We start from the raw sequence: 57671 nt of genomic DNA on the forward strand, positions 1-57671 counted from the left end.
TACTGTGTACGTGTACGCATTTCCTTGTCCATCATACTTTGGTAGGTCTTTGAAGCTAAAATTCCAGTTGCCTTCTTTATCAGCTTTCACTTCTTGCTTGTTAAACTCTTTACCATTTTGAAGCAATTGAACCGTAATACTTTCTGGGCGTGTGTTGAACTTATTGTTGTAGTCTTCCCAGACTTTCTTACCACTAACTTCTGTTTTGTCCGTATTTTTGTAAGTGTTCGTAATCGTTGTTCCGTCTACTTTTGTTTCATATCCGTTTACTTTTACTTCACTTACTGTGTACGTGTACGCATTTCCTTGTCCATCGTACTTTGGTAGATCTTTAAAGCTGAAATTCCAGTTGCCTTCTTTATCAGCTTTCACTTCTTGCTTGTTAAACTCTTTACCATTTTGAAGCAATTGAACCGTGATGCTTTCTGGGCGTTTACCAAACTTATTGTTGTTGTCATTCCACATCTTCGTTCCTGAAACAGATGTAGCTTTCACTTTATTTGGAATATCCAGTTCGACTCCATTTTCATCATCTGATTTTATTTCAAACTCTACTTTTTTCTGAGGATCGAAATCAATATAGTCTGGAGCTGAAGCCTCTTCTACATAATATTTACCTGGTGATAATTGAGGAGTTTCAACTACCCCTTTTTCATTTGTTTTATATTCGCCCCCAACTTGTTCACCAGACTCTTTATACAACTTAAACGAAACATTCGGAATTACTTTTTCTTTATTTCCTTCAATATGCTTAACAATTTTCAGCTTTCCTTTTGGAACCTTGTTACCAGTAGCACCACCGCCAGCTGTCATATTTTCGACTGGGTGACTACCCGATTCATTAACTGGTTCTTCGTTTAGAACTTGGTAATCAATCGTATAATCATTCTTAAAAAACTCTTGCTTCTTTCCGGCTTCCGTTATAGTAGATGTATAACCAATCGAAAAGGCAGCAAGACCCGCTTTATCCTTATTAAGCACAACTTTAAATGATCTGTCACCAGTAAAGGTAATCGTTCCGTAACCTTGCTGTTCAAACTCTTGTAGCGTTAAATATCGATTACCTAGGTAATTATCTACACTTATATAGAAACTATCCTTATTAAGTGTTTGACCTTCCTGTAAATTATCAGTCACAACAATATCACGACTTAACTCTTCTTTATTTAAATTTATATTCAAGAACCAACGTACTTCATTGTCCTTACCTGAGTTCATATCACCAGTTTTATAAAAAAACGGTGGCTTTCCAGGATCTGTGCCACCGCCACTACTTGGACCGGTAATTGTTACAGACTGCTTATCTACAGTTGTACCGAAATTGGTTTCAATCTCTTTCTTTTGATCCGTTCCTACATTAGTGGCTTCCACGAAAAAGTTTAAATACCCTTGAATATTTTCATATGTGCTCACTTTATCATTAAATGTACATACCACAGTACCTGCAGTGACTTTACAAGTACCATAGTCATCTAATGGAAACTCCCTATCTAATCCTTTTAATTCTGGAGGCAGTGTTAATGTTAGTGTGTCTCCAGGCTTCAGACTAAGTCCATCTTTTTCACTGAAGTTTACAGTGACTTTAGTCCGTTCTGTGGTACTTAGATTTGTTTTACCAATCTGAAAACTATCCACAAGTCCTGCTGTGTTTAGTTCTTGTGCATTTGCTACTATAGGTAGCAAACTCTGACCTATAGTAAACATGAAAATCATTATAATCGAAAAAATCGAAGTAACTCTTTTTAAATACATATTTTATGTTATCCTCCTATAAAATTAAAAATAGATAGATCCTGGTACAAGCATACTATAACAAAGGTTCTACAATTCAATGTCATTAAGCCAATTTACTAAAATATGTTTGACAGCTATTATCATCTTTTTCTCTTTTTCAATCCTTCTATTACTTAGAAACTTGCAGTTTGGCTCTTATATAGATTCGTCTAATTCCCCTGACATTTCATTTCTCGTATATACTGTTTAACAAAAACAGATACAGGACAAATTTTGATAAAGAAATTCAAATTACAAGTACACATGAACGGACCATAGAATAACTTTAAAGTCAGAAGAAGACAGTTCGAAAAGTACTCACGATAAAACTCATAACAGTCTTTCGTCTTATTATGCCGTAGAGTTCTCGAAATTTCTTCATATTCAGCGCAAACGTTTGCCCTATAAATACAGAAAAATTCGTTACCGATAAGTATGGCCTAGCTACTTCACAGTAAATATGCATTTGGTCAACTTCCTTACTTATCCTCCTAAAGAATAACAAGAAGTACCATCTATAATCGAAATTAGCATATCAGCCAAGGAAAGTTCGAACTGTGAAACATACTTGGATACTCGTATTCTAAAAGATGTTATTGAAGATGCGTTTTCTGCCATTATAAGTTGCGGTGAAATTGGCCATATGTTAAAACCTTTTGTGTTTAGTTACACAGCCGACCTACACACCGAAACAAGTAGAACAAGAAGCGTTCCACCGCCAGCATTATATAATTAAAAACGCTCTGGATGAAGTATTGTTTGCCTATGCAAGATGATAGTCATATTCTCCAAATTTGAATACAGTGGACCGAATTTGGGGGTAACTAAAAAAGAGTATGATTGTCAACTGATTTCATGTAAATCGCATAGAAATACAAAATTCAGCCTTTTCATTTTTGGAGTATATAAATGAGTGTCGAGAAAAAACACTTTGCCTAATGGGTTCCATGGCTATGTCGAAGAATTAAAATGAGCTTATATATGATGATAATATCAAAACCGAGAGATTTATATCCTTTCATTATTTTTTATCAAATCATGAAAACTTCAATTGTACTATATGTACTATTTTAAACATATCCCCCTAGTTTCTTGACTAAGCTGGAAGTTTTCAAGATTAATTACTAATTGGTTAGATACTTGGTTAGATGAATTGTTATTTTAGTATTTGGCATAGCTGTAACAATGTTTTTTACAACAATCACACCATTTCCTAGTAACATTCCACCAACTAATAATACATATATGGATTTTTGATAATTTTACCCCCAACAGTCTATTATTCTAGAATCGTTCCTAAAAATCAATAGTTAATTGGTATTTTACTATTTTCACTTCATCACCATAACATATATTTGTCACATGTATTTATATTAGAAAACTGAAATAAAAAAAAGAGACAGCTCTGCCATCTCTTTTTTATTTCAGTTTACCCTCATCAAGACGTACGTGAGGTTCTTCCCCATACGTCTTTTCGTTGATCTTCTTTCTTTGACATCTAATCAGTGTATAGACTGATCAGATGTCTTTATATCAACTTGTATATCACTTCTAAACAAAAATAAGTATCTTTTCTTTTGTCTATTACATTTTTTCTGGTGCAGATACTCCTACGATTGCTAATGCATTTTGAAGTGTAGTGCGTACTGCTTTCATTAATTCGTAACGAGCTTTACTTAATTCTAAGTTATCTTGGTTTAATACTTTTTCTGCATTGTAGAAGCTGTGTAATGCTGCTGCTAATTCAAATGCATAGCTTGTAATGCGGTGTGGCAGACGTTTTTGCGCTGCATCCGCAACTACAGCTGGGAATTCACCAAGTTTTTTCAGTAACTCTACTTCTTTCTCAGAAGTAACAAGTTTGTAATTCACGTCTCCGCCTGTAGCTAATCCTAACTCTTCACCTTGACGAAGGATACTGCATACGCGAGCATGAGCATATTGTGCATAGTATACTGGGTTTTCATTAGATTTTGATACAGCTAAGTCCATATCAAAGTCTAAATGAGAATCACCGCTACGCATTGCGAAGAAGTAACGCATTGCGTCCACGCCTACTTCTTCCATAAGCTCACGAAGTGTAACTGCTTTACCTGTACGCTTACTCATCTTCATTTTTTCACCATTTTGGTACAGTTGTACCATTTGGATGATTTCTACTTCAAGTGTTTCTTTATCGTAACCTAGCGCTTGAATAGCAGCTTTCATACGAGGAATGTAACCGTGGTGGTCAGCACCCCAAATGTTGATTAGCTTATCAAAACCACGCTCTAATTTATCACGGTGGTAAGCGATATCTGGCGTTAAGTATGTGTAAGAACCGTCGTTTTTAATTAATACACGGTTTTTATCGTCACCATAAGTCATTGAACGGAACCAAGTTGCTCCGCCTTCTTCAAAGATTTCATCACGCTCTTTTAATACAGCAAGAGCTTGATCAATTTTTCCGTTTTTGTATAATGATGTTTCTGAGAACCACACATCGAAGTTAACACGGAAGCTTTCTAAGTCTTTTTGAAGTTTTGCTAACTCATATTTTAAACCGTATGAACGATAGAATTCATAACTTTCTTCTGCATCAGCTTTTGCATAACGATCGCCAAACTCTTCAGCTAAGCGTTTACCGATTCCAATGATGTCCGCACCATGGTAACCGTCTTCTGGCATTTCTTTCTCTAAACCTAAAGCTTGCATGTAACGAGCTTCAACAGAAAGAGCTAAGTTATGAATTTGGTTACCAGCATCATTAATGTAGTACTCACGAGATACATCATATCCTGCTTTTGCTAATACGTTACATAAAGTGTCACCTACTGCCGCACCACGTGCATGTCCTAAGTGAAGATCACCTGTTGGATTCGCAGATACGAACTCAATTTGTACTTTTTCACCTTTACCAGTATTCGTTTCACCGTATGCTTCACCAGCGTTGACGATTGTTGGGATTAAGTCTGTTAAGTAGCTATTATCCATGTAGAAGTTAATGAAACCAGGACCAGCGATTTCAATTTTTTCAATAGAAGCTTTTGCTTTATCGAAGTTTGCAACTAAGTCTTCTGCAATCATACGAGGTGCTTTTTTCGCAACGCGTGCAAGTTGCATTGCCATATTTGTAGAGAAGTCACCATTTGTTTTATCTTTTGGAGATTCTAATACAACGTTTGGAATTTGTTCTTCTGTCGCTAGTTCTGCCTTTAATACAGCAGCTTGAATTTCTTCTTTAATCAATCCTTTTACTTGTTCTAAAGAATTCATTATTTTGCCTCCTTCAAATTAAGTGTAATTGTATATCTGCCAGCTTCTTGTTCACTTAGAAGCAATGCGTACGTTAAGAAGAGTTGTCCTTTTTTCTTTTCATCCGACCATTTAAAAAGAACGTTATCAGTTTTCGTTTGCAATGCAAACGTACCAAGTTCACTCGTATACGTACCAGTTGTCCATTCACCTTTCACATGCGTCTGACGCATAGAAATAGCACCTGAACGCATAATGAGAACTTGTTCATCTTGAATTTTAATAATTGTTTTCACTTCGCCTTGTTCGTTCGGCTCTTGGAATGTTATATATGTACCTTGACCTTTTACATAGTATTGACCATTTGCTTCAAAAGCAACGGTTTCCTTCCTCGCCCCTTCACGGATTTCTGTTACGAAATGAACGTGTACCGGCAAGCCTGCAAGTTGTTTCTTCACGTCTTGCACACCCTTCAAATGTTATAGATATTAAATACTACTTATAATAAATCACTTTTCCTATCATATCAAAAAAAGACTCTGTCTGTCTGCTGAAAAATCAGGAAAACTCCTTTTCAAAAAATAATTCACCTTCACTTTATTTCATATGTTAAAATATTTTTTAAATCTAAATATTCTTTCATTTAAAGGGGTGAATTTGGTGCTACCAACAAAATTAAAAAAAGGTGATGAAATAAGGGTTATTTCACCATCTTGTAGTTCAAGTATTGTCTCAAATGAAAACAGAGACCTTGCTATAAAAAGATTAAGCGACATAGGCTTTCAAGTTACATTCTCAAAATATGCTGATGAGATAGATCGATTCGCTTCCTCTTCTATTTCTTCACGAGTTCAAGACCTCCACGAAGCATTTAGAGATCCTAATGTAAAAGCCATTTTGACGACACTTGGCGGATACAACTCTAATGGTTTATTGAAACATCTCGATTATGATTTAATTCGAGAAAATCCGAAAATTTTCTGCGGTTATTCTGATATTACCGCTTTAAGTAACGCGATTTATGCTAAAACAGGCTTAGTTACATATTCAGGTCCTCACTTCTCTTCATTTGGAATGGAGAAAGGGCTCGATTATACGACCGATTACTTTTTAAAGTGCTTAACTTCTCATGAACCTATTGAAATACTACCAGCTGAAACTTGGAGCGATGACTCTTGGTATATGGATCAAGAAAATCGAGAATTTATTAAAAATGAAGGATATGTTTCAATTCAAGAAGGGGAAGCGATGGGAGATATTATTGGTGGCAATATGAGCACATTTAATTTACTGCAAGGTACACCATATATGCCAAGCTTACAGGGCAAAATTTTATTTCTTGAAGAGGATAGTTTAACAGGAAAATCTACCCTAAAAACTTTTGATCGATATTTACATTCTCTTATGCATCAACCTGACTTTGAACATGTAAAAGGCATTGTTATAGGACGAATGCAAAAAGGAGCAGAATGTACGATAGAAGACATTCAAGAAATGATTGCTTCAAAGCCTGAACTTACACATATACCTATCATTGCAAATACAAGTTTCGGACATACAACTCCTATTTTTACTTTCCCAATTGGCGGAAGGGCAAAAATCATTTCTAATAAAGAAAGTTCAGCTATCACCATTTTAACGCACTAAAAAAGGAGCGAACGATTCGCTCCTTTTATGGTTTTTCTATTTTTTGCAACGCTTTTTGCGGGATTGATTCTTTCGAGATTTCAGCCCATCCTTTTCCCTGCATACCTTTTGCATAAATTTTTATAAAAGCACCCGTATGCAATTCACGGTTCACCATTCTTTTAATAACTTGTAGCTTTCCATCTTCTGTATACCCTTTAAATGTATACAAATATTCATCGTCTTTTTTCTCACTTTTATCTATAACAGCATAATAATCTTGTATTTCTTTATTTGAAAAGAAGTTGTCTACAAAAGCATGCACACCTTCTGTTTTCGTGTTTAAATAATATGCTGTTCCACCTAAAATAATGGCGAACACAGCTAAAACTTTAATTACCAATTTCATAAATGCGCCTCCTGTTTGCACTTCTTTCTCACTAGCCGTATGTCTATACCTGTATTATACGAAAAAAGGCATACTATACTCTATCGAAATGCCTTACACTTTCCTTACATTATTGTAAGAGTTTTTCACCTTACAGCAATTTCCCAATAAAAATTTTTTCCGTTTAACAAACTTTTATATTATTATTGAATGATACAAATTTTTATTACAAAAATCAAAGGAGACAATTTTCAAATGGCTATCTTGCAAGGTTTAGCACTATTACTTGTTGTACTTTGTCTATTTACACTTTTCAGTTACCGTGCGCCTTACGGAATGAAAGCAATGGGCGCTTTAGCTAATGCAGCAATCGCAAGTTTTCTTATTGAAGCATTTCACCGTTATATTGGTGGAGAAATGTTTCATAATGACTTTTTACAATCAGTAGGAGTAGCTTCTGGTAGCATGAGCGGTGTCGCAGCGGCAATTTTAGTCGCATTAGCAATCGGTGTCTCACCCGTATACGCTGTTTTAATCGGTATAGCTACTAGTGGATTCGGTATTTTACCAGGATTTTTCGCTGGATACGTTTGTGCTTTCGTCGTGAAATTTCTCGAAAAGAAATTACCAGCTGGTGTAGAATTTTTAGCAATTCTATGTATTGCCGCACCAATTTCACGTGGAATGGCCATGCTTATGGATCCACTCGTTAACGCAACACTCGGTAAAATCGGTTCTATGATTTCAGTTGCGACTACAGAAAGTCCTATCATTATGGGTATTATGCTTGGTGGATTAATAACAGTTATTTCTACATCTCCATTAAGTTCTATGGCACTAACTGCAATGCTTGGATTAACTGGTTTACCAATGGCAATTGGTAGTCTTGCCGTAGCAGCTTCTGCCCCAATGAACTTCATTTTCTTTAAACGACTAAAAATCTGTTCAAAGAAAGATACAATCGCCGTGGCAATCGAGCCGTTAACACAGGCCGATGTTGTCTCAGCAAATCCAATTCCTATCTATATGACAAACTTTGTTGGCGGTGCGCTTGCCGGTATTATTACGTCGCTATTCCAGCTCGTTAATAATGCACCAGGGACAGCATCACCAATTCCAGGACTTCTCGTACTGTTCGGATTTAATGATGTAATAAAAGTAACGATTGCTGCCGTATTATGTGGAATCGTTACCACTATTATTGGATACGTCGGTTCCATTGTGTTCCGCAAATATCCAATCCGTTCTGCTGATGAAATTCGCGGAATTACTTCGGAAGAGAAAGTTGCGTAAAGAAAGGGAGCTATTCTCATCGTTTGAGAATAGCTCTTTTTTATGTCGCATGACGGTAAGTGAAATTATATTGAACACAACTCCGCATATATCGACGTTTCGACAAAGGATATCGACTTAACTACTAAATAAGACAATAATAACCTACCTATTAATAAAAGAAGCCGGCTCAAAACACTTTTTGAGTCGGCTTCACTTTTACTTTATCCAGCTACAGCGGCTAGAATGATCGGTGGCTTCGCTTCTTCCTTCGAGGCAAAAAACGCCTCTACGTCTGAAGCTCCATCCCCCTCACATTCTGAGCGAGCTGCCTACGCTTTTATTTAACCCAACCGAGCAGCATTTCCCGCACGAATTTGCTTGCTGCGATTGGTGTTTGATCACTATGATCGTAGACTGGAGCTACTTCTACTAAGTCTGCTCCGACTACTTTTATATTTGAATTTGCAATTGCTACGATGGACTCTAATAGTTCTTTAGATGTGATACCTCCAGCTTCTAATGTTCCTGTTCCAGGAGCGTGAGCTGGGTCTAATACGTCGATGTCAATTGTGACATAGACTGGGCGTCCTGCAAGTTTCGGTAATACTTCCTTTAACGGTTCTAATACGTCAAATTTATATAAGTTCATACCTACTTCTTTTGCCCATTCGAATTCTTCCTTCATTCCAGAACGAATACCGAAAGAATATACGTTTTCCGGACCAATTAAATCGCACACTTTACGAATTGGTGTAGAGTGGGATAAAGGCTCTCCCTCATATGACTCACGTAAGTCAGTATGAGCATCCATATGGATGATTGCTAAATCCGGATATTTTTTTGCCATTGCCTTAAAAATTGGCCAAGACACTAAGTGCTCTCCGCCGAGACCTAGTGGAAACTTACCGGCATCTAATAGTTTTGTTACATATTCTTCAATCATGTCTATGCTGCGCTGTGGATTCCCAAATGGTAATGGGATATCACCCGCATCAAAATATTTTACCTCTTCTAGTTCACGATCTAAATACGGACTATATTCTTCAAGACCGATTGATACTTCACGAATACGTGCAGGGCCAAAGCGAGATCCTGGACGGAAACTTACTGTCCAATCCATAGGCATCCCGTAAATAACTGCCTCTGACTCTTCAAAACTTGGATGACTTTTAATAAATACTTTACCTGAATAAGCTTCATCAAAACGCATATTCTTTTCCTCCTTATGTGGAACTTAAGGTATCCCAACCTTTCACTATTTCTCAAATTTGGAGCGCATTGCTCCTCTTTCTCGATTTACCTGGGCCTTCTTGTTATCACAAGAAGACTACTTCATTTGTAGCAGTGTAAGTAACTAGCATGTTCAAGCCTTCTAGACAAACACCTTAAATGAGTTACTTACACTTTATTTATTTCAATTTAACGCTCTTACTTAATTAAATCGCCAACAAATTTCGGTAATGCGAATGCTGCATTGTGTAATTCTTTTGTGTAATATTTCGTTTCGATTTCATGGAAACGCTCTTCACTTACTTCTAATGGATCATGTTTTTTAGATCCGATTGTGAACGTCCAAAGTCCACTTGGATACGTCGGAATGTTTGCTGTGTATAGACGAGTAATTGGGAAAATCTCTTTTACGTCTTTAAACACAGTTGTAATTAGTTCTGGTGTAAACCAAGGGTTGTCCGTTTGAGCAACGAAAATACCATCTTCTTTTAACGCTTTAGAAATTCCAGCGTAGAAGCCTTTTGTAAATAGGTTTACTGCTGGGCCTACTGGCTCAGTAGAATCTACCATAATTACGTCATATTCATTTTCGCTTTCTGCGATGTGTAGGAAACCGTCTCCTACTTTTACTTCTACACGCTCATCATCTAATGCGCCTGCAATTGATGGTAAGTATTGTTTAGAGTACTCAATTACTTTTCCATCAATTTCAACAAGAGTTGCTTTCTTTACGCTTGGGTGTTTTAATACTTCACGAATAACACCACCATCGCCACCACCTACTACTAATACGTTTTCAGGGTTTGGATGTGTAAATAAAGGTACGTGCGCTACCATTTCATGATAAACGAACTCGTCCTTTTCTGTTGTCATAACCATGCCATCTAAAATAAGCATGTTTCCGAACTCTTCCGTTTCAACCATATCAAGTTTTTGGAATTCTGTTTGCTCCGTATGTAATGTGCGGTTAATACGCGCCGTAATTCCAAAATGCTTTGTTTGCTTTTCAGTGAACCATAGTTCCATCGTACAATCACGCCTTTCAATGCAAATTTATAATAGGGACATCATTAATGTCCCCTAACAAAAATAAAACAAAACATCCAAAAAGTATAGTTAAAAGTACAAAAATACCGAAAATATATTTTAGTCAGAGGGTTCTAACATATATGTGAAAAGGGATTGCTCTATAATAGGAAAGAAAACCCTTTCTTAAGAAAGGGTTTTTGTCTCTATTTCTACCGGTTTACGAATCGGAATTAAGATCATTACGCAACCAACTAACACAACAATTCCACCGACTAAAAACGGACTTTGTGGTGAAACTGTATGACCGATGACTCCTGATAAAATTGGAGCAATCGCGCCTCCTAACCAACGAACGAAGTTATAAACACCTGATGTAACAGATCTTTCATAAGGTGAAATATCCATTACATAACTTGTAAATAACGCGTTATTTAAGCCTGATGCTAATCCTGATAGAACGATTAACACGATTTGTAACCACATAATTTTAACGAAGAATAGTGCAATTAAGAAAATCGCAAATACGAGTAAACTACCTTTTAACAATGTTTTTGGTTCATATTTACCTTCTAGCTTATGCGCTAAAATTGCTGATCCGTAAGCTAATGCTAATCCCCATCCGCAAAATACAAATCCTAATTGAATAGCAGATAAATGCATAATAAGTGGTGAATATGCTAACACGACGAAAAATCCGTAGTAGTATAACATTCCCGAAATAGCACCTTGCATAAACGGTTTATACTTCACCAGGTTAAGTAATTCTCCTACGCCTGCCGCTTTACGCTTCACTTTTCGCTCCGGTTCTTTTACAAAAAAGAAAACTAAAATAAATGCTAAAGAAATTAAAATACTCGTCGCAAAAAATGGGTAACGCCAAGAATGTCCACCTAATATACCACCTAACAATGGGCCACCTGCCATCCCTAAACCGATAGCTGCTTCATATAATCCTACCGCTTCATGAACTTCTTTACTTAATGCAATTAATAATGTCATCGCCGTTGCGAAGAACATCGCATTTCCTAATCCCCACCCCGCGCGGAAAAGAGATAATTGAGCAATCGTTTGCGATATACCACATATAAATGCAAATACAGTTACAATCGCAAGACCGATCGTCATCATTCGTTTATCACCAAATCTTGATGCAAATATTCCAGCTGGTAACATCATAATTGCCATCGTTAAAATATATGCTGTAAATAACATCTCGACTTGCCAATGCGAAGCACCAATTTGTTCAGCAATACTTGGTAAAATTGGGTCGACTACTCCTATACCTGAAAAGGCAAGGAAGGTAGCCACCACTGTAATCAATCTCCCTAATTTTTGTTTGCTCTCCATTTTGATTACTCTCCTTTTGTATTCTCTAAAAATGTAACTGCACGGCTTAAACTATCCTCTAGCTCTGCCTTAACACGCTGCATTTGCTCCATTTTTTCGTCTAACGTTTGCACTTGTTTTTCAAGCATCTCTTTAATTTCTTGAATCACTTCACGGTCACGCGGATTCTCACTATTTCTTCTTTGTTCCATTCTTTCTTTTAACGATAAGAAATGTTGCATTTCTTGAAGCGTAATTCCTAGTACTTCTTTCGCTTCCACAATCCTTTTAATTCTCGCAATGTCCTCGTCTGTATACAGGCGAATGTTCCCTTCACTGCGTTCTGGGGGATGAATTAAACCAATTTCCTCATAATAACGAAGTGTACGCTTTGTTAAACCAACTTGCTTTGTTACTTCATCAATTTTATACATGTGTATTCCTCCCTTCACTGATTATTACATTTTACGTTAACGTTAACTTTTGTGCAACTGTTATACTTTTGTAAATGTTTGTCATATGAATTGTATTTTTCTCAAAGCAGTTTCATAATGAAAGAAAAGAGATGATAAGGAGATTTCCACATGAATAAACCACTTATTTTCGCTCATCGCGGGGTAAAAGGAACACACCCAGAAAATACGATGATTGCCTTCCAAGAGGCTGAACGCATTGGGGCTCACGGAATTGAACTTGATGTTCATCTATCAAAAGATGGTGAACTAGTTGTTATTCATGATGAAACGGTGGACCGCACAACAAATGGCGTGGGACTTGTTTCTGAGAAAACTGTAGAGGAATTACAAGCTTTAGATGCTGGTAGCCATAAAGATCCTTCTTTCCATGAGGCGAAAATCCCAACATTACGAGAAGTATTTATTTGGCTCTCTACAACAAATTTACAACTTAACATTGAATTAAAAACAGATGTTCTTCATTATCCAAATATTGAAGAAAAAGTTGTTGCTCTTGTTCGTGAATATCATCTATCCAATCAAATTGCATTTTCATCATTTAACCACGATTCCGTTTCATTATTAGCAGAAATTGCTCCAGAAATTCCAAGAGCGATTTTGTACGATACACCACTTGCAGATCCTATTGCTGAAGCAAAAAGGCGCGAGGCGACTGGATTACATCCAAACTTTCAATTATTAACGAAAGAGTTTGTCCAATTAGCACAGGGGCAAGGATACGTTTTTCGTCCTTACACCATTAATGAATATAAAGATTTACAAACTATGATTGACTATGGTGTAGATGTCATCATTACCGATTGGCCAGCACGTGCCTTTGAGCTCCTTTCTTAATTGAAGGGGCTTTTTTGTTTTCAAAATTTCATTGTTTAAAATAAACGAAAACCCTCAATACTAATACAATAATGCTTGTATTAATGAGGGGCTGAAAAAGATGGATCAAACTATGAATCCAAAACTTAAAAAATATAAACGTCTTTTCTTCACCGTAATGTTTTCTTGTGTTCTTTTTTTCGTTTTTTCCTTTTTTATTATCATTATAGCTGCAAAAATTATGGGGCCTCCCCCTGTTGCAGTGCCGCAAACGAGTGTCTTTTACGCTAATGATGACACTGTTATAGGGCAAAGTAATGAAACACAAAAGCGCTATAATGTATCTCTTGATGAAATTTCTCCTTATGTAAAAGAGGCAACACTATCTATTGAAGATCAACGATTCTACAAACATCATGGATTTGATATAAAGCGCATTGTTGGTGCCATTGTTGCCGATTTAAAAGCAATGGCAAAAGTACAAGGTGCTAGTACTATTACACAACAGTATGCTCGTAACCTATACTTAGATCATGATAAAACGTGGAAGCGTAAACTATTAGAGGCAATGTATACCGTTCGCCTTGAAGTGAACTATAATAAAAATCATATTTTAGAAGGATATTTAAATACAATTTATTACGGGCATGGTGCTTACGGAATCGAAGCTGCTTCTCGCCTGTATTTCGATAAAACTGCAAAAGAATTAACATTAGCGGAAGCTAGTATGCTCGCAGGCATTCCGAAAGGACCTAGCTTCTACTCTCCCTTTTTAAAAGAAGAGCGTGCTAAAGGGCGTCAATCTCTCATACTAGATGAAATGGTAGAACAAGGTTATATTACAAAACAGCAAGCTGCCTCGGCAAAAAAGGAACCGCTAACTTTCGCCTCATTAGATACGAAAAAAGTGGCAGAGGTCGCGCCTTATTTCCAAGATGCTGTACAAGCTTCTCTTCTTCGTGATATCGGATTAGATGAGCAAGCCTTACAGCGAGGTGGCTTACGTATTTATACAACGCTAGACCCTAAATTACAATCTGTAGCAGAGCAAGCTGTAAAAAATCATATACCTGAAACAACAAACATCCAAACTGCCCTCGTCTCTATGAATCCAAAAACGGGTGAAGTGGCTGCCCTTGTTGGTGGAACTGATTATAATACGAGTCAATTTAACAGGGCTACACAAGCCGCTCGTCAGCCCGGGTCTACATTTAAGCCGTTCTTATATTATGCAGCCTTAGAACGAGGATTCACCCCTGCCACACGCTTAAAAAGCGAATACACTGTATTCACTTTAGGTGACGGTGTTTCCAAATATAAACCGAAAAATTATAAAAACTATTATGCAGACGACTTTGTGACAATGGCACAAGCACTCGCTGTTTCTGATAACGTATATGCTGTGAAGACAAATCTATTTTTAGGCGAAGACATTCTTACAAAAACAGCGAAGCAATTCGGTATTACTAGCGCATTAAAAGATGTTCCGTCTCTTGCTCTCGGCACATCTCCTGTAAAACCAATTGAAATGGTCAATGCTTATAGCATGTTTGCAAACGGCGGGAAAGAAGTAAAACCAATCTTTATAAGGCGCATCGTTGATCATGAAGGAAATATGCTATACGACGCTCATTTAGAAAGTAAACAAGTTCTAGATAAAAGCAAAGCCTTTGTGATGGAAGAAATGATGGCAGGCATGTTTAATAAAAAACTAAGCAGTTATGCCGCTGTGACCGGTCAATCGATGTTATCAAAACTATCAAGAACATATGCTGGAAAGTCTGGTTCTACAGAAACTGATAGTTGGATGATTGGATTTACCCCGCAGCTCGTAACAGGGGTTTGGATTGGATACGATCAACCTAAATCCATTTCAAACGTAGCAGAACAAGGATACGCAAAAAAAATATGGACCGATACAATGGAAAAAGGATTAGATGGACAGCCTAAACAAGAGTTCAAACAACCAGCAGATGTTGTTGCAGTCGATGTTAATCCTGAAAACGGTAAGATTGCTACAAAAAATTGTCCCATTTCTGTGAAAATGTATTTCGCAAAAGGTACAGAGCCAACAGAGTATTGTATGGATCACGTTGATGATAAGGAAGAGTTCGAAAAGGTTAGTGAAGAGAAGAAAAAGACGGGTTGGTGGAAAAAATATCTCCCGTGGTAAAAAAATAGCTGACGGAAATCCGTCAGCTATTTTTATTCGCCTAATAATGCGTGGCGCAATTCTTCACTAGATTCGTTCCAAATTGCTTCATTATGCTCTTTTAAGAATGTACCAAGTACTTTTTTAGATGATTCATCCATATGATCAATCATGATGTGACGCTTTAGTGATTTATCCATTTTATTTACATGCTCTGGAAGTGATTTATATCCGCGGCGAATTTCACGATCAACTGTCATTTCACAGGCTGTTGCACCTGCGTAATAAGCACCGTTTGGTGTTCTTTCAATTGTTACCCAAACAAGCCAAAACGGTTTTCCGTTTGGAACTTCATCTTTATTTGTTAAAAACTTAATTCCTTTTTCTACTGTACTACGCGCATGCATCGCACCGATATCAACGAACGCAGTTTTCTCTAATACATCAACAAATACAGGAGAAATATTTTCTAAACTTAATGCCCCAACGCCAAAACCACCATGTCCATCTGTTGAATCATTTTTCACGATATTAAAACCGATTTTTTTCTTTTTCTCTGTCATATGTAAACTCCTCCTCGCTTAATGATTAAAAAAGCCTGAAAATAGGCGCAATGATATTTTGTAAAAATACTAATACATATGGAATAACAACATTGAAAATAGGTTGAATTGTGTAATTGCTAAGCGGTGTAATAACAAGAATTAATAACGCAATTGATCCATACTTTTCATACTGTGTCATTTTCGCACGAATATTTGCTGGTGCTAAATCTTCCACAACGCGATAACCATCAAGTGGCGGGATTGGTAATAAATTAAATACAAGTAAAACAATATTAAGCATAATAAAAATTTGGAAAAATTGATCCAGCGTATCTGCTACTGCAAGTGGCATCGCATCTAACACACCAAATGTTATTAAGCTATACCAAATAATTAAACCAATTGCACTTAAGATAAGATTACTTATCGGTCCCGCAATAGAAACTAATATTCCTGCAAGACGCGGTCTTTTAAAGTTATATGGGTTAACAGGCACGGGTCTTGCCCAACCGAATCCAAGAATTAATACAGCAATCATACCGATAGGATCTAAATGAGCCATCGGTGATAACGTTAAACGCCCTTGCTTTTTCGCTGTATCGTCTCCAAATTTATATGCAACATACGCATGTGCAAATTCATGCACAGATAGCGCAATAATAATCGCCATTGCTACCAACGGAATTTGTTGCAATGGGTATCTAAATAACTGATCCATACTTCATCTCCTCTTCAATATGTCAAAAAAAGAAATTATTTGTTTTTCCGATTGTTCTTCCTCATAATCCGCTATAATAAGAGTGTAACTTACATAAAAGGAGCGATTATATATGCCATACGTAACAGTGAAAATGCTAGAAGGACGCACAGAAGAACAAAAGAAAGCTCTTGCTGAGAAAGTAACAGCAGCAGTAAGCGAAACAACTGGTGCTCCTGAAGAAAACATCGTTGTTTTCATCGAAGAAATGTCTAAAAACCATTATGCAGTTGGCGGAAAACGCTTAAGCGACAAATAATTTCAAGTTTTTTCATAAGAAGCAGCTCTTAGCTGCTTCTTATTTCTTTCCTTCTAACAACTCGATAATTCTCTCTTTATATTTTCCTTTTCTTCCATCTTCATAGATTAAATCATGCGGATAGAATAGCTTTTGATCCGTTCGCTTCTTACCTGTAATCGCCTCAACAATATCCGATTCACGCGAAAGCTCTCTAAGTTCCCCGTTCGGCATAAGAAGTAAGATTGGCAGACGCTCTTCTTCTTCTCCTGCGCGGTAAAAGTCATACGGTAAGTCTGATGTTGAATCAACAACTAAATAATACTCTGGGTCTAGTCCAATTTTTTTAAATAAGCTACTTAGCTCCATCCAATTATCTAAACCGTGCTTATCTGTAAACTCCACATATTTAAATAGATTTCGATTCATAAAACGACGGCATAAGTCACTTAAAATCGGATCTTCTTCCTCTTGCCATACTTGGAAGTAATAATACATTACGTTCTCGTCTAGCTTTAAATAATCCTCTACTGTTACTTCTTCTTCAAATAAAGAATAGAAATGAACAGGATGATTTTTAAACGCATAATACTTCTCATGCAACGATTTAGCTCGGTGTAAAATCTTCGTTAAAATTACTTCTGCACTACGTGTTACCGGATGAAAATATACTTGCCAATACATTTGATAACGGCTCATAATATAATGCTCTACAGCATGCATACCACTATTTTTAATGACAACTTGATTACCGTACGGGCGCATGACACGCAGTATACGTTCCATATCAAAGTTCCCATACTTTACACCAGTAAAATATGCATCTCTTAATAAATAATCCATACGATCGGCATCAATTTGGCTCGAAATCATACTAATCGCTAATTTATTAGTAGATGTTTTCGCAATTACATCTGCTACCTTTTGCGGGAAATCCTTATCCACACGGCTTAACACACGATTAATTTCCGTATCACCAACGATAATCTTTTGGGTAAATTTCTCATGATCTAACGAAAATACTTTTTCAAACGAGTGAGAAAATGGGCCGTGACCGACATCATGAAGTAATGACGCACATAAACATAACAATCTATCTTCAGCATTCCAGTTCGGTCTGCCATCAAACACATCATCAATCATACGACGAATAATTTCATATACACCTAACGAATGAGTAAAGCGACTATGCTCTGCACCGTGAAATGTAAAAAATGTCGTACCAAGCTGCTTAATACGGCGCAAGCGTTGAAATTCTTTCGTTCCGATTAAATCCCAAATAACGCGATCACGCACGTGTACATATTTATGTACTGGGTCTTTAAACACTTTTGTTTCGCTGAGTTTGTCGTTTAAATATACCACTTTCCGACATCCCCCTTTCTTTACTGCATTCTTACTATATATTATAAACGATATAGGAAACAGAAAGAAATGAAAGACTATATTAATTCCTGTTATATAAAGAAAAATCACCTTTACCAAAGCAAAGGTGATTTTTCTTTATATATTATTTTCCTAAAATGAACTCAGTAACTTCGTCTAGGATCATTTCTTTACCTAGTGGGAAGTATCCTTTGTTTACATCTTCATTACTGATTGTAAATACATGGTTGTTTTTAACAGCGTTCATATTTTTCCAAATTGATTCTTCTTGGAATTCTTTTAGACGCTGAGAACCGTCACCAGTTGTAAATACGAATAAGTAATCTGGGTTGTAATCAATTAAAGCTTCTTTTTGTATTTGTACTAACGGTTTATCAGTTGGTGTACCTTTAACTGCTGGTAATTTTAAATCACCAAAGATTACGCTACCGTAACCGTAGTCACCGTATACACGGAATGCATTTGGATATGCAGCCATTTTCATGAATGTTGCATCGCCAGTTTTAGCAACGATTTTGTCATGTAATTTGCTTGCTTTTTCATCATACTTTTTGAACCATTCTTTTGTTTCTTTCTCTTTACCGAAGATTTGACCTACTTCTTCGAATTTTGGACGCCATTGGTCTAATGGAGTTTTTAACATAACTGTTGGTGCAATTTTAGATAATTGATCATAAATCTTTTCTTGACGATTGTTTACAATAATTAAATCTGGTTTTGCAGCAGCCACTGCTTCGATGTTAATTTTATCGCCCCACGCAGAACCAACCGGTTTTACATCTTTCAATTTCTTCTCAATATGTGAATCAATTTTTTCTTGTGTTGTATTTGCAGTAATAATCGGTTTCATATCGAAAATTAATAATTCTTCTGTTGAACCACTAAGGTCAGCAATTTTCTTTGGATTTGCAGGAATTTTAATTTCCCCTTTTGCGTGTTGTACAGTGCGCTCTTCAGTTTTCGCATCTGCTTTCTTTTCTTCTTCTTTGTTAGAACAAGCTGCAAATAGTACAGAAGTAACAACTAGTACCATTGCTAATAGTGCCATTTTAAAATTCTTCATATTCCGACTCCTTCTAGCTGTATTTCTCTTATAATTTGCATGTAACTATAAGAAACGAAACAACATTTAATTAATATATTTTTATTAACTGTTGTTTATAACCCGTTCTAACGGGCGTTCAACTTCCCATCCGTGGGTAAGAAGCTCAACGTCCATTAGAACTCCCCCTCTCACCTCTTTAAGAGGGGGAAATTCTATTAATTATGCTTTTTTACGCAATTGATTATTAATCATCGCTAAATCGTATGTTAAACAAATTGGTTTACAGTTTACTGGACATGGAACGATTTGCGCTTCAATCTCAAATACGTTACGAAGTGTTTCACTCGTCATAACTTCATCTGGCGTTCCTTGTTTCATTAACTTACCTGCTTTTAATGCAATCATATGATCAGAGAAACGAGAAGCATGATTTAAATCGTGAATAACCATAACAATCGTTCTGCCTTCTTCTTTGTTTAACTTCTTCAGTAAGTTTAATACCTCAAGTTGATGAGCCATATCTAAGTATGTTGTTGGTTCATCTAACACAAGTAAATCTGTTCCTTGTGCAAGAGCCATCGCAATCCATACACGTTGACGTTGACCACCTGATAAAGCTTCTGCTGGACGATTTGCGAATTCTGTCATCCCCGTCACTTCAAGTGCCCAATGAATGTAGCGATAATCCTCTTCTTTCAATGTTCCAAATCCTTTTTGATGAGGAAAACGTCCATATGAAACAAGTTCAAACACAGTAAGGCCTGTTGGCACTTCTGCAGTTTGTGGTAAAATCGCCATTTTCTTTGCGATTTCTTTCGTTGGCTGTTTCTCAATTGCTTTTCCATCAAGATAAACAGTACCTCGTTTTGCTTTCAAAATACGAGAAGCCGTTTTTAATAATGTGGATTTCCCACAACCATTTGGTCCAATAATCGTTGTAATTTGTCCTTCCGGAATTTCAACTGTTAATCCATCTATAATTAACCCTTCATTATACCCAACAGATACCGCATCAACTGCTAAAGTTGCCATACAAAAAGCCTCCCTTTATTTTGTCCTCATAAGTAAATATATGAAATATGGTGCGCCAATTACAGAAATAACAAGACCGACCGGTATTTCTGAAGTTGGTAACACACTTCTTGAAATTACATCTGCAAATAAAAGCAAGAACATTCCTATTAATGCAGCCGTTGGTAACATAATTTGATGTTTACCACCAACGAGGCGTCTCGCTAAATGCGGAGCCATTAAACCGATAAAACCAATGCCTCCCGCCACCGCAACAGATGCACCAGCTAAACAAACTGCAATAAATAATAATTTACGTCTTTCCTTTTCTACGTTTACACCAAGGCCAACTGCTGTAGAGTCGCCTAAATTCATTACATTTAATATGTGCGCTTTACTAATGGCAAGTGGTAAGAAAATAATCATCCATGGGAGTACACTTAGTACGAACTTCCAATCTGTTCCCCATAAACTTCCTGCCAACCAAATCGTTGCAAAACGGAAGTCGTTAGATGTCATCTTCATAGAGAAAATTAAACTAACCGCACCAAATCCGGCTGCAACAGCGATACCAACAAGAATTAATCGAGTTGATGAAACACCGTCTTTCCATGCTAGTAAATAAATAATAACCGCTGCTAATATCGCACCAACTAGCGCGAAGAATGGAAGGATAAATACAGATAAAAATGTACCAGTTCCAACTTTTCCAAAGAAAAAGTAGACGAATACAACAACTGTTAATCCCGCTCCGGCGTTAATACCTATAATACCTGGATCAGCAAGTGGGTTTCGTGATAGCCCTTGCAAAATTGCACCTGACATAGCTAATGCAGAACCAACTAATATAGCAATAACCATACGCGGCATACGAAATTCAAATAAAATAACAGATTGATCTTCTGCACCCAATCCAACTAGTGACTTTAATACATCTATTGGAGGAATTTTAAATGTTCCTGTATTTAAACTTATTAAAAATACAGCAACAATTAATCCTACTAAAATCGTTAAAATAGAAACGTTCTTTTTTGTTAAGACGCTCGTCCTCACATCTTTCCTCTCCCTTCATTACGTGCTAAGTAGAGGAAGAATGGCACCCCAATTAGCGCTGTAATTGCTCCAATTGGCGTTTCAAATGGTGGATTAATAACGCGAGATAACATATCTGCACATTCAATTAGCAATCCACCTAAGACCGCAGAACATGGAATAACCCATCTATAATCTGAGCCTACAAGGAAACGAGTCATATGCGGAATTACAAGTCCAACAAATCCAACTGATCCTGCCATAGAAACCGCAGAACCTGTTAATACAAGAACAAGTACTGTTCCGATAAATTTAATTAATGTCGTATTTTGACCAAGTCCAATCGCAATTTCTTCACCAAAGCTTAAAATTGTGATATATCTCGACATCATAATTGCTATAACGAGACAAACAAGACCAATCGGTACTAACATATTAATACTTTGCCATTTCACTCCGGCAACACCGCCTGCATTCCACATACTTACCTCTTGGGCAAGGTTGAAATACAATGCAATTCCAGATGAAATTGCCCCTAATAAAGCACTAATTGCTGCACCTGCTAAAGCTAATTTTACAGGCGTTAATCCACCTGGTGAAGAAGACCCAATACCATATACAATGCTCGCTCCAAACGCAGCTCCAATAAAAGATGCGATAACAAACATTAAATAAGGTGAATTAGGGAAGAATGCATACATAATTGCAATTCCGAATACAGCACCATCTGTAATCCCCATTAACGATGGAGATGCAAGTGGATTTCGTGTCATACCTTGCATAATTGCACCTGATACCGCTAAAAAAGCACCTGCAACTACGCCCCCTATTGCTCTAGGCATGCGAAGTTCTTGAATTACGTTATGGTGCGTTATGGAACCATCAAACTGAAATACAGCTTGCCAAACGGTCTTTAAACTAATATCTGCTGCACCAAACGAAATAGAAACTGCCATACTTAAAGCTAACAAAATTGTGCCTGCTATTAAAATAATAGAAGCAACGAGTGGTCTGCTCTTAATCTCTTTAACATTCACATCTTGCTGTTCTATACTCCTTGCGCTCGCTTCCATCCCTCAACCATCCTAACCAACAACATATATTTAATAAAATGAAATTTATTCTCAAATAATAATAAAAAAATTAGGTGAATTGACTTTTTCATGATAATGATTCTCAGAATCAGACACTTTCTATTCTACCTACCACGTCAAAAGACTGTCAACCATTATTTTGAAATACGAATTCATACAAAACGCTATCTTATGGACATAAAAAAAGAAGAGTAATCTGTTCACTCTTCTTTTTCTTACTTATTTAATTTTGCTTCAATTTTTACAATTAATTCGTCTTCTGTTGGAGCCGCAACTGGACGATTATTTACAAACGCGAATGATTTTTTACGACCAGGGCCACAGTAAGACTGACATGCAACCTCAATCGTTGCACATGAATCTACTTTTTTTAACTTCGGAATCAACGTTTTAACGTTCGTTGCCTGACAATCATCACACACACGAAATTCGTTTCCCATTATATATAACACTTCCTCTATTTTAAACTTTTCACAAGTACATTTAAAAATAAACACTAAATGGTATTTTACCGCTCTTTGAAGCTTGTTGCAAGTCTCCGGGCGTAGCTCTATTCCTATATAAAGCTACCTATTTTTTATATTTTCTCCTTCAAAAGCTTTCATCATTCATAGCCACTTTTCTTCTCTTCATTGAAATCTACCATATTTTTAAAAGCTTTGTATAAAAGCTCATTTTTTTGCCCATTATAAAAATAGGAAGTTCATAAAAAGAAAGGGAGTTGAATCTATGAAAGTAAGACAAGATGCTTGGACAGACGAGGACGATTTATTGCTTGCTGAAACGGTGCTTCGCCATGTTCGAGAAGGAAGTACTCAATTAAATGCTTTTGAAGAAGTAGGAGATCAGTTAAATCGCACATCTGCTGCTTGTGGTTTCCGCTGGAATGCTGTTGTTCGCTATAGCTATGAACAAGCTCTTCAACTAGCAAAAAAACATCGTAAAGATAAAATGCGTGCTGCGGGCGGTGAACAGACAAAAAAACGTTTGCTTTACACACCACCAGCTTCAGCGGCGGCGATAACTGATTATGAAGAACACGTACCGTATGAAACAGCTGTTCAATATACAGAAGCTACTCCATATCAAAAGCCGACTGTCCCTGCTCCAAAAAGCTCAATAACAATGCAAGATGTTATTTACTTTTTACAAACAGTTGGATCTTCAAATATAAAAGTAACAGCTCTTGAAAACGAGAATACGAGATTGAAACAAGAAATTAAAACGCAAATCCTGCGAAATGAAGAACTAGAAAAGAAACTAGAAAAATTAGAACAACAATCTCATACTGTACAAGAGGATTACGAAACACTTATGAATATTATGAACCGTGCTCGTAAATTAGCAGTAATGGATGATGAGGAACGCTCACAAACATCTTTCCGCATGGATCGAAACGGTAACTTAGAAAAAATTGCAGAATAAAAAGGATGCATGCAATGCATCCTTTTTATTCTTTCACCTCTAAACTTCCCTTTATATATGAGAAAACCCCTTTCTACATTTTTTGCTATAATAGAGATTGTCATTTTAAAAATAAGGGGTTAGTTATATGAGCAATTCCCGTTCGATTTTATCTCAGCCAGAGTGGCGTATTGTAGATCAGTCTAGTTTAGGACCAACTTTCCATGCACTTCAGTCATTCGCAATGGATGACACGTTATGCACAAGTATTGGAAATGGTCTATCCGCTGCAACAATGCGCTCTTGGGTTCATCACAATACAATTGTTCTTGGCATTCAAGATTCACGCCTACCACATTTAGAAGAAGGTATTTCCTTTTTAAAAGAAAACGACTTCAATGTTATCGTTCGTAATTCTGGTGGACTTGCTGTCGTACTTGATGAAGGTGTTTTAAACGTATCACTTTTATTCCAAGAAACAGAAAAGGGTATCGATATCGATCTTGGATACGATACGATGTGGCATTTAATTAAGGAAATGTTAAAAGATTACGATGTTACTATCGAAGCAAAAGAAATTGTTGGTTCTTATTGTCCTGGTAGCTACGATTTGAGCATTCGCAATCAAAAATTTGCTGGTATTTCTCAGCGTCGTATTCGCGGAGGCGTTGCTGTACAAATTTACTTATGTGCGACAGGAAGCGGATCTGAGCGTGCCGCACTCGTTCGTGATTTTTACAACGTAGCAATTCAAGGCGAAGAAACAAGATTTACGTATCCTGAAATTGTACCGAGTACGATGGCTTCACTATCTGAATTACTTGGCGAAACAATTACAGTGCAAGATTTAATGATGCGCCTTTTAAAAACGTTGCAACAATTCACTCCAAAGTTAACATCATCTCAGCTAACAGTAGATGAAGTTCCTTTATATGAGACGAATTTACAACGTATTATTGACCGTAATAATAAGGCACTTGGTTTAGAAAAATAGAAACCAAAAAGACCACCCTCATTTCAAAAGAAATAGGATGGTCTTTTTTCATATTAATTCGTTATAGAATTAAAGTGCTTGAGCTGCTGTAATTAAAGCTAACTTGTACACTTCTTCTTCGTTACATCCACGAGACAGATCATTTACAGGCATATTTAAACCTTGTAAGATTGGTCCTACTGCTTCGAAGTTACCTAAGCGTTGAGCGATTTTGTAGCCGATATTACCAGCTTCTAAGCTTGGGAATACGAATACGTTAGCATCACCTTTAATTGTAGAACCTGGAGCTTTCTTCTCAGCTACAGATGGTACGAATGCAGCATCGAATTGGAATTCTCCATCTAAAGTTAATTCAGGAGCCATTTCTTTTGCAATGCGAGTTGCTTCTACAACTTTTTCTGTTTCTGGAGATTTCGCAGAACCTTTTGTAGAGAAGCTTAACATAGCAACGCGTGGGTCAATACCGAATAGTTCAGCAGTTTTCGCACTTTCGATACCAATTTCAGCTAAATCTTGGCTGTTTGGTGCAATGTTAATTGCGCAATCAGCGAATACATACTTCTCTTCTTCACGTACCATGATGAATACGCCTGAAGTTTTTGTAACGCCTGGTTTTGTTTTAATAATTTGAAGTGCTGGACGAACTGTATCAGCTGTAGAGTGAGCTGCACCACTTACTAAACCTTGTGCTTTGCCCATGTATACAAGCATTGTACCGAAGTAGTTTTCGTCTTTAAGAATTTTACGAGCATCTTCTTCTGTTGCTTTACCTTTACGGCGTTCAACGAAAGATGCTACCATTGCATCCATCTCTTCGTATGTAGCTGGATCGTAAATATCAACGCCTGCTAATGTTAAGTTCATGCTAGCAGCTTTTGCGCTAATTTCTTCTTTATTACCAACTAAAATTGGTTTTACTAACTCTTCTTTTGCTAAACGCTCTGCAGCGCCTAAAATTCTTTCATCAGTTCCTTCAGGAAGTACGATAGAAATGCCTTTTCCTTGAACTTTTTCTTTTACTGCTGTAAATAAATTGCTCACGAATAAACCCTCCTACAAATGTTAAAAACTCTACCTTTAAGAATACTTCTTTTCAGCTATATTTTAAACTTATAGCTCCCAAAAAATAGATAAAATGAAAATGATTATATTTTCATAAAATTCAGCCGAGAAATAATGCCTACTTAAGCCTTATTTTCTCCCGTTTTCCAGTAAATATAAATGTGACAGTTTTATGCGCCGAAACTTTATGTAGATGTTTTTAATCCTATATATGCTATAGTTAACGTGTAAAATATCATTAACTGAGGTGAATAGAATGAGTGAAGCAACAACAACGTTAGATGGCTGGTATTGTTTACATGATTTACGTTCTATTGATTGGGCAGCATGGAAAACATTATCTAGTGACGAACGCGGACAAGCAGTGTCTGAATTTTTAAATGTCGTTGAAAAATGGAACGAAGTAGCTACTGCAAAAAAAGGCAGTCATGCAATGTATACAGTTGTTGGTCAAAAAGCAGATATTATGCTTATGATCTTACGTCCAACAATGGAAGAGTTAAATGAAATCGAAACAGAATTAAATAAAACAACATTAGCTGAATATTTAGTTCCTGCATATTCTTACGTATCTGTTGTTGAACTAAGCAACTACCTTCCAGCTGATGAAGATCCATACCAAAACCCACAAATCTTAGCTCGCTTATATCCTGAGTTACCAAAAGCAAATCATATTTGCTTCTATCCAATGGACAAGCGTCGCCAAGGTGATGACAACTGGTACATGCTTCCTATGGAAGAACGTAAAAAAATGATGTACAGTCACAGTAAAATCGGTCGCCAATACGCAGGGAAAGTACGCCAAGTAATTTCAGGATCAGTCGGATTCGACGATTTCGAGTGGGGCGTAACATTATTCGCTGACGATGTTCTTCAATTTAAGAAGCTTATATATGAAATGCGCTTCGATGAAGTAAGTGCCCGTTACGGTGAATTCGGTACATTCTTCGTTGGGAACATTTTACCAGACGAAAAAGTAGAGAAATTTTTACACATATAATAATGAAAAAGGAACGAATTTCGTTCCTTTTTTTATTATCCTCTATATTTACCCACAAAAAACTTCTTTTCTCTGCAAATTTGAACAAAAATCGACAAATTCTTTTCAATTTCCTTACAAAATTGTAACCTTTCTATATCCAAATTTATGCTAAAATGGTACGAGCTATATGCTAATAACGATGCGAAGGTGATAATGTATATGAAGAAAATCTTGTCTATTTTACTAGCGTCTCTATTGTCAATTTCTTCCTTAGGAGTAACAACATCCCATGCAGAAGAAAAAATACATATAGAGGCAGCTGCTGCACTGCTATTTGATGCGGATACAGGAAAAATACTGCATGAACAAAATCCAGATGAATTACTAGCTATCGCTAGTATGTCAAAATTAATTGTTATTTATGCCGTATTAGAAGCAATTAAAGAAGGAAAAATCACTTGGGATACGAAAGTAACTATTTCTGATTACGCTTATGAAGTTTCACGTAATAATGAATTCTCTAACGTGCCGTTCGAAAAAGGACGTCAATATACTGTAAGAGAATTATACCATTCTATCGTTATCTTCTCTGCAAATGGATCTAGTATTGCTTTAGCAGAATTACTTGCAGGAAGTGAAAAGAACTTCTTAAATCTCGCAAATGAACATGCGAAAAAACTAGGGTTAAAGAAATATAAATTTGTAAACGCTACTGGGTTAAATAACGCTGATTTAAAAGGAAAACATCCTGAAGGAACTGATCCGAATGGAGAAAACTCCATGTCAGCTCGCGATATGGGTATTCTTTCAAAAACAATTATTACAAAGTATCCAGAAATGCTAGAGGATACAAAACAAAGATTTAGAAACTTCCCAGATAATCATCCAAAACCAATTCGTATGGAAAATTGGAACTGGATGTTACCAGGTGCTGCTTTCTCTTATGAAGGAGCAGATGGTTTAAAAACAGGAAGCTCTGATACCGCTGGGTATGGTTTTACCATTACAGCAAAACGCGGTGATTTACGTCTTATATCTGTTATTATTAAAACGAAATCAATGGACGAACGTTTCACAGAATCTCGCACATTAATTGAATATGGATTTAATAACTTCGAAAAACAGAAATTAAAAATAGATAAAAACAACAAAATTTCTGTAGTAAAAGGAAAAGAAGACTACGTAACAGTTGCACCAGAAAAAGAAGTGACAGTAGTTACTGCAAAAGGTAGCAAATCACCTTACAAAATTTCTACTGAAGCAGATAAATCACTTGCTGAAGATGAGCATTTAGTTGCTCCTATTAAGAAAGATGCAAAGGTAGGTTCAATCGTCTTAGAACCATCTGATAAATATGGTTTCTTAGACGGAAATAAAAGTATAAAAGTTACTGCAAAAACGACTGAAGAAGTAGAAAAAGCAAATTGGTTCGTATTAACAATGCGTTCAATTGGCGATTTCTTCTCAAATTTATGGTCTAAAGTATTTTAATGATGAAAAGCTAGCCCACGCTAGCTTTTTTTCTTTTCCTCTCAAAATGTAAAACTTCGTTTGGTTGTCATATCTGCGTCCTTTTTCTCATACGTATGAACTAGTAATTGTTCCACACTTCATCTAGAAAAAACCTCTTTCCGAAGGGTATTCCAAAAAGAGAGGTGACACATAATGGGTGTTATCGCGCATACAGAAGAAGATGTAAAGTTATTAGCTAGACTCATGCGTGCCGAAGCTGAAGGAGAAGGACAACAAGGCATGTTAATGGTTGGAAATGTCGGCGTAAATCGTGTCCGCGGAGATTGCTTAGACTTTAAAAAAGTCCGAAATTTACGTCAGATGGTTTATCAAAATCCTGGTGGTTTTGAAGCAACTCAAAAAGGGTATTTTTATCAACGAGCGAGAGAACAAGATATCGCCTTAGCCCGCCGGACAATTCAGGGACAACGTTTTTGGCCCGCCAACTTTTCCTTATGGTTCTTTAGGCCTGAAGGTCCTTGCCCGCCAACTTGGTATAACCAACAAAATTCAGGACGTTTTAAAAAGCACTGCTTCTTCCAACCATCTGGTGAAGATTGTCCTGGCGTATATTAAGGAATGAAAATGAGGAGGGATTTTTGAATGGCACAGCAACAAAACCCATACTATGGAACAGGTTTTTATCAACCATCCGGAACTTATGTGCAACCACAACAAATGACCCCACAGCAACAGCAGCAACAGCAACAACAGCAAGCGATGCAACAACAAGCTGCTCAGGCTCAACTTGCAGTTTCTCAAGGTATGTTACCACTAGAGCAATCGTATATTGAAAACATCCTTCGTTTAAATAAGGGTAAGCCAGCTACAGTTGTAATGACTTATGAACGCGGTAGTTCGCTTGGTACACAATCTTATACAGGGATCATCGAGGCAGCTGGCCGTGATCATATCGTAATTAGTGAGCCGAAATCTGGAAAACGCTTTTTACTACTAATGATTTATTTAGATTATGTAGAATTCCCAGGAGAAATTACGTATTTACCTGGTCAACAAGCAACTTATGCTCCAAGACCATAAAAAAAAGCTGGCGAATGCCAGCTTTTGTTTTTTATAACCCTTTTACAACTGCAGTTCCGACTAAAATCCACGCCACAATAAACGCTACACCACCAAGGGGTGTAATTGGGCCAAAGAATTTAATACCTGTTGTACTTAATGCATAAAGACTGCCTGAGAACATAATAATCCCAGCTACCATAAGCCAACCTGCAGTGTTTAAAAGTGATGATTGCATTTTGTCCATTAATAGAGCAACTACGAATAAGCCACCTGCATGAAACATTTGATATGTAACGCCCGTCTTCCACACTTCTAACATTTTTGCAGAAATTTTATTTTCTAAACCATGTGCTCCAAAAGCCCCTAATGCAACAGATAGCCCCGCTGCAATACAACCTAGTAAAAAGAAAATTTTCATCTTAATTCCCCTTTTTATTTTTATCATAAGCAATTTTCACATATAATCCAAACGATTTAATCCCTAAAAATCAAATAAAGAATTACCATTTGCACCTTCTTCTTTTATATACACAGGTTCTCCAGAAACTGGCATAACCGGTTGAACTGTTGTTATAGGCTGAGATCCGATTATTTGTGATTGAACTTGTGGTTCTCTATACGTAGAAGGCTCAACTTGTTCATCTAATAATAAATCACATAATGCACGCACAACTAATAAATGCTCTTTTGATTTTTGTCCTTCACTACTTTTTGCCTTTGCAATTTCACTCGCCATTTTATTTAAAACCTTATCGCTAGATACTTGCATTCCTTGTCACCTCTTACTTTGTAGTTCTTTCTCAAATTGCCTCAGTTTCTCCACTGAACCAAATACTATTATCATATCATGTTCTTGCAGTTTTTCCTGCCCCGTTGGATTATGGATAATATCCCCATCTCTTAAAATCACTAAAATTGTTACATCAAATTGATTTCTCACATTACTCTCTAATAAATATTTACTGGCTAAGTTAGAATCTTTACCAACTTGAATTTCTTCAATTACAAATGATTGCTCTATTCCATACAATACTGTATCAATATAATGCACTGTTAACGGATTCGCAATATCCAACCGTTAATACAGTAATCATCGTCATCCAAAATACTTGAAACAAGCTAATCTCTTCAATTGTCATAAATCCTAGCGTTCCTAGAATTACAACAAAAGTCATACATATAACCGCTATCCATAATTGCTTCCGTGCATTCATATTATGTTTCAATTCTTTTCTCTATCTACAATCTTTGCCAGAGGAAATGAAATACGTATATACTAGAAAACGGAATCTATGAAAGAGGTTGATATAATGAAGCTATTTCTTTCTGCCTTACAATGGGCACTATTTATTTTAGCTGGAAGTCTTATTGTACCAATTAGTGTCGCAACTAGTTACGGCCTTAATGGCGCTGAAGCTATCGCGTTTGTACAGAGAACATTATTTGTTCTCGGTTTTGCCGGTCTCTTGCAAGCTATATTTGGTCATAAACTTCCTATCCAAGAAGGTCCTGCCGGCCTTTGGTGGGGAATTTTCTCCTTGTATGCAAGTTTAGGCGTCGTATTATTTGGATCAAGCAATGAAACACTTAAGGTCCTTCAGTACGCTTTCCTATTAAGTGGCATCATTTGTATTATTCTTAGTGTTTTTGGACTTATTGATAAACTAGTTCGTTACTTTACACCGACAGTAATTGGAACGTATTTATTCCTTTTGGTCGCACAACTTAGTGGCTCCTTCTTAAAAGGCATGTTTGGCCTTGATGGACAACATACAGAAGTACAGCCAAAGGTATTTATTCTTTCACTCATTGTTATTTTACTATCTTTTTTCATTATGAAGCTACCTATTATTGGACAATATTCCGTTCTTTTCAGTATCGTCTGCGGCTGGATATTATTTGCGTGCTTCGGATTATCTAATCCAGTAACACCTGTGACAGATATAATTCGTCTTCCATCTCTGTTTGTTTTCGGAATGCCTCGCATTGAATGGAACATGGCAATTACGGTAGTTTTCGTCACACTACTACTTCTAACAAATATGTTAGCAAGTATTCGCGTTGTACAAAAGGTTGTTTCTAAGTATGAAGAAAATGCTGCTCCAGATCGCTTCAAACAAGCTGGCATTATAACAGGAATAAATCAATTGCTAGGCGGTCTATTTTCAGCCATTGGCCCTGTTGCCATTTCTGGATCCGCAGGATTTATTGCAACGACAAATATTTATAAGCGCCTTCCATTTATGTTAGGGTCAAGCTTTATCATTCTTGTTAGTATATTCCCAAAGATTACTTCATTCTTTGCAGCCATCCCCGTTGCAGTTGGGTATGCTGCAATTTATCCTGTATTTGCAAGCATGATTGGTCTCGCTTTCCGCGAATATGACACTGTACAAAATAAAGAACAATTATTTAAAGTAGCAGGCCTTTCAATCTTTACAGGAGTCGGCGTTATGTTCGTTCCAGCAGGAGCGTTTTCTACGCTACCACCATTTTTAGCTTCATTTTTAAGTAACGGTCTTGTTCTTGGATCTGTAATGGCTATCTTGCTGGAAATATTATTTTCTCGTTCGCACGAAAAACAACCATCGTAAATTGGAAAACTTCCATTATTGCACTCTATCTTTAGAGTTGTTACGATAATGATAAATTATCATGGGCAACACGCTCATGATAATTTATACTAACAATGCAGAACTTCTCCTAGTTTCATGCAAAGAAGTTCGATGTCTTACTATATATTCCCCACTATCTTCATAAAAATTTATTTCTATTTCAACAAAGAAAGGAATTTTCTATATGACTTATAAAATGATTGTTTTAGATTTAGATGATACTTTATTACGCGACGACCATACAATTTCACCTCGTACGAAAGAGGCTTTAATGACAGCACAAGAGCAAGGAGTTAAAGTTGTACTTGCTTCTGGGCGCCCAACGTTTGGTATGCGCAATGTTGCAAAAGAAATTCGTTTAGAGGAATACGGTAGCTTCATTCTATCTTTTAACGGCGCAAAAATTATTAACTGTAAAACAAATGAAGAAATCTTCAGTAGCACGCTATCTCCTGAAATCGTTCACAACCTATTTGAAATTAGTAAAACTGAAGATGTATGGATCCATACTTATATTGGCGATGATATCGTAACAGAAGAAAATAATCCTTATACTAAAATTGAGGGCGAAATTACTGGCATGCCGATTATTGAAGTAGATGATTTTAAAACTGCTGTTAAAGAACCTGTAGTAAAAGTATTAATGAATAAAGAAGCTGAACGCCTTGTTGAAGTAGAAAAGAAACTACAAAAACAACTAGAAGGTCAATTAAGCGTTATGCGCTCTAAACCATTCTTCTTAGAATTTACTGAATATGGTGTTACAAAAGGAACAAGCCTAAACCAGCTAATCCAAAAACTTGGTATTAAGCGTGAAGAGGTTATCGCAATGGGTGATAGCTATAACGACCAAGCAATGATTGAATTCGCTGGTCTTGGTGTTGCGATGGGCAATGCACCAGATGATATTAAAGAAATTGCAAACTATGTAACAGATACAAATATGAACGATGGCGTTGCAAAAGTTGTAGAGAAATTCGTTTTAAAAACGGAAGTACTTGTTTAATATTTTCATTCATAAAACCTATTTGAAGTCAAATACTTCAAATAGGTTTTTATTTAAATTGCAATGCTTTTGTGACTATATTTTGAACTTTGCACTATTCTCGTAGTGTAAACTTTCTTTTTGTATATAATTAAACAAAATAGACTATTTCATTTTGAAAAAGAATACAAATTTACTATATACAAGCATACATTAAAGGAGGCTACTTCATGTTATCTACACCAATCGGAAGATTAAGAGCAATCGGCTTAATTGAGGGGATTTCTTTCCTATTACTATTATTTGTAGCAATGCCATTAAAATATTTTGCAGGGTTTGCAACAGCTGTTAAAATTACAGGCATGGCTCATGGCGTTTTATTTATTCTATTCATCTTTGCAGTAATTCAAGTAACAATCGTACACCGTAAATCAATTTTATGGGCACTTGGGGCATTCGTTTCATCAGTTATCCCATTTGGTACTTTTGTACTAGATGCAAAACTAAAAAATGAACAATAATAGTAAAAAGGTAGTTAACAATTGTTAGCTACCTTTTTTGCGTTTATATATTCGGAATTTGCCAATCGATTTCTTTTTCATCCATGTTTGATAAAATCTCATTTACTTTAGAGTACGGCTTACTTCCAAAGAAACCTCGTCTTGCTGATAATGGACTTGGATGTACGGACTCGATAATATAATGATTCGTATTCGTAATTAACTTTTTCTTCGCCTGAGCATGGCGTCCCCATAATATGAAAATAACTGGCTTTTCACGTTCATTTAATAGCTCAATTACGCGATCTGTGAAATGCTCCCATCCTTTTCCTTTATGAGAATTTGCTTCACCTTGACGAACCGTTAATACAGTATTTAATAGTAAAATCCCTTGCTCCGCCCATTTTACTAAATAACCATTATTCGGAATTTCATAACCGTATTCATCTCGAAGTTCTTTATACATATTTAGCAATGATGGCGGCGTTTTAATATCAGGTTGTACCGAAAAGCTTAAACCATGCGCTTGATTCGGTCCATGATATGGGTCTTGTCCTAAAATAACGACCTTTGTATTTTCATAACTTGTATACTGAAGAGCGTTAAAAATATCTTCTACCTTTGGATAAATCACATGCTCCTCATACTCTTCTTTTAAAAAGTTAGATAAATTTTGATAGTATTCTTTCTCAAATTCTGGCCCCAGTAATGGTCCCCAATCATTCTGCAAAATGTTTTCCATGCCTTCACTTCCTATCCAATTAATTCACCATATCCTGCCTTGTAAATACTACAAACGAAATGATAAGAGATACTACTGCCCAAACCGTTAAATTTATTAAAGAAAATCCCATTGATAACCCTTGTAATGCAGGAAGTTTTCCTGATAAATAATCCGTTAGCGATAAGTTGACACTAAAAATATATTTCGCACCTTCCCAAGACGTTGCGAATGAACTTAAAATGCCGCCTGCAATTAACGCAGCTAACATAACGCCCATACCAGCTGGTGTATTACGAATTAAAACAGAGACCATAAATGATATAGTTCCAACAACGATAGCAACAAACCAAGCTAGTCCGTACGCCATTAAAATGTATTGCCACTGCGGAATAAGGTGTACAAAGTTTGTATTTAACGTTTCCTTATCAATGACGAATCCTGTTAACACAGGTAAATTCCATCCAGAGTATCCAAATACAAGCCCTGATAATGCGTAAGCAAACAAACCGACAAGAAGCAATATGAGCGAAATGAAAAATAACATCGTCACATATTTACTAAGGAGTATTTTCCAGCGCCGAATTGGCCTCGTCAGAAGCATTTTCATCGTACCATCGCTTCGTTCTCCTGAAACAATATCAATGGCGACAATCATAACGAGCAATGGAATAAATAACGTTATTCCTTGTTCAATAAACGCCCTCACAAATGTCGGTGCTCCTGGCGCAGTCGGATTAATATTATGATCTAAATAATATTGTTGTTGTTCCACTCTTACTTTTAACCAATCCCGCCATTCTTCTGGCAATCTAGAATTGTTCAAGCGATTTTGTGAATCAACAATTTGTTGCTGTAATGATACTTTCCAATCGGTCGTACCAAGCCTTTTTTGCGTCGTTTCTATTTCACGATACTGAGCATACACAAAAAGTGGAATCAAGATTGCTAAAATAAGCATGACAACAACAATTCGTTTCTTACGATAAATCTTTTCTGATTCATTTAAAACTAGATTCGCAAATTCACGCATGTTGCTCACCCCTTGTGAGTTCAATAAATAAATCTTCTAGCGTAAATACAAGCTCTTTGACGCTATGTACATCTATCCCGTTTTCTACAAAATGCTTATTCCAAACATTAATAGACGCAACATCCATACGACATAATAAACGCTCATCTTCTACACTAACTTCCTCTATCTCTTCAGCAGCGTCTAACATGCCTTTCGCTTTGGAAATCGGTGTAACGACCCATTCCACACGATCACTCGCTGTTTTGATCAACTCTTCAATAGGTGCAACTGTTATCATTTTTCCTTTATGAATAATAGCAACACGGTCGCATATCAGTTGCACTTCACTTAGCAAGTGACTCGAAATAAATACACTCATATTTTCTTCTTTTACAAGCTTATGTATAAATTCCCTAAGTTCTCTAATCCCAGCTGGATCTAAACCATTCGTCGGTTCATCTAATATGAGCAATTTCGGGTTTCCAAGTAGCGCCTGTGCAATTCCAAGGCGCTGCTTCATACCAAGGGAATATGTTTTTACCTTATCGTGAATACGCTCATCTAAATGAACCATTTTTGCAATTTCAATAATACGTTCATCTGATATATCACCAAGCATGCGCGCAAATTGCTTTAAGTTTTCCCATCCCGTTAAATATGTATAAAGCTCTGGGTTTTCAACTATACTTCCAATTTGACGCATCGCTTCTCTGAAATTTTCCTTAATAGAATAACCACCGATAGAAATAGTACCTTCTGTCGCTTTAATCAGTCCGACTAACATTCGAATTGTTGTCGTTTTCCCGGCTCCGTTCGGTCCTAAAAAGCCAAACACTTCTCCTTGTTTTACATCAAATGAAATGTCCTCTACAAGCGTCTTCTTTCCAATTACCTTCTTCAAGTCTCGTACAGAAAGTATCGTCGTCATTTTATCCCTCCTTGCTCTAGTTTTAATTTACTTACGACGTTTTGGACTAATCGCTCTGCCATATATGTGTAGCCTACTTCATTCGGATGAAAATGATCGGAGTATAATAAATCTTTTCCACGATTTTGGAATAAATCAAATGTCGGTGTAATATATACATTTTTATCATTTAATGCTAACTTCTCTAAAGAAGCATTCCAATCAACAACAATATTTGATGAACCTCTTAAATCTTCTACATCCTCAAAAGGATTGTATAAACCTAGCCAAAAAATAGGACTATCTGTGTTTAATTTACGAATTTCTTCTATAATTTTCTTCGCTTCATTTTGAAACGTTTCCGTATCAGGACGATACGTCTCTAAATCTATCTTTCCGAGCGATTCCCATCCTGGGAATAAATCATTTCCTCCAATTGTTAAAACAATTACATCTGCTTGCTTAATTGAATATTGAGCTCCGCTGCTTTCGATTTGTTTTAATAAATCAGGCATTTTCGCACCACTAACTGCCAAATTGCTTAGTGCAACTTTTTGTTTATAATCTTTTTGTAAATTTTCTTTCATTCGTCCAATATAGCCAATTCCTTCTTTATCACCAACGCCGCGCGTTAACGAATCACCTAAACTAACTACTTGTAACGTTCCTGTTTTCTTTTTCTCTTTTTCCACTACGTCAGTCTTCGTAATTAATTTTGAAGCTTTCGGATTTAATACATCATTTACACCCGAAACAAAACCGTATGCAAATAAACAGAAAGACGCAATTGTAATGAGTAGAATTACTTTTACTAATTTTGATCTCATATCAAAACCCCTTTTAGCCCCTATAGATTGTCCATAATTATACCAAACGAATTTTCGAAAAGCGATTTTCACACCTTCTCTATTATGTCGTTTCCCTATCTACCAAATCTGGTAATAACTCTACATGTTTCACATCTATTTCCTCATCATTAATCTTTTCATATAATAATTCAAATGCCTTTACACCAACATTTTTACTAGAATGCGAAATCGTCGTAATACCTAATATATTTGCCACCTCTTGATCATCACATCCGATAATCGTAATATCCTCTGGGATACGAATTCCTTGTTTTTTCGCCTCCGTTACCATTCCTGCAGCAATATGATTGCAAGATACAAGAAAAGCCGTCGGTTTTACAGACATACGAGCCCATTCCCTGACTACATTGCGCCCATCTTCCACCGTAAAACATCCCTTAAACTTCCAGGCATCTAACGGTGTTACAACAATCTGTTGAAGTGAATCCTCATACGCCTTTTTTCGCCTCTGGCTATTAATACTATTACTTCTTCCAATGCAATATCCGATACGTGTATGACCAGCATCTATTAAGCTTTTCATCCCGCGCAAAAATACTTTGTAGTAATCAATATGTACACTCGAAATGAAATTCGAATCTATTTCTTCACACATCACAATTGGACCAAACTTCGTATACTCTTCAAGTTTTTCCTTACTATTTGTCCGTGAACATATAATTACTCCATCAAGCTTTTTCATTTTTAACATATGTAAAATTTCAAGCTCTTTTTCTTCGCTATAATTTGTCTGGCAAAGCATCATATTATAATTGTTCTTTGCGGTTTCCTTTGATATCCCCCCAATAATGGCACTGTAATATTGATCATTTACGTGCGGCAATAACACGCCAATTACATTCGTTTTTCCTTTCACTAAATGAATCGCATTCACATTTTGCGTATAATTTAATTCTTCAATAATCGCTAAAATCTCTTTTCGTTTCTGTTCATTCACATACGGATGATTATTGAGTACACGTGAAACAGTTGAAACAGATACCCCAGCAAGTTCAGCAATCTTTCTTATATTAGTCATCTCATTCTCCCCTTCCCCTCAAAAATTCTCGCTTGACCTGGTAAGCTTTCCACAGTATATCCTTTCTTAGCAAATACATTTTGAAAGGATATACAACTATGCTTCGATTCAAACTAGAATATATATTTTTCATTGGCGGTTTACTCATTCTCGCCATCGGTATTAATATGATGACGACAATTACTTCCTTTGGACTTAGCCCTTATGATTCCTTCTTTATTGCACTATATCAAAATTTTGGGATAAGTATTGGTTTTTGGATTTTCATGATTAACTTTATTTTTACCCTGATCGTACTCTTTTGGGACAAAAAACAAATTACAATCGGCACAATTGTCACAATGATTCTTATTTCTCTTTTTGTTGATTGGGTTGGTTCTATTACGACTATTATGGATACTATCCGCTCTCTTCCAAAATATATAACACTTATTTGCGGAAATCTATTCATCGGAGCTGGAATTGGTCTTTACGTCTCTACAAACCTTTGCGCAGCACCTCAAGAGGCTTTCGTTTTAACTGTTGCTGAGAAAAAGAAATGGACATTTAGAAGAACAGAAATTTCATTAGCTTTTTTATTTTTAACATTAAGCTTCTTATTAGATGGGCCAATCTATTTTGGAACAATTATCTTATCCTTTACAACAGGTTGGATTATTCAAGCTTTTATTCAAGTTGGTACGAAGATTTTAAATAGAAAAAACCCTATTAAGCAAGCCGCTTAATAGGGTTTTTCGTTTTATTAGAAAAGATACTACTTAGCATCTCCCTCAATTCGATAATTTGCTTTCACACAATCTATTTCTTCATACGATTGCAATGTATGTAGAATGTACTCATAATCCGCAAGAGAAGCACGATGTGTTACGATTACGATTTCTGCTTTCCCTTTCTCTTCAAGCGGCATTTGAATAATCTTTTCAAAACTAACACCGCGTTCAGAGAACAATGATGTAATTTTTGCAAACACACCAATTTCGTCTTTCACATGGAGTCTTAAAAACTTTTTCACAACAATTTCATCTGGCTCTTTTAGTACCTTTTGATATTGCGGGACTACCGCACTATTTCCGTTTACACCAAGCCTAATATTTTGCATTACAGCAACTAGATCAGAAACAACAGCTGTCGCTGTCGGTAAGCTTCCTGCTCCCGGACCATAAAACATCGTTTCTCCTACCGCTTCACCATACACATACACAGCATTATATTCATTTTGCACCGCCGCAAGAGGGTGTGCATTTGGAAGTAGCGTTGGCTCAACTGTAACCTCTAATTTCTCGCCATCTCGCTTTGCAAGACCAATTAATTTAATCGTATAGCCTAAGCTCTTACTATATTCAATATCTTCTGCTGTAATAGAAGTAATCCCTTTTACCTTCACATCTCCAAGCTCTACATTTGTAGAGAAACCGAGAGTAGCCAAAATCGTCATTTTTCTTGCTGCATCCAAACCTTCTACGTCTGATGTTGGATCTGCTTCTGCAAATCCAAGCTGCTGAGCTTCTTTTAACACGTCGTTATATGCTCTCCCTTCGTCTGACATTTTCGTCAAAATAAAATTTGTCGTTCCATTTACAATTCCCATTACTTTCGTAATAAGATCTGAAGAAAGTCCTTCTACGATGCTTCGTAAAATTGGAATCCCTCCAGCTACACTTGCTTCGTAAAATAAATCAGCCTGATTATCTTTTGCTACCGCTAAGAGTTCCGCTCCGTGTAACGCCATTAAATCTTTATTTGCAGTCACAACGTGCTTCCCGCTTTTTAAAGCTTGTAAAATATATGCTTTTGCATCATCAATGCCGCCCATTACTTCAATGACAACATCAATATTAGGATTATCTAAAATTTCATTCACATCTTGTGTTAATAGAGTAGAAGGCACGTCTACTTCTCTCTCTTTCTCAATGTTTTGCACCAATACTTTCGTTACTTTCACTGGACAACCTACTTGGTGTATAAGTCGTTCTTGATGATCTGTAATAATACGAACTACACCACTACCAACTGTCCCAAGACCTAATAACCCCACTTGAATTTCTTTCATAATACTGTCCACCCCTCAAAAATTGTGTTTAGATGCCATTATATAGACAAAAAATCTGAAAAACAATGTATTTTGAATATTTAGAAAAACAAAGGTTAATCTTTACAAATAAAACGCTACCACTTGTTATACAATCATTTACAATATATAAGGGGTTTCTTGATACACGTAATAATTCAGCCAATTAGAGAATAATAAATTCCCATGGCTCCTCCACCTAACAATTGGCTTCTCATTTGGATTATTATGTTTAAAATAATTTTTTGGCACATCAATATTTAACCCTTTTTGGCAGTCCCGTTCGTATTCTTGCTTTAACGTATCACAACTGTATTCACTATGTCCGAGTGCGAAAACTTGCCTTCCCTCTTGCCCAATAGCAAGATGAACGCCTGCTTCTTCAGAATTGGCTAATAACGTTAATTCTTTCACTTTTTCAATATCGCTCTCTCGTACTTCTGTATGACGAGAATGCGGAGCAAAAAACACTTCATCAAACCCTTGTAACAATTTCACATGTTGCTCGCGAACCTCATGTTCAAATACACCAAACATTTTTTCCGCAAGAGGATACTTCGGCACACCATAGTGGTAATACAAACCAGCTTGTGCCCCCCAGCAAATATGAAGCGTAGATGTTACATTCGTTTTTGAATACTCCATAATACGTCCAAGCTCTTCCCAATAATCTACTTCTTCAAAAGAAAGAGTTTCAACTGGTGCTCCTGTAATAATGAGTCCATCAAATTTTTCATTCTCAATATCACGGAATGTTTTATAGAAGCTCGTTAAATGGTCCTGCGCTACATTGCGAGACAGATGCGATTCCATATGAAGTAAATGAACATCTAATTGCAACGGTGTATTTCCAATTAAACGAAGTAATTGCGCCTCTGTTTCTTGTTTTGTAGGCATTAAATTTAATATAGCAATTTTCAAAGCACGTATATCTTGTGTTACTGCTCGCTCCTTCGTCATTACAAAAATATTTTCCTTCTGCAATACTTTGCGAGCTGGTAAATCTTTATCAATTATGATCGGCATGTTGTTTGCCTCCGACTAGTGCCGCTTCTAAATCTGCAATAATATCAGAAACATCTTCTATACCGACCGATAAACGGATTAAATCAGATGTAACGCCAGCTAAACGCTGATTTTCTGCGCTTAATTGTCTGTGCGTCGTACTAGCAGGATGTATTACACAAGTTCTTGCATCAGCTACATGCGTTACAAGAGTTGCAAGCTTTACATTTGCGATAAATTCTTTCGCTGCTTCTAATCCGCCCTTAATACCAAATGTTAAAACTCCACTAGCACCTTTTTTCAAATACTTTTGTGCTAACGAATAATTTTCATTACTATCTAATCCTGGATAATTCACCCATTCAATGCGATCATGATTGGCAAGCCACTTAGCAACTTCGAGAGCATTTTCACTATGACGCTCCATTCGTAAATGCAATGTTTCAAGGCCAATGTTGCTAATATATGCATTGAATGGGCTCATACAGTTTCCGTAGTCTCTTAATAACTGAACGCGTGCTTTCACAATATACGCTGCTGCTCCAAAATTTTGAACATAGCTTACGCCATGATAACTCGGGTCAGGTTCGACAAGCTCAGGGTATTTTCCATTTGTCCAATCGAAGTTCCCTCCATCTATTACAATCCCACCTAGAGAACTTGCATGGCCATCAATATATTTCGTTGTAGAATGGACAATGATATTTGCCCCATGTTCAAACGCCTGGCATAAATAAGGCGTCGCCAATGTATTATCAACGATAAAAGGTACTTCTAATTCTTTTGCTGCCGCTGAAAGTTCTTTGAAATTTAAAACGTTCATTGCTGGATTTCCTAACGACTCTGCATAAACGAGTTTTGTCTTATCATTAGCAAGTGCCGCAATTTCATCTGCCGTTAAATTAGGATTAAAGAACGTAACATCTATGCCCAGCTTTCGCAAACTCACTCCAAATAAATTAAACGTTCCTCCGTAAACAGTTGAAGAACAAAGTAAATGGTCTCCACTACTGCAAATATTTAAAACCGCAAGCATAATGGCTGCCTGCCCAGAAGCTGTTGCAACAGCCCCTACACCGCCTTCTAAATCTGATAACTTCTGCTCAAATGCGGCTAGAGTAGGATTTCCAATACGCGTATATATATATCCCTCTGCCTCCAAATTAAATAGTGCTGCTAAATCATCTGACGTATCGTATTTATACGTTGTACTTTGATAAAGTGGCAAAACACGCGGCTCACCATTTTTTGGCGTATAGCCACCTTGCACACAAATCGTTCCTTTCCCCCATGATTCTCCCATCTCTCATTCTCCTTTCTTTTATCCCGCTATTTGCGGGCAGTAAGACTCCCACCTCCAAATTCGGCAAATGCGAGGAAGTTAGGCGGGAGATAACTGCCCGATTGATGAAGGCTAATAATTAGCGGGGGAGGGACAAAACCCCCACTGATTAAAGTTTCACTTTATCCAAAATAAAAAACTGCCCCTTCCCTGAAAACAAGAAAGGAGCAGTTTGAAAACACGCTCTAAGGCTCTTTCTTATCTCTCAGGATTATTACCTGCAGGATTTGGCACAATTCCGTTATACGGCTGTTGCCAAGGTTTCATCGGGCCTGTCCCTCCACCTTTTCTTGATAAGACTATGCAATTACCGTTGATTTTATAGCAATAATTTCCTGATGTCAAATGGTTTTTCTGAATGTTCTAAATTAAATGCGAGGAATTTAATATAAACAACAAAAGAAATATATTCCATATTCATTTGAAAAAGACCTTTTAAAAACTCCGATCAATATATAAAATTAAATAAGGGGTTTAACCGCGTTGGTTTCAAATTTTCATGAGATTTCAATATATTGAATAAGCCAAACCCTCAAAAAGATACTATATATATTCAATTCATTTCACACTAGCATATTTAATCCTTTCTACATGAAAATTTACATAACGGAGGGACAACATGACAAATAAAAAGGACATGCACTATATACTCGTCCTATATGGCATTCTTTTAGGCTCTATAGTAGGAGCTACAGTCTGGTTATTTTTAGTTACAATAAATATCGGAATTCACTTTATTTGGGGATACTTACCTACTATTTTCTCTTCTCCGCCTTATTACACCATTTGTGTAACAATCATCGGTGGTATCCTCGTTGGTTTAACACAAAAATACTTCGGTACATATCCACGTCTTATGCCCGAAGTGATGGCTGAATATAAAAAAACAGGTAGAATCGAATACAGTTTTGTACATAAAGCTACTTTAACTGCGATTATCGTTTTAATATTTGGAGCTAGTTTAGGCCCAGAAGCAGCACTTGTTGGAATTATCGGTGGACTTTGTACATGGGTAGGAGATCGCTTTAATTTTGCTTTAAAGGGAATGAATGAACTAACAGAGGTTGGAATTGGTGCTACTTTAAGTGTAATTTTTAATGCACCATTATTCGGTTACTTAGCTCCGAATGAAAATGAGGGTGAACAAATTAATGAATTTTCGAAAGGAAAAAAAGCAATTGTATATTTAGCTACCACTTTTGCCGGTTTTTCCGTTTACTTATTGCTTAGTAAACTCGATAATCGTGGATCCTTTATTGTTGATTTTGGGGAAGGGTCTCTTGCTCTTAATGAATGGATCGCCTTTCTACCACTTGCTAGCATTGGTGCTATAGTTGGTTTCTTTTATTTCAAATTAGAATTCACATTAGAGAAATTAATCCACCCCTTCAAAGAATACAAGGTATCACTTGGAATTATAGGCGGTATTTTATTAGGAATTACAGGAACTTTTCTTCCTTACACGTTATTCTCAGGGGAACATCAATTAAAAGATTTAGTCGTTGAATGGAGCCATTTATCCTTCTGGGTACTACTTCTTTCAGGAATTTTAAAATTATGTATTACTGCCGTTTGTTTAAATACGGGTTGGCGCGGCGGACATATTTTCCCAATTATATTTGCTGGATCAAGTATCGGATATGCTATAGCTTCTATTATCCCTATAGATCCAATAGCTTCTGTAGCCATCGTCACGACAGCTATTTCAAGCTATGCATTAAGAAAACCAATAGCTATAACATTACTATTACTCATGTTTTTCCCGCTCAATTTATTATTACCGATGCTCGGGGCAGCAGCGATTGGGAATGCATTTCCGCTTCCTAAACATAACGAAACTACAAATTAATATAAAAAAACAGCATTAACATGTAAATGTTAATGCTGTTTTTTCGAGTGACGATTATATTTTTAATTAAAATTTACTTGCTACTTTAGCCGCTTCTTCAAGACCTGCTGCAATGATCTCTTCTGCTTTATCTGGGAATTGGTTATGTCCTTCAATAACTACTGTTTCCATGTTTGTTGCACCGAAGAAGCCCATCATGCTCGCTACATATTTTACAGCCATTTCCATTTCAGCTGCTGGTCCTTCAGAATATACGCCGCCACGTGCATTTAATAACGCAATCTTCTTATCTCCAATAAGCCCAACTGGACCTTCTGGTGTATATTTAAACGTTTTACCAGCACGGTTTAAATAATCAATATACGTGTGTAATACGGCTGGAATCGTTAAGTTCCATAATGGGAAACCGAAAACTACTTTATCAGCTTCTAGAAATTGATTTAAATACTTATCAGCAACTGCTACCACTTTTGCTTCTTCTTCTGTTAAATCAAATCCTCTACCTGCTTTGAATGTACCATTAATCATATCTACGCCTACATATGGTAATTCTTCTTTATATAAATCAAGTTCTACCACTGTATCATTTGGATGCGCTTCTTTATAGTTTGCTAAAAATGCCTCGTATAATTTCACACTAACTGCTTGTTCCGCTGGGCGGTTGTTTGCTTTTACAAATAAAACTGTTGCCATTGTTTTTCCTCCTACTACTCACTCTTATGTTGTTATATATCACTTACGAAAAAGGGTACTCCCTTATAATTATTGTTGCTTACAAATACATTTTATCTTTATATCAAGACAATTACGTCCTCACATAGACGTATTTTTCCATAAAAAAAGTCCACCTTCTAAAGGCGAACTAGGTCTTACGACTTTTGTCTTATACAATTCCATTTTTCACTGCATATAATGCTGCTTGTGTGCGATCGGATAAATGTAACTTACTCAAAATACTACTCATATGAGCTTTTACCGTTTTTTCTGTAATAACTAAAACAGAAGCAATTTCTTTATTACTCATCCCTTTCGCCAATAACTGCAATACTTCATTTTCTCTCGCTGTTAATACATCCACTTGAACGGAAGGTTCTTCTTCTTTCTCTTCCTGTGGTAATGTTTGAGAAAGAAGGGCATTTGCTATATCTGGATGTAATTGAATATTACCTTTATACGCGCTTCGAATAGCTTCAACAAGCTGATCTGGTTCGATATCTTTTAAAATATAACCGCTCGCCCCAGCTTTTAGTGCCGGCAATACATGAGCTTGATCAGAAAAACTAGTCAATACAATTACTTTCACGTTTGGATATTCTTTTTTAATACAAGCTGTTGCCTCAATTCCATCCATCTCAGGCATATATAAATCCATTAATACGACATCTGGACTCGTTTCGCCTACTTTCACTAGCGCCTCTTTCCCATTATTTGCTTCACCAACTAATTCAAAATCTTCCTGTGTGCTTAGAAAAAATGCTAATCCTTTTAAAACAACTGTATGATCATCAACTAACAATACTTTTATTTTCACAAACTTCCCTCATTTTCACATCATAATGGTACATTTACTTTTATACTCGTTCGTTTCTTACTACTTACAATTTTAATTGTTCCACCAACTAATTCTACTCTTTCACGCATCGTAGTCATACCGAGTGATTTCTTCTCTTTTATATCCTTTTCTACAAACCCATTTCCTTGATCGACTATTTCTAATGATACATTTTTCTCCGTCACTTTGAAATAAATCGTCGCTTCTCTTACATTCGCATGCTTACTTACGTTATTTAAAGCTTCTTGTCCAATTCGCCATAGCGCTTCTTCTACTACACGCGGCAAATCACGTACACCTGTAACTTGTTCCCGAATTTTCAATCCTAAACTTTCACCATATTGCTTTAAAGCTGGTAATAACCCTTTCTCTAATCCAGCCGGACGGAGCTGCCAAATTAATGTCCTCATTTCTTTTAAGGCACCTTGTGCTAATTCACGCATCTCATACAAAGACTGATCTACCTTTTCATTTTGACCCTTTAAGACAGCTTCAGCGCCTTTCGTCATAAACGTTAATGAAAACAACTTTTGTGAAACAGAATCATGTAAATCTCTAGCTAAACGATTACGCTCTTCCATTCGTACAAGTTCGCGGCGTTTTTCATTTAATCTTAAGTTCTCTATCATTAATGAAATATGATTTGCTAACGCTTGTACTACATCTATCGTATTTATATCAAATTCTCCATTATTAGAACTTACACTTAATACTCCAAATATATGATCTTGAATATGTATCGGAATAGCGATAACTGTCCTATTGGGATGCTCTATATTACCAACCTGACACTTCGACAAGACAGACTCTTCTTTTTCCAACGCTTCCTGTGCTACTGCCCTCAAATCATCTTGTAGTTCACCTTTCTTATAAGAAGCTCTCACAGCTAGTTCATTTTCTTCTCTAATAAAGAATACAACTTGCTCCCATAGAAATAAGCTCCCTATTTGCATTACAATCTCTTCTGGTAATGCATTAAATTTATGAATTGTCCTTAAAGCTTGAATAAAGCGTTCTAACTTTACATAATAATGAGCTCTTCTCTTTTCATTTTCATACAGTTTTGTACGCTTTAATGCCGTTCCAATTTGAAAGGCAACTGATTGTAATAGTACTAATTCTTCTTCCGAAAAATGCGTTTTACCTGGGCTAGCTACATTTAACACGCCAAATTCATCTTCTCCCGCTTTTAGCGGTACTGTCGCATGATGTACAATCCCTTCTGTATCTCCCCAGTTGTATTCAATCGCATTATTAATTCTCTTACATTCAATAATATTAACTGCTCGCTCTAGTTTTCCTTCCACAAAGCGGTGTAAGCACCAGCAATTCCCCTCACACATCGGTCGTTTATTTTCGAATTTCAATCCCTCTGGTAATTGGTAATCAATTAATTTTGTATATCTACCATTTTCATCCGCAAGGAAAATCCATCCTGTCGTTAAACCAGTTACATTCAACAGCTTTTCCAGCACAGCTTGAAGTACGTGATATGTATCATTTGAGGTATTCAACGTTTCTGCAATCTCTTTTAATATAACTAATTCATTTGTACGATTCTCTTGAAACATAATTCGTCTCCTACATACAAGATTTTAAATAGTACTTAACATAAATCATCTACTTTTCACTTTGTACTTATTCGTAACATTGATATAATGGTGAAAACATAGTTTTCATTATATCACTTGAGGGGGCTTTCATAATGACATTGAATAAGGCACTTACTATCGCTGGTTCTGACACAAGTGGTGGTGCTGGTATACAAGCAGATTTAAAAACATTCCAAGAACTTGGTGTATACGGAATGACATCTCTTACGACAATCGTAACGATGGATCCACATAACGGTTGGGCACATAACGTATTCCCAATCCCAGCTTCTACATTAAAACCACAATTAGAAACGACAATTGAAGGCGTTGGCGTAGATGCTTTAAAAACGGGTATGCTTGGATCAGTAGAAATTATCGAAATGGTTGCGGAAACAATTGAAAAGCACAATTTCGAAAATGTAGTAGTTGATCCTGTTATGGTATGTAAAGGAGCGGATGAAGCGTTACATCCTGAAACAAATGACTGCTTACGTGACGTTCTTGTTCCAAAGGCATTAGTCGTAACGCCAAACTTATTTGAAGCATATCAATTAAGTGGTGTGAAAATTAATTCTCTTGAGGACATGAAAGAAGCTGCAAAAAAAATCCATGCTTTAGGCGCTAAATACGTACTGATTAAAGGTGGTAGCAAACTAGGCACAGAAACTGCTATTGATGTGTTATATGACGGCGAAACATTCGATCTTCTAGAATCAGAAAAGATTGATACGACAAATACACACGGTGCAGGTTGTACATATTCTGCTGCAATTACAGCAGAACTTGCAAAAGGAAAAACGGTGAAAGAAGCAGTAAAAACTGCGAAAGAATTCATCACAGCTGCAATTCGTCATTCATTTAAGATTAACGAATATGTAGGACCAACACATCACGGTGCATACCGCAAATTCGTTGCACCGAAAGAACTTGTCTAACATAACGCTTTTTATTAATAAATTTAAAAATAGATTAAAACCCACAGAACATTTATTGTTCTGTGGGTTTTAATTACTTTACAGAAATCTTTTAAAGTACTCCCCGAATTCCTATGATGCTGAACTAACCTTGTTTCTACCATTTCTTTTTGAATAATATAACGCATCATCCACTGATTGAATAAATTGCTCAGGTGATTTTTTATATTCTGAAAGCCCAACAGAAACTGTAATTTTAATTTTTTCCCCATTTTGCAGTTGAAATGAATGCTTTTCAACTGCTAGTCGAATTTGTTCCCCTATACGAGTTCCAAATGCTACTCTCTTTTTTGGTAACAACAGAGCAAACTCTTCGCCACCCTTTCGAAAGACTAAATTTGGGAATGGTGCATTCTCTAACAAAATACGCCCTAGTTGTTTTAACACTTCATCTCCAGCAGGATGACCGTACGTATCATTTACATACTTAAAGTGATCAATATCGATAAGTAATAAACAAAGTGAATCATTTTTCATATGCTTACTATCAATATGACGATTCATCTCAAAATCAAACTGTCTTACATTTCCTAGATTCGTTAATGCATCTATCGTTGCATAATGCTTCATCGTTTGAAATAATTCATTGGATTGCAATATGTAACTTGCACTTACAAATGTGATGTATGCCGCTACAATACAACAAATTAAATATAATACCACTACATATATATCCTTAAATAAAATATAAAGTGGTAGTATTAAAATAGATAAACTATATACATTAAACCATATCCATTTTGTAAATATAGAAATCTTCATCCGCCAAATGAGAGTAATGCCAATCCCTATTGCCACGATAGTATAGCAAGCCAATTCAGAGGCTAAAGAATACTCAGTAAAAAATACCCGCGTTATTAAAATAATCATAACAGTTATACTACTAGCTATTGGGCCACCAATTATAATTGCCAAAACAACAGCTAAATAACGTAAATCCAACATAATATCTTCAATATGCACACCAAAATGCATCAACAATATACTCAATATTCCAGTTAAAATACCGACCAAACATTTCTGCCAAAAAGAGAATCCTTCTTTTAATGGCTTATCTCTTAAAAGCTGAGCACCCACAAAGATAAAGGACAGAATAATTGTCATATTTACAAATAGATCTCTGAACATAAAATAATCTCCCTACTTTTTCTTTTCCATCTATCCCTTTCTATATGCTATTGTATTACGTAATCCCTATAATTCCCAATCTTTTTTGTTTTACTGTTCCACGTGGAACAGTAAAACAAAAAAGGAGACGAAATTTCGTCTCCTCCATTAACAACATCGCGATATCTTTCCGCCTTTTGCATTAAATCTAGCTTCTTGTGCCTCAGCAAAAAATTGCTTTTGACATAGAATTTTCTCTTCTGGATGATGTAATTTCATGTGATTTACATACGTTTCATAACTTGGAACTCCGACAAGTAAACTAATAAATTGCTTTCTCTTTCCCCATACGTTCCGTAAATTTTTAAGCATAGTTCCTCGACTCACTTTCATCTTTTGGAATATATGGTGCCTCTTTTAACGGCATTGGCTTATTTCTTAATACTTGAATCCAAATTCGAAGTGCAGAAATTAATACAGCAATTACAACTATCATAAAAATTCCACAAAGTGCCGCATCAATATAGTCATTAAAAATAATTTGTTTCATTTGCGCAACATTTTTAGCTGGAGCTAATACCTTACCATCATCTAATGCTCCCTGAAATACTTTCGCATGTGATAGAAATCCTATTTTAGGATTTTCATGAAATAACTTTTGATAACCAGCTGTCATCGTTACAATAAGTAATCCTATAGTCGGAATAAGCGTTACCCAAACGTATGCCTTTTTCCCCATTTTGAATAAAATTGTCGTTCCAAGTAATAGTGCAATCCCCGCTAACATTTGATTTGCAATACCGAAAAGTGGCCATAGCGTATTAATTCCACCGAGAGGGTCAACTACCCCTTGATATAAGAAGTACCCCCAGCCTAATACGCATAACGTTGTAGCAACCACATTCGCTATTGTGGAATCTGTTTTCGCAAACGGCTTGTACACATGCCCTAAAATATCTTGAATCATAAATCGTCCTACACGTGTTCCAGCATCAATCGTTGTTAAAATAAATAGTGCTTCAAAAAGAATGGCAAAATGGTACCAAAATGCCATCATCGCCGTTCCACCTATTACTTGTGAAAATATATGTGCCATACCAATTGCTAATGTTGGTGCGCCACCTGTACGTGATAAAATGGTCTGTTCTCCGACGTTAACAGCAAGTTCTTTTAATTCATTCGGTGTAATAGCAAATCCCCACGAAGAAATAACTTGAGCCGCTTGTGATACATCTGTTCCGATCAGTGCTGCTGGACTATTAATTGCAAAATAAGTTCCTGGTGTTAATACACAAGCTGCAATCATAGCCATCGCTGCTACAAATGATTCCATTAACATTGCCCCATAACCAATTGGCTGTGCATGACCTTCTTGCTCAATCATTTTCGGCGTCGTACCTGATGAAACGAGAGCGTGGAATCCAGAGACAGCACCGCAAGCTATTGTAATAAATAAGAACGGAAATAAATTCCCGGAGAAGACAGGGCCTGTTCCATCAATAAACTTAGATACTGCCGGCATCTTCAAATCTGGAGCTACAATTAAAATACCAATTGCTAATCCAAGTATCGTTCCTATTTTTAAAAATGTACTTAAATAATCACGTGGTGCAAGGAGCATCCAAACTGGTAATGCCGATGCAATGAATCCATATACGATAAGCATAATAGCAATTGTTTCACCACTAAAAGTAAACATACTTGCAAGTGTTGGATTTTCTGCTACATACTGTCCACCAATAAGCGATAGGACTAGTAGAACAATACCGATTACTGATCCTTCCCCTACTCGCCCTGGTCTAATGTAACGCATGTAAACTCCCATTAAAATAGCAATTGGAATTGTTGCTGCGATTGTAAACATTCCCCATGGGCTTCCAACAAGTGCCTTCACAACTACTAAAGCTAATACTGCTAATAAAATTATCATAATACCTAAAATACCAATCATCGCAATTAATCCTGTAACAGGACCAATTTCATCTTTAATCATTTCTCCTAATGATTTACCATTACGTCTCATTGAAGCAAATAAAATTACAAAATCTTGTACAGCTCCGGCAATAACTACCCCAACAATAATCCAAATAGTCCCAGGTAAATACCCCATCTGCGCCGCCAAAATTGGTCCTACTAAAGGACCTGCCCCTGCAATCGCAGCGAAGTGATGTCCGAATAAAACCCATTTATTTGTTGGAACATAATCCTTCCCATCATTTAACGTATGAGCAGGCGTTTGCCTATTATTATCTAGGCCAAAAACTTTCCTTGCTATAAATCTACTATAAAAGCGATAAGCAATCGCATACACTGATACAGCAGCAACTAATAGCCATACAGCATTAATTGTCTCACCTTGTGATAAAGCTATTACACCAAAAGCAGATGCTCCTACTGCTGCAATAACTCCCCAAAGTAAAATTGATTTCAATGTTTTCACGTACAATCCCCCCATTACTACTTCTTAGAGGAGATTGTACTAAATTTTCTGAATATTTAATTTGAATCCTCCTTATCATGAAGGATTTCTAGGCTATTATGTTAAAATTCTCTCATTACTTGTCATAGCTCAATTTTATTTCGAAGCCGTTTTACATAATTACGGCTTACTGGAATCGGTTGCTCATCGTACCTGTCTAAATGCAAATTATACGTGCCATTATAATAAGGTTTAAGTTCTTGTACATATGACATATTAATTAAATAGCTTTTATGTACACGTAAAAAATCATATGCATTTAGTTTATTTTCTAATTCCTGGAGTGTGTATGTTGAAATATACTGATTATTCGTTGTATAAATTGAAACGGTTTTATTTTCCTTATTTTTACTAATATATACAATATCCTCCGGGAGAATATATCTAATCCCCTCATGGCCTTCTATCGGCAGTTTACGCAGATGACTCTTTGCTTTCTCACCTTGTTCTTTTCCCATTTTATATAAAATGAATTGTAAATCTTCTTCACGAAATGGTCGTAATAAATAATAAAACGCTTGGAAACGAAAAGCTGTAATTGCCTCTCCTATATCCTCACCAATAAAAATAAATTTCGTATAACAATTCACTTCTCGTAACAAACTCGAATATTCAAAACCAGTACCATCCATTAATTGCGAATTTAAAAAAACAAAATCAGGTGTATGTTTTTTCATTATTAGCAAAGATTCTGTTCCAGTTTTCGCTTCAAAACATTCTACATTTCGAATGTTTTCAGTAAAGTTCTCAACTAATTTTCTTCGCTCTTCTGTTTCTTCCATGATAAGTAAGATTTTCATTTATCCAGCCACCTAATTCCTTTGTCCATATGTCTTGTTGTATACATTCGCTTTAGTAAGAAACATTCCCTTTTTCTTACTATACCATTATTTATCTAAAAAAACAGAAAAAAGGAAACCACTTTGGTTCCCCTTTTCTTTTATCCCGATTGGTGCGGGCTAATAATCAGTGGTTGATGGACAAAACACCACTGATTAAGGTTTCTCTTTATACTAATTCCCTCTGTTTCGTTTCTTGACCAAGTATAACTACAGCAAGTGCCCCAATTAAAATTGATCCACAGAAAATCGTAAATATTAGCGATAGTGAAGCTTGTGAAGCAACTAAATACCCTACTAATAGTGGTCCAAGAATACCACCAATACGCCCAAATGCAGCTGCCATTCCTGCACCTGTACCGCGAATAGTTGTTGGATACTGTTCCGGTGTATAAGCGTATAATGCACCCCAAGCACCTAAATTAAAGAAGGATAGTAACATACCCGCCACTATTAATGCTGTTAATGAATCCGCAATTCCGAACACATAAGCACTACATGCTGTACCAATTAAATACGTAACCAATACAAATTTACGACCAAGACGTTCAATAAACCATGCAGCTGTGAAATATCCTGGAAGTTGAGCTAAGGTCATAATAAGTACGTACTGAAAACTTTTTATTAAACTAAAGCCTTTCAGTACCATTACACTAGGTAACCAAAGGAACATTCCATAATAGGAAAAGACCACACAAAACCATAGAATCCATAACATAATTGTTGCTTTACGATATTCTCCAGACCAAACCGATTTTATATTTTCAATAACAGATGGCCTTTTTGCAACCTTTTGGAACCTTGGAGAATCGGGTAAATTCCATCTTAAATATAAAGCATATAACGCTGGAACTGCACTTATTACCATAGCAACTTCCCAACCGTATTTAGGAATAACAAAATATGAGATAAGAGCTGCAATTAACCAACCACCAGCCCAAAAGCTTTCTAATAGTACAACTATTTTTCCACGTTCGTGCGCTTCAACACTTTCTGATACAAGAGTAGATGCAACTGGAAGTTCCCCGCCAAGTCCCATACCAATTAAAAAGCGTAAAACGAGGAACATCGCGAATGTCGTCGTTAAAGCAGTTAAACCACTACCGATAGAAAATAGTAATAATGTAATAATAAAGACTGATTTCCGTCCTATTTTATCTGATAGTATCCCAAAAAGGAGCGCTCCTACTGCCATACCAATTGAATTAACGCTACCTATCCAACCCATTTCTTGAGTACTTAATCCCCAATCTTTTTGGAGTGCTACGATTACAAATGAAAGCATTCCAACATCCATTGCATCAAATAACCAGCCAAGCCCTGCTATACCAAGTAGCTTTCGCTTCGAAATTTCTTTTACCTTACTCACAAGAAGTCCTCCTTACACAGCTGTCTTTACACATCATTTTACATGTGTGTATTGCATAAGTAAAATACTTTCTTATAAAAAATTCTCCTTCATCATTCCCAAAAAGTAAAATGTTTATCAAAAATAAACAAATAAAAAAAGTAGCGATGTTCCGCTACTTTTTTGAACGCATTACTTCTTTTAAAAATTCAGCTAATACTAACTGACGACGCCAACGTGTTGGATTACTACATAATCTGTAAAACCACTCTAAATGAATAGATTGAATCCATTTTGGCGCACGCTTTACCTCTCCAGCCCACACATCTAAACTACCGCCTACTCCAACAGCCATTTTCGTTTCTAAACGATGCTTATTGTTTTGGATAAAGTTTTCTTGTCTTGGAAAGCCAAGTGCAACAAGTAATAGATCTGGTTTTGCCTCTTGAATACGTGAAACAATATTCTCTTCTTCTTCTTGTTTAAAATATCCATCTTGTATCCCCACGATAGATGCAGCCGAATATGTCTTCGTTAAATGATCAGCCGCGGCTTGTACAACATGTGGTTTTGCACCTAATAAGAAAACAGATACTGGTTTATTCTCTTCTGATAACTTCGCAAATAAATTACACATTAAATCAAAACCTGCTACACGTTCTTTTACAGGTATACCAAGCATACCACTTGCTTTTACAACCCCAATACCATCAGGTGTAATTAAATCGGTATTTAGTAATGTTTTATGGAACTCTTCATCCTTTTTTGCACACATAACAATTTCAGGATTTGCTGTTACTACCTGAAAAGTATGAGTTTGCTCCAATTCTAGTTGTTCCTTTAAATATTGGACCGTTTCATCCATTGTCATTGTAGAGAAAGGAACACCTAGAATATCAACCGTTTGTACTGCCATATTTAACTATCCTCTCTATCATTAAAGGTTTTTTGCTATTAATTGCTTATATGTTTCTTTCGTATCTTCATATAATTTTTGAAGTGAGAAGTTCATAGTAGCATGCTCATAAATATGCTTGCCCATTACTGATAACTCTCCAGTTTTCCACTTATCATACGCCTCTTCTAATGCCGATGCCAATGCTTTTCCATCACCAGTTGGTACAATCCACCCATAAGTTTCATCTGCAATTAACGGTTCGATTTCTCCAGCTCTAGTCACAATTGATGGTACACGTTGATTTGCCGCTTCTAATAAAACTAATGGAAATCCTTCGCTATGGGAAGTTAACAAATTGACATGTGATGAAGCAAATAATTGTTTCACATCTTGACGATGCCCTAAAAATTCAACTTTATCATTAATCCCTTTTTCAGTAGCTAACGCCTTTAGTTCTCTTTCTAACGGCCCGTCACCAACTAATAACACTTTAATTTTCTCCAATTTTGTTTGTTGTAACGCATCGAATAAAACTTCATGTCCTTTAACAGGATGCAAACGCGCTACTTGGATTGCCGTAAACACATCTTCATCAATATTAAACATTTCCTTTTTATTATAGCCATCTGCTTTTTCCTGATCATATTCAATCCCGTTATAGATAACATGCATCTTTTCATTTGAAATACCTAATGCGGCTAAGCTTTTTTTCAACCTATTCGTTACAACAAAAAATAAATCTATATTTTTTAAAGCTTTCAAATTTAATTTAGTAAAAATCCAGCCTTTTAAGCCTTGTTTAGTAAAGTCTTGAAATGGATCACTATGAATTGTCGTAACCCATTTTGCCGCAAATTTCTTCTTCATTAGAGAAACAAAGAAATTCGCCCTAGGACCGTGTGTATGAACTACATCAAATTTTTCTTTATTAATGAATTCACTTATGTTCTTTAAAATGGATAAATCATAGCGAGATTTTTGTGAAAACACATGAACTTTTATTCCTAGCTCTCTTGCTTCTTTCGCAACAATTCCATCTTCAAATACTGCTAATTCTACTTCACCATCCGGAAACTGATCGAGCAGTGAAATAATATGTGTTTTTCCTCCACCATCTTCTGCCCCTGCATTCATATGCAATATCCTCATATTTTTTCCTCCTTTAAATCCTCGCTACATTTCCATCTATCTTTATTTTACTGTACTAAAAAATAAAAGCTAACAAAAGTTAGCTTTTATTTTTATCATTCAATTTCTAAATCTACAATTAGACAAGCTAACACCACTACAAAGTAAATCCCTACTCCTGGTGCTGTCAAAATATGTCCTGCAATATATGCAATACCTAATGCTAATACTAAGCTTGCTGTAATCATTCCATATTTCACATTAAATATTTCCTTAAATCTTGTAACAAATGCTAGTAGGATTCTTACGCCGTAATAAATAAATGGAATCATCATTAACGCAAAACCAATAATTCCGAAATCATAAAACCAATCATGGAAGTCCATTTCGATTAGCTTCGGATCTGGCTCTTTTTGTTCATTATACTTAAAGTTACCTGCGTAACCCATTCCTAATAACTTTTGTGACGTTGGCGCTTCTTTAAAGAACTGCTTATGTCGCTCTTCATATACTTGACGTCCACTGAAAATAAGATTTTCTTGATTTTCTTTCTTTTGCTCTTTCTCAAGCTCTTTCTTAACTTCAGCTTCTACCTTCGCCTTTTCTTCTGGTTTCTCAACTTTATGTTGTTTTTCTTCTTTTTTAATTTTCTCTTTAATTTCTTTTTCTTTTTGACCTTGCTGCGCTACATTTTGTTCTGATAAATAGTTGTTATGAATACCCATATTTTGTGCTAATGGCGTCATTTTAAACGTTCCAACAACACCAGCCAATAGGAAAATAGCAATTAATCCATTAAGTACAAGAGACCTTTTGTTTGGATTTCTTCTATCAAATAATAATTGTAGTACGATAATCCCGATTGCTGCTGCTAACGTAGCACCAATTGAGCCCATTCCTACTTTCGTACCAACTTGAATTAACGAGTAAATCATTAAAAGCGATGGAATCCAATATAAAACGTGTTTCACGCTCTTTGTTTTTTGAATAGAATATAGTACCACAATAGGGAAAATAATAGCTAAGATTGACCCTAGTTCATTACCTGCATAGAACCACCCTCGGGAACCAACTTTCATCCATTGATAACTACCAAAGTCTGTAGATGTCGAAATAGAAATAACCATAATAGCGTTAATGATTAATGTTGAATACACAATACTATTTCTGACTTTGTCACTAATATTTACTTTCTTTTTCAATGATTTTAAAGCTAAAATGTATGATCCTAGCATGATATATATATATAATGCCTTCGCAACAAACTTAACTTCTTCACCAAGTACAATAGGATTCTTAACTAGTTTATTATTAATAAACCCTATCCCTAAAACTACTGCTAATAGTATTAAGTAAATTAAAAACTTCCTATTTTCCTTCTCTTTTGCCTGAATTAAAATGTAAATACCACCAACAGCCATAATAAGAAATCTTACCAAAATTCCAACAG

Annotated in this window: 57 protein-coding genes and 1 riboswitch (1 of these 58 running past the window's edge); of the genes, 17 read left to right on the plus strand and 40 right to left on the minus strand. The window is 36.2% G+C overall.

All coding sequences use genetic code 11. The annotated features are described in order from the left end of the window. The 3 genes from CQ058_RS20920 to CQ058_RS20930 form a co-directional block, all read right to left on the minus strand. On the minus strand, nucleotides 1-1752 hold a 1752-nt coding region (locus CQ058_RS20920; RefSeq protein WP_142396382.1), incomplete at its 3' end, for a Cna B-type domain-containing protein. 1605 nt (nucleotides 1753-3357) lie between these two features. Continuing rightward, nucleotides 3358-5028, minus strand: coding sequence for an arginine--tRNA ligase (argS, locus tag CQ058_RS20925; RefSeq protein ID WP_002184507.1), 1671 nt, complete (start codon nucleotides 5026-5028; stop codon nucleotides 3358-3360). After that, entirely contained in the window at nucleotides 5028-5465 is a 438-nt protein-coding gene (locus CQ058_RS20930) for a YwiB family protein (protein WP_002089794.1), read from the minus strand. Before CQ058_RS20930 ends, argS begins: the two co-directional genes overlap by 1 nt. 148 nt (nucleotides 5466-5613) lie before the next feature. Here CQ058_RS20930 and CQ058_RS20935 point away from each other — a divergent pair, with 148 nt between their 5' ends. Beyond that, complete coding sequence (locus CQ058_RS20935; RefSeq protein ID WP_105589956.1) at nucleotides 5614-6654, plus strand: S66 family peptidase; 1041 nt, start codon at nucleotides 5614-5616, stop codon at nucleotides 6652-6654. A 25-nt stretch (nucleotides 6655-6679) separates the two neighbouring features. Here the strand turns inward: CQ058_RS20935 and CQ058_RS20940 are convergent, their stop codons facing one another. Further along, entirely contained in the window at nucleotides 6680-7042 is a 363-nt protein-coding gene (locus CQ058_RS20940; protein ID WP_002130097.1) for a YxeA family protein, read from the minus strand. Nucleotides 7043-7276: 234 nt separating this feature from the next. Here CQ058_RS20940 and CQ058_RS20945 point away from each other — a divergent pair, with 234 nt between their 5' ends. After that, on the plus strand, nucleotides 7277-8314 hold the full coding sequence (locus CQ058_RS20945; protein WP_002191307.1) for a PTS sugar transporter subunit IIC: 1038 nt from the start codon (nucleotides 7277-7279) through the stop codon (nucleotides 8312-8314). Between the two features lie 319 nt (nucleotides 8315-8633). On the opposite strand, the gene speB is transcribed toward CQ058_RS20945, so the two are convergent. The 4 genes from speB to CQ058_RS20970 all read right to left on the minus strand — a co-directional run bounded on the left by speB (nucleotide 8634) and on the right by CQ058_RS20970 (nucleotide 12315). Further along, a complete protein-coding gene (gene speB, locus CQ058_RS20955; RefSeq protein WP_002016350.1) occupies nucleotides 8634-9506 on the minus strand; it encodes an agmatinase in 873 nt (290 codons plus the stop codon). A gap of 218 nt (nucleotides 9507-9724) precedes the next feature. Next, on the minus strand, nucleotides 9725-10552 hold the full coding sequence (gene speE, locus CQ058_RS20960; protein WP_000424693.1) for a polyamine aminopropyltransferase: 828 nt from the start codon (nucleotides 10550-10552) through the stop codon (nucleotides 9725-9727). A gap of 186 nt (nucleotides 10553-10738) precedes the next feature. Continuing rightward, nucleotides 10739-11902: an MFS transporter gene (locus CQ058_RS20965; RefSeq protein ID WP_002016352.1), complete on the minus strand. Its 1164-nt coding sequence runs from the start codon at nucleotides 11900-11902 to the stop codon at nucleotides 10739-10741. 5 nt (nucleotides 11903-11907) lie between these two features. Continuing rightward, entirely contained in the window at nucleotides 11908-12315 is a 408-nt protein-coding gene (locus CQ058_RS20970; RefSeq protein WP_002016353.1) for a MerR family transcriptional regulator, read from the minus strand. A gap of 150 nt (nucleotides 12316-12465) precedes the next feature. On the opposite strand from CQ058_RS20970, the gene CQ058_RS20975 reads away from it, so the two are divergent. Both CQ058_RS20975 and CQ058_RS20980 read left to right on the plus strand, forming a co-directional pair. Next, a complete protein-coding gene (locus tag CQ058_RS20975) occupies nucleotides 12466-13191 on the plus strand; it encodes a glycerophosphodiester phosphodiesterase (protein ID WP_002089801.1) in 726 nt (241 codons plus the stop codon). A 100-nt stretch (nucleotides 13192-13291) separates the two neighbouring features. Next, on the plus strand, nucleotides 13292-15343 hold the full coding sequence (locus CQ058_RS20980) for a transglycosylase domain-containing protein (RefSeq protein ID WP_002068524.1): 2052 nt from the start codon (nucleotides 13292-13294) through the stop codon (nucleotides 15341-15343). 32 nt (nucleotides 15344-15375) lie between these two features. Here the strand turns inward: CQ058_RS20980 and CQ058_RS20985 are convergent, their stop codons facing one another. Next, complete coding sequence (locus CQ058_RS20985) at nucleotides 15376-15885, minus strand: YwhD family protein (RefSeq protein WP_002016357.1); 510 nt, start codon at nucleotides 15883-15885, stop codon at nucleotides 15376-15378. A 25-nt stretch (nucleotides 15886-15910) separates the two neighbouring features. Continuing rightward, nucleotides 15911-16585 carry a site-2 protease family protein gene (locus CQ058_RS20990; protein ID WP_002016358.1) on the minus strand — a complete coding sequence of 225 codons (675 nt, stop codon included), beginning with the start codon at nucleotides 16583-16585 and terminating at the stop codon, nucleotides 15911-15913. Between the two features lie 112 nt (nucleotides 16586-16697). Here CQ058_RS20990 and CQ058_RS20995 point away from each other — a divergent pair, with 112 nt between their 5' ends. Then, nucleotides 16698-16883, plus strand: a complete 186-nt coding sequence (locus CQ058_RS20995; protein ID WP_001147171.1) for a 2-hydroxymuconate tautomerase — start codon at nucleotides 16698-16700, stop codon at nucleotides 16881-16883. Nucleotides 16884-16922: 39 nt separating this feature from the next. Here the strand turns inward: CQ058_RS20995 and CQ058_RS21000 are convergent, their stop codons facing one another. The 6 genes from CQ058_RS21000 to CQ058_RS21025 all read right to left on the minus strand — a co-directional run bounded on the left by CQ058_RS21000 (nucleotide 16923) and on the right by CQ058_RS21025 (nucleotide 22870). Further along, complete coding sequence (locus CQ058_RS21000; RefSeq protein ID WP_002130105.1) at nucleotides 16923-18227, minus strand: HD domain-containing protein; 1305 nt, start codon at nucleotides 18225-18227, stop codon at nucleotides 16923-16925. Nucleotides 18228-18372: 145 nt separating this feature from the next. Then, nucleotides 18373-19311 (minus strand): ABC transporter substrate-binding protein, encoded by a 939-nt coding sequence (locus CQ058_RS21005; protein ID WP_002191310.1) that lies wholly within the window; start codon nucleotides 19309-19311, stop codon nucleotides 18373-18375. Nucleotides 19312-19512: 201 nt separating this feature from the next. Beyond that, nucleotides 19513-20325 (minus strand): ABC transporter ATP-binding protein, encoded by an 813-nt coding sequence (locus tag CQ058_RS21010; RefSeq protein ID WP_000212073.1) that lies wholly within the window; start codon nucleotides 20323-20325, stop codon nucleotides 19513-19515. 15 nt (nucleotides 20326-20340) lie between these two features. Further along, nucleotides 20341-21357, minus strand: coding sequence for a FecCD family ABC transporter permease (locus CQ058_RS21015; protein ID WP_105589958.1), 1017 nt, complete (start codon nucleotides 21355-21357; stop codon nucleotides 20341-20343). Beyond that, complete coding sequence (locus CQ058_RS21020; protein WP_002113119.1) at nucleotides 21354-22409, minus strand: FecCD family ABC transporter permease; 1056 nt, start codon at nucleotides 22407-22409, stop codon at nucleotides 21354-21356. The genes CQ058_RS21015 and CQ058_RS21020 overlap by 4 nt, the downstream gene beginning before the upstream one ends. A gap of 236 nt (nucleotides 22410-22645) precedes the next feature. Continuing rightward, the gene (locus CQ058_RS21025; protein WP_000526075.1) at nucleotides 22646-22870 is read right to left on the minus strand and encodes a YuzB family protein; all 225 of its coding nucleotides are present in this window, start codon (nucleotides 22868-22870) and stop codon (nucleotides 22646-22648) included. Nucleotides 22871-23159: 289 nt separating this feature from the next. Between CQ058_RS21025 and CQ058_RS21030 the strand changes: the two genes are divergently transcribed. After that, entirely contained in the window at nucleotides 23160-23855 is a 696-nt protein-coding gene (locus CQ058_RS21030) for an RsfA family transcriptional regulator (RefSeq protein ID WP_002016365.1), read from the plus strand. A gap of 127 nt (nucleotides 23856-23982) precedes the next feature. After that, nucleotides 23983-24828, plus strand: a complete 846-nt coding sequence (gene lipL, locus CQ058_RS21035; protein ID WP_002034931.1) for an octanoyl-[GcvH]:protein N-octanoyltransferase — start codon at nucleotides 23983-23985, stop codon at nucleotides 24826-24828. Between the two features lie 69 nt (nucleotides 24829-24897). Here lipL and pta read toward each other — a convergent pair whose 3' ends face one another. Then, a complete protein-coding gene (gene pta, locus CQ058_RS21040; protein ID WP_002016367.1) occupies nucleotides 24898-25869 on the minus strand; it encodes a phosphate acetyltransferase in 972 nt (323 codons plus the stop codon). Nucleotides 25870-26146: 277 nt separating this feature from the next. Here pta and hemQ point away from each other — a divergent pair, with 277 nt between their 5' ends. The 4 genes from hemQ (at nucleotide 26147) to gerQ (ending at nucleotide 29425) form a co-directional block, all read left to right on the plus strand. After that, nucleotides 26147-26890: a hydrogen peroxide-dependent heme synthase gene (hemQ, locus tag CQ058_RS21045; RefSeq protein WP_001287592.1), complete on the plus strand. Its 744-nt coding sequence runs from the start codon at nucleotides 26147-26149 to the stop codon at nucleotides 26888-26890. Nucleotides 26891-27085: 195 nt separating this feature from the next. Further along, the gene (locus CQ058_RS21050; protein ID WP_002191313.1) at nucleotides 27086-28363 is read left to right on the plus strand and encodes a serine hydrolase; all 1278 of its coding nucleotides are present in this window, start codon (nucleotides 27086-27088) and stop codon (nucleotides 28361-28363) included. Between the two features lie 174 nt (nucleotides 28364-28537). Continuing rightward, nucleotides 28538-28960: a cell wall hydrolase CwlJ gene (gene cwlJ, locus CQ058_RS21055; RefSeq protein ID WP_002068596.1), complete on the plus strand. Its 423-nt coding sequence runs from the start codon at nucleotides 28538-28540 to the stop codon at nucleotides 28958-28960. Between the two features lie 27 nt (nucleotides 28961-28987). Continuing rightward, on the plus strand, nucleotides 28988-29425 hold the full coding sequence (gerQ, locus tag CQ058_RS21060) for a spore coat protein GerQ (protein ID WP_002068595.1): 438 nt from the start codon (nucleotides 28988-28990) through the stop codon (nucleotides 29423-29425). 31 nt (nucleotides 29426-29456) lie between these two features. Here gerQ and CQ058_RS21065 read toward each other — a convergent pair whose 3' ends face one another. The 4 genes from CQ058_RS21065 to CQ058_RS32750 all read right to left on the minus strand — a co-directional run bounded on the left by CQ058_RS21065 (nucleotide 29457) and on the right by CQ058_RS32750 (nucleotide 30582). Continuing rightward, nucleotides 29457-29825 carry a DUF423 domain-containing protein gene (locus tag CQ058_RS21065; RefSeq protein ID WP_002089827.1) on the minus strand — a complete coding sequence of 123 codons (369 nt, stop codon included), beginning with the start codon at nucleotides 29823-29825 and terminating at the stop codon, nucleotides 29457-29459. 63 nt (nucleotides 29826-29888) lie between these two features. Next, nucleotides 29889-30176, minus strand: a complete 288-nt coding sequence (locus CQ058_RS21070) for a YwdI family protein (protein WP_001198367.1) — start codon at nucleotides 30174-30176, stop codon at nucleotides 29889-29891. Nucleotides 30177-30182: 6 nt separating this feature from the next. Beyond that, nucleotides 30183-30482 (minus strand): cation:proton antiporter regulatory subunit, encoded by a 300-nt coding sequence (locus CQ058_RS21075; protein WP_002191316.1) that lies wholly within the window; start codon nucleotides 30480-30482, stop codon nucleotides 30183-30185. After that, complete coding sequence (locus tag CQ058_RS32750) at nucleotides 30445-30582, minus strand: ion channel (RefSeq protein ID WP_308729290.1); 138 nt, start codon at nucleotides 30580-30582, stop codon at nucleotides 30445-30447. Before CQ058_RS32750 ends, CQ058_RS21075 begins: the two co-directional genes overlap by 38 nt. Nucleotides 30583-30717: 135 nt before the next feature. On the opposite strand from CQ058_RS32750, the gene CQ058_RS21080 reads away from it, so the two are divergent. The 3 genes from CQ058_RS21080 to CQ058_RS21090 all read left to right on the plus strand — a co-directional run bounded on the left by CQ058_RS21080 (nucleotide 30718) and on the right by CQ058_RS21090 (nucleotide 33528). Beyond that, nucleotides 30718-32001, plus strand: coding sequence for a purine/pyrimidine permease (locus CQ058_RS21080; protein ID WP_002191317.1), 1284 nt, complete (start codon nucleotides 30718-30720; stop codon nucleotides 31999-32001). A 205-nt stretch (nucleotides 32002-32206) separates the two neighbouring features. Beyond that, nucleotides 32207-33028: a Cof-type HAD-IIB family hydrolase gene (locus CQ058_RS21085; RefSeq protein ID WP_002191319.1), complete on the plus strand. Its 822-nt coding sequence runs from the start codon at nucleotides 32207-32209 to the stop codon at nucleotides 33026-33028. Nucleotides 33029-33237: 209 nt separating this feature from the next. After that, complete coding sequence (locus CQ058_RS21090; RefSeq protein WP_002191320.1) at nucleotides 33238-33528, plus strand: DUF3817 domain-containing protein; 291 nt, start codon at nucleotides 33238-33240, stop codon at nucleotides 33526-33528. A 43-nt stretch (nucleotides 33529-33571) separates the two neighbouring features. On the opposite strand, the gene CQ058_RS21095 is transcribed toward CQ058_RS21090, so the two are convergent. Genes CQ058_RS21095 through CQ058_RS21115 form a run of 5 tightly spaced genes read right to left on the minus strand, consistent with a single transcriptional unit; the run spans nucleotide 33572 to nucleotide 38037 of the window. Continuing rightward, nucleotides 33572-34249 (minus strand): uracil-DNA glycosylase, encoded by a 678-nt coding sequence (locus CQ058_RS21095; protein ID WP_002191321.1) that lies wholly within the window; start codon nucleotides 34247-34249, stop codon nucleotides 33572-33574. 19 nt (nucleotides 34250-34268) lie between these two features. Further along, nucleotides 34269-35261 carry an ABC transporter permease gene (locus CQ058_RS21100; protein ID WP_002089839.1) on the minus strand — a complete coding sequence of 331 codons (993 nt, stop codon included), beginning with the start codon at nucleotides 35259-35261 and terminating at the stop codon, nucleotides 34269-34271. Continuing rightward, on the minus strand, nucleotides 35254-36171 hold the full coding sequence (locus CQ058_RS21105; protein WP_002191322.1) for an ABC transporter ATP-binding protein: 918 nt from the start codon (nucleotides 36169-36171) through the stop codon (nucleotides 35254-35256). Before CQ058_RS21105 ends, CQ058_RS21100 begins: the two co-directional genes overlap by 8 nt. Next, a complete protein-coding gene (locus CQ058_RS21110) occupies nucleotides 36168-37049 on the minus strand; it encodes an SGNH/GDSL hydrolase family protein (protein WP_002191323.1) in 882 nt (293 codons plus the stop codon). Before CQ058_RS21110 ends, CQ058_RS21105 begins: the two co-directional genes overlap by 4 nt. 10 nt (nucleotides 37050-37059) lie before the next feature. Beyond that, nucleotides 37060-38037 carry a LacI family DNA-binding transcriptional regulator gene (locus CQ058_RS21115; protein ID WP_002089844.1) on the minus strand — a complete coding sequence of 326 codons (978 nt, stop codon included), beginning with the start codon at nucleotides 38035-38037 and terminating at the stop codon, nucleotides 37060-37062. Between the two features lie 98 nt (nucleotides 38038-38135). Between CQ058_RS21115 and CQ058_RS21120 the strand changes: the two genes are divergently transcribed. Then, a complete protein-coding gene (locus tag CQ058_RS21120) occupies nucleotides 38136-38762 on the plus strand; it encodes a YczE/YyaS/YitT family protein (RefSeq protein ID WP_002191325.1) in 627 nt (208 codons plus the stop codon). A gap of 29 nt (nucleotides 38763-38791) precedes the next feature. Here CQ058_RS21120 and CQ058_RS21125 read toward each other — a convergent pair whose 3' ends face one another. From CQ058_RS21125 to CQ058_RS21135, 3 genes are all read right to left on the minus strand, one after another. Further along, complete coding sequence (locus CQ058_RS21125; RefSeq protein ID WP_002191326.1) at nucleotides 38792-40087, minus strand: homoserine dehydrogenase; 1296 nt, start codon at nucleotides 40085-40087, stop codon at nucleotides 38792-38794. 138 nt (nucleotides 40088-40225) lie between these two features. After that, entirely contained in the window at nucleotides 40226-41131 is a 906-nt protein-coding gene (gene metA, locus CQ058_RS21130) for a homoserine O-acetyltransferase MetA (protein ID WP_002191327.1), read from the minus strand. Then, nucleotides 41115-42413 carry a bifunctional O-acetylhomoserine aminocarboxypropyltransferase/cysteine synthase gene (locus CQ058_RS21135; RefSeq protein ID WP_002068601.1) on the minus strand — a complete coding sequence of 433 codons (1299 nt, stop codon included), beginning with the start codon at nucleotides 42411-42413 and terminating at the stop codon, nucleotides 41115-41117. Before CQ058_RS21135 ends, metA begins: the two co-directional genes overlap by 17 nt. Nucleotides 42414-42647: 234 nt before the next feature. Further along, nucleotides 42648-42752, minus strand: a riboswitch (SAM riboswitch). Between the two features lie 319 nt (nucleotides 42753-43071). On the opposite strand from CQ058_RS21135, the gene CQ058_RS21140 reads away from it, so the two are divergent. Next, nucleotides 43072-44301, plus strand: coding sequence for a chloride channel protein (locus tag CQ058_RS21140; protein ID WP_002191328.1), 1230 nt, complete (start codon nucleotides 43072-43074; stop codon nucleotides 44299-44301). 66 nt (nucleotides 44302-44367) lie between these two features. Here the strand turns inward: CQ058_RS21140 and CQ058_RS21145 are convergent, their stop codons facing one another. From CQ058_RS21145 to CQ058_RS21155, 3 genes are all read right to left on the minus strand, one after another. Then, nucleotides 44368-44994: an FMN-dependent NADH-azoreductase gene (locus CQ058_RS21145; RefSeq protein WP_002167303.1), complete on the minus strand. Its 627-nt coding sequence runs from the start codon at nucleotides 44992-44994 to the stop codon at nucleotides 44368-44370. A gap of 190 nt (nucleotides 44995-45184) precedes the next feature. Next, a complete protein-coding gene (locus CQ058_RS21150; protein ID WP_002016393.1) occupies nucleotides 45185-45832 on the minus strand; it encodes a response regulator in 648 nt (215 codons plus the stop codon). Between the two features lie 20 nt (nucleotides 45833-45852). Continuing rightward, nucleotides 45853-47424, minus strand: a complete 1572-nt coding sequence (locus tag CQ058_RS21155) for a GAF domain-containing sensor histidine kinase (RefSeq protein WP_002191329.1) — start codon at nucleotides 47422-47424, stop codon at nucleotides 45853-45855. Nucleotides 47425-47558: 134 nt separating this feature from the next. Here CQ058_RS21155 and pdxK point away from each other — a divergent pair, with 134 nt between their 5' ends. Continuing rightward, nucleotides 47559-48383, plus strand: a complete 825-nt coding sequence (gene pdxK, locus CQ058_RS21160) for a pyridoxine/pyridoxal/pyridoxamine kinase (protein WP_002016397.1) — start codon at nucleotides 47559-47561, stop codon at nucleotides 48381-48383. A gap of 111 nt (nucleotides 48384-48494) precedes the next feature. Here the strand turns inward: pdxK and CQ058_RS21165 are convergent, their stop codons facing one another. The 8 genes from CQ058_RS21165 to CQ058_RS21205 form a co-directional block, all read right to left on the minus strand. Further along, complete coding sequence (locus CQ058_RS21165; protein ID WP_002191330.1) at nucleotides 48495-49550, minus strand: diguanylate cyclase; 1056 nt, start codon at nucleotides 49548-49550, stop codon at nucleotides 48495-48497. Between the two features lie 147 nt (nucleotides 49551-49697). Next, nucleotides 49698-49901 (minus strand): YbdD/YjiX family protein, encoded by a 204-nt coding sequence (locus tag CQ058_RS21170; RefSeq protein WP_002184484.1) that lies wholly within the window; start codon nucleotides 49899-49901, stop codon nucleotides 49698-49700. Continuing rightward, on the minus strand, nucleotides 49894-51969 hold the full coding sequence (gene cstA / locus CQ058_RS21175; RefSeq protein WP_002089870.1) for a carbon starvation protein CstA: 2076 nt from the start codon (nucleotides 51967-51969) through the stop codon (nucleotides 49894-49896). The genes CQ058_RS21170 and cstA overlap by 8 nt, the downstream gene beginning before the upstream one ends. A 122-nt stretch (nucleotides 51970-52091) precedes the next feature. Next, nucleotides 52092-52808, minus strand: a complete 717-nt coding sequence (locus CQ058_RS21180; protein ID WP_002191333.1) for a LytR/AlgR family response regulator transcription factor — start codon at nucleotides 52806-52808, stop codon at nucleotides 52092-52094. 208 nt (nucleotides 52809-53016) lie between these two features. After that, the gene (locus tag CQ058_RS21185) at nucleotides 53017-54216 is read right to left on the minus strand and encodes an MFS transporter (RefSeq protein ID WP_002138953.1); all 1200 of its coding nucleotides are present in this window, start codon (nucleotides 54214-54216) and stop codon (nucleotides 53017-53019) included. Between the two features lie 154 nt (nucleotides 54217-54370). Further along, a complete protein-coding gene (locus CQ058_RS21195) occupies nucleotides 54371-55111 on the minus strand; it encodes a WecB/TagA/CpsF family glycosyltransferase (RefSeq protein WP_002191334.1) in 741 nt (246 codons plus the stop codon). Nucleotides 55112-55132: 21 nt separating this feature from the next. Next, a complete protein-coding gene (locus tag CQ058_RS21200) occupies nucleotides 55133-56242 on the minus strand; it encodes a glycosyltransferase family 4 protein (protein ID WP_002089874.1) in 1110 nt (369 codons plus the stop codon). Nucleotides 56243-56337: 95 nt separating this feature from the next. Then, nucleotides 56338-57671, minus strand: partial view of an O-antigen ligase family protein gene (locus CQ058_RS21205; RefSeq protein ID WP_002143929.1) — the 3' portion only. It continues 118 nt past the right edge of the window; the window shows 1334 of its 1452 coding nt (coding positions 119-1452); its start codon lies beyond the right edge, outside the window; it ends in the stop codon at nucleotides 56338-56340.

It is taken from the genome of Bacillus sp. MYb56, assembly GCF_002976445.1.
GTDB classification, from domain to species: domain Bacteria; phylum Bacillota; class Bacilli; order Bacillales; family Bacillaceae_G; genus Bacillus_A; species Bacillus_A mycoides.

Coding starts and splice junctions, on each gene's coding strand:
- argS (WP_002184507.1), bottom strand. CDS start 5,028: ATGAATTCTTTAGAACAAGTAAAAGGATTGATTAAAGAAGAAATTCAA.
- CQ058_RS20935 (WP_105589956.1), top strand. CDS start 5,614: ATGTTAAAATATTTTTTAAATCTAAATATTCTTTCATTTAAAGGGGTG.
- CQ058_RS20940 (WP_002130097.1), bottom strand. CDS start 7,042: ATGAAATTGGTAATTAAAGTTTTAGCTGTGTTCGCCATTATTTTAGGT.
- CQ058_RS20945 (WP_002191307.1), top strand. CDS start 7,277: ATGGCTATCTTGCAAGGTTTAGCACTATTACTTGTTGTACTTTGTCTA.
- speB (WP_002016350.1), bottom strand. CDS start 9,506: ATGCGTTTTGATGAAGCTTATTCAGGTAAAGTATTTATTAAAAGTCAT.
- speE (WP_000424693.1), bottom strand. CDS start 10,552: ATGGAACTATGGTTCACTGAAAAGCAAACAAAGCATTTTGGAATTACG.
- CQ058_RS20965 (WP_002016352.1), bottom strand. CDS start 11,902: ATGGAGAGCAAACAAAAATTAGGGAGATTGATTACAGTGGTGGCTACC.
- CQ058_RS20970 (WP_002016353.1), bottom strand. CDS start 12,315: ATGTATAAAATTGATGAAGTAACAAAGCAAGTTGGTTTAACAAAGCGT.
- CQ058_RS20975 (WP_002089801.1), top strand. CDS start 12,466: ATGAATAAACCACTTATTTTCGCTCATCGCGGGGTAAAAGGAACACAC.
- CQ058_RS20980 (WP_002068524.1), top strand. CDS start 13,292: ATGGATCAAACTATGAATCCAAAACTTAAAAAATATAAACGTCTTTTC.
- CQ058_RS20985 (WP_002016357.1), bottom strand. CDS start 15,885: ATGACAGAGAAAAAGAAAAAAATCGGTTTTAATATCGTGAAAAATGAT.
- CQ058_RS20990 (WP_002016358.1), bottom strand. CDS start 16,585: ATGGATCAGTTATTTAGATACCCATTGCAACAAATTCCGTTGGTAGCA.
- CQ058_RS20995 (WP_001147171.1), top strand. CDS start 16,698: ATGCCATACGTAACAGTGAAAATGCTAGAAGGACGCACAGAAGAACAA.
- CQ058_RS21005 (WP_002191310.1), bottom strand. CDS start 19,311: ATGAAGAATTTTAAAATGGCACTATTAGCAATGGTACTAGTTGTTACT.
- CQ058_RS21010 (WP_000212073.1), bottom strand. CDS start 20,325: ATGGCAACTTTAGCAGTTGATGCGGTATCTGTTGGGTATAATGAAGGG.
- CQ058_RS21020 (WP_002113119.1), bottom strand. CDS start 22,409: ATGGAAGCGAGCGCAAGGAGTATAGAACAGCAAGATGTGAATGTTAAA.
- CQ058_RS21025 (WP_000526075.1), bottom strand. CDS start 22,870: ATGGGAAACGAATTTCGTGTGTGTGATGATTGTCAGGCAACGAACGTT.
- CQ058_RS21030 (WP_002016365.1), top strand. CDS start 23,160: ATGAAAGTAAGACAAGATGCTTGGACAGACGAGGACGATTTATTGCTT.
- lipL (WP_002034931.1), top strand. CDS start 23,983: ATGAGCAATTCCCGTTCGATTTTATCTCAGCCAGAGTGGCGTATTGTA.
- hemQ (WP_001287592.1), top strand. CDS start 26,147: ATGAGTGAAGCAACAACAACGTTAGATGGCTGGTATTGTTTACATGAT.
- CQ058_RS21050 (WP_002191313.1), top strand. CDS start 27,086: ATGTATATGAAGAAAATCTTGTCTATTTTACTAGCGTCTCTATTGTCA.
- cwlJ (WP_002068596.1), top strand. CDS start 28,538: ATGGGTGTTATCGCGCATACAGAAGAAGATGTAAAGTTATTAGCTAGA.
- gerQ (WP_002068595.1), top strand. CDS start 28,988: ATGGCACAGCAACAAAACCCATACTATGGAACAGGTTTTTATCAACCA.
- CQ058_RS21065 (WP_002089827.1), bottom strand. CDS start 29,825: ATGAAAATTTTCTTTTTACTAGGTTGTATTGCAGCGGGGCTATCTGTT.
- CQ058_RS21070 (WP_001198367.1), bottom strand. CDS start 30,176: ATGCAAGTATCTAGCGATAAGGTTTTAAATAAAATGGCGAGTGAAATT.
- CQ058_RS32750 (WP_308729290.1), bottom strand. CDS start 30,582: ATGACTTTTGTTGTAATTCTAGGAACGCTAGGATTTATGACAATTGAA.
- CQ058_RS21080 (WP_002191317.1), top strand. CDS start 30,718: ATGAAGCTATTTCTTTCTGCCTTACAATGGGCACTATTTATTTTAGCT.
- CQ058_RS21085 (WP_002191319.1), top strand. CDS start 32,207: ATGACTTATAAAATGATTGTTTTAGATTTAGATGATACTTTATTACGC.
- CQ058_RS21090 (WP_002191320.1), top strand. CDS start 33,238: ATGTTATCTACACCAATCGGAAGATTAAGAGCAATCGGCTTAATTGAG.
- CQ058_RS21095 (WP_002191321.1), bottom strand. CDS start 34,249: ATGGAAAACATTTTGCAGAATGATTGGGGACCATTACTGGGGCCAGAA.
- CQ058_RS21100 (WP_002089839.1), bottom strand. CDS start 35,261: ATGCGTGAATTTGCGAATCTAGTTTTAAATGAATCAGAAAAGATTTAT.
- CQ058_RS21105 (WP_002191322.1), bottom strand. CDS start 36,171: ATGACGACGATACTTTCTGTACGAGACTTGAAGAAGGTAATTGGAAAG.
- CQ058_RS21115 (WP_002089844.1), bottom strand. CDS start 38,037: ATGACTAATATAAGAAAGATTGCTGAACTTGCTGGGGTATCTGTTTCA.
- CQ058_RS21120 (WP_002191325.1), top strand. CDS start 38,136: ATGCTTCGATTCAAACTAGAATATATATTTTTCATTGGCGGTTTACTC.
- CQ058_RS21125 (WP_002191326.1), bottom strand. CDS start 40,087: ATGAAAGAAATTCAAGTGGGGTTATTAGGTCTTGGGACAGTTGGTAGT.
- metA (WP_002191327.1), bottom strand. CDS start 41,131: ATGCCGATCATAATTGATAAAGATTTACCAGCTCGCAAAGTATTGCAG.
- CQ058_RS21135 (WP_002068601.1), bottom strand. CDS start 42,413: ATGGGAGAATCATGGGGGAAAGGAACGATTTGTGTGCAAGGTGGCTAT.
- CQ058_RS21140 (WP_002191328.1), top strand. CDS start 43,072: ATGACAAATAAAAAGGACATGCACTATATACTCGTCCTATATGGCATT.
- CQ058_RS21145 (WP_002167303.1), bottom strand. CDS start 44,994: ATGGCAACAGTTTTATTTGTAAAAGCAAACAACCGCCCAGCGGAACAA.
- CQ058_RS21155 (WP_002191329.1), bottom strand. CDS start 47,424: ATGTTTCAAGAGAATCGTACAAATGAATTAGTTATATTAAAAGAGATT.
- pdxK (WP_002016397.1), top strand. CDS start 47,559: ATGACATTGAATAAGGCACTTACTATCGCTGGTTCTGACACAAGTGGT.
- CQ058_RS21165 (WP_002191330.1), bottom strand. CDS start 49,550: ATGTTCAGAGATCTATTTGTAAATATGACAATTATTCTGTCCTTTATC.
- CQ058_RS21170 (WP_002184484.1), bottom strand. CDS start 49,901: ATGCTTAAAAATTTACGGAACGTATGGGGAAAGAGAAAGCAATTTATT.
- CQ058_RS21180 (WP_002191333.1), bottom strand. CDS start 52,808: ATGAAAATCTTACTTATCATGGAAGAAACAGAAGAGCGAAGAAAATTA.
- CQ058_RS21195 (WP_002191334.1), bottom strand. CDS start 55,111: ATGGCAGTACAAACGGTTGATATTCTAGGTGTTCCTTTCTCTACAATG.
- CQ058_RS21200 (WP_002089874.1), bottom strand. CDS start 56,242: ATGAGGATATTGCATATGAATGCAGGGGCAGAAGATGGTGGAGGAAAA.